Below are 57,671 nucleotides of genomic sequence, written 5' to 3' on the forward strand. Positions count from 1 at the left end.
TCGCCCCCCCACCGTTAGCTTTGTTGGGCCCCACCCCCCCCCCGCCCACAAACCCGCGGGGTTCCCGGGGGGCGGGTTTTTCCCCCCGCCCCGCGTCCCGCAATCGGCTCGACGGCCCGCGGATTACCGGAACCGAGTGCGGGCATTCGCCGGGCAGGAAGAATCCCGAGAAAGGATCTGGCGATGACCGTCCCATTGCGCGCCCTTGCTCTGGTCTGCACGCTCAAGCCGTCACCCGCCGCGTCGAGCAGTGCGCTCATCGCCGATCAGGTCCTGGCCGAGCTGGCCACCCACGACATCGAGGGCGAGTCGGTGCGGATCGCCGATTTCGACATTCGCCCCGGCGTCAGCGCCGACGAGGGCGACGGCGACCAATGGCCGCAGATCCGGCGCCGCGTCCTCGACGCCGACATCGTCCTGCTCGCTACCCCCACTTGGATGGGACATCTGTCCTCGATCGCGCAGCGGGTCCTCGAGCGGCTCGACGCCGAACTGTCCAGCACCGACGATGTGGGCAGACCTGCGATGTTCGGCAAGGTGGGCATCGCCGCGATCGTCGGCAACGAGGACGGCGCGCACAAGATCGCCGCCGACACCTTCCAGGCGCTCGACGACATCGGATTCACCATCCCGGCGCAGGGTTGCACCTATTGGAACGGTGAAGCGATGGGCAGTGTCGACTACAACGACCTGCCCGCCACCCCGGACGCGGTGCGCGCGACCACCACAACCATGGCCCGCAATGCCGCCCATCTCGCCGGCTTGCTGCGCACGCGGAATTATCCGCCGGGCTGAGAACCCGCTCGAGATGGATCGGGGGCTGTGGTTCTCAGTTGATCGCGTTCTGTCGCCATTGCGAGGATAATTGTCACCGGGGATGACAGGTTCGCCCGAATCACCCACCTGGAGCCAGCGATGATCCACAGCCACCGGATGTTCTCCCACCTGGTCCGCACGACCGGTGAGGAGTCGTTCTACGACGATCAGTTACGGCACGCGGCCTGGGGTGCGCGGTGCGTGGGCCGGGGTCCCACCGCTCCCCTGCACGCCGGAGGACTCACCGCGCTCGCCGATCGGCTCGAGCTCAAATCCTTGCCCGCCGGGTCGCCGGTGTTCTCGGCGGGCGCGCCACCAGACGGTGTGTGGATCGTGCGGCACGGGCAGATCGAACTGTCCGTCGGTTCGGGCAGCCAGCACGCGGTCGTCGACGTGCTGGGCCCCGGCGATGTCGATGGCGACATCGCACTGCTGCTGGAAATGCCGCTGCCCTATACCGCGCGCACGCTCACCGAGTCGGAATGCCTGTTCCTGCCCGCCGCCGACTTCGACGCCGTGCTCGCCGGCCATCCAGCGATCGCGCGTCGCTGGCTTTCCAGTGTGGCGCAACGTCTTTCGGCAGTTCAGGCACAGCTGATCAACATTCTCGGCCGCCCGCTGCCCATCCAGGTGTCCCAGTTGCTGCTCGACGAAGCCGTCGACGGGTCGGTCCCACTCGACCAACGCACCCTCGCCGCCATGCTCGGTGTGCCGTGCCCGTCGCTGAACAAGACCGTCAAGGAATTCGAACGACACGGCCTGATCAACATCGGCGACGAGACGATCGACATCATCGATGCCGAAGGGCTGCGCCACCTCCACCTTCCTGCTGAAACGCGCTGACCACGCTGCTCAGTAGCCCGGCGAGTAGAATTGCCACCAGATGGCCGCCGTCGGTCAGGTGATCCGGCGTGGTCACAGGAGCGGCAGATGAGCGCACGAGACGACTCCGCTTCGGGACGGGTTCCCCGAAGACTCCGACTCATGCTGACGGCCGCCACGGTGCTCTTCGTGTTGCTACTGACCGTGCCGCGTCTGATCGGCGCGTACGTCAATTGGCTGTGGTTCGGCGAGGTCGGCTACCGCGGTGTCTGGTTGACCGTGCTCCTCACCAAGCTGTCGCTGTTCGCCGTGATCGCGGTGTGTCTCGGTGGCGCCGTGTTCATCGCCATGTGGCTGGCATACCGGTCTCGTCCCGTCTTCTTTCCCACCGCACGCACCGACGACCCGCTCGGCGAGTACCGCCGCGTGGTCGGCCGGTGGCCGCTGCGCTTCGGGTTGGGGATCGCCGTCGGCTTCGGGCTGATCTGTGGTCTCATCGGGCAGTCGAGGTGGGAGACGGTGCAGTTGTTCTTGCACGGCGGGTCGTTCGGCGAGCGCGACCCCGAATTCGGGGTCGATATCGGTTTCTTCGTCTTCGATCTGCCGTTCTATCGACTCATCCTGAGCTGGCTGTTCGTCGCCGTCCTCTTCGCGTTTCTGGCTTGTCTGGCAACGCATTACCTGTTCGGCGGGCTCCGTCCGGTCCGCAAATCGATCGGTCTCAGTCATGGGGCGCGCATACAGCTCGCGGTGCTCGTCGGCCTGTTCTTCGTGTTCAAGGCCGCTGCGTATTGGCTCGACCGGTATGCGCTGTTGTCGAGCCATCGGCGGGAACCGACGTTCGCCGGCGCCGGCTACACCGATATCAATGCCGTGCTGCCCGCCCGGTTCATTCTCCTCGCGATTGCCCTGATCTGCGCTGCCGCGGTCTTCTCGGCGGTGGTGATCCGCGATCTCCGGGTCCCGGCGATGGCCGCTGTCCTGCTGTTGCTGTCGTCGATCGTGGCGGGGGGCATCTGGCCGCTGGCGGTGGAGCAGTTCTCGGTGCGGCCCAACGCCGCCGACCGGGAGAGCACCTATATCGAACGCAATATCGCGGCAACGAGGCAGGCCTATGGGATCGGCGGCGACATGGTCGACTACCGGCCGTATCCAGGTGTCGGTTCCAGGCCGCCACCCGAGGTCGCCGCCGATGCGACCACGATCGCCAATCTCCGGCTGCTCGACCCGCATGTTCTCTCCCGCACATTCACCCAGCAGCAGCAGCTCAAGAACTTCTACAGCTTCCCGGAGAACCTCGACCTCGACCGCTACCGGATCGACGGCCAATTGCGCGACTATGTCGTCGCGGCGAGGGAGTTGACCCCGAGCGCGCTCAGCGGCAATCAGTCGCATTGGGTCAATCGGCACACCGTCTACACCCACGGTGACGGGTTCGTCGCAGCGCCGGCGAACCGGGTCAACGCGGCAGTCCGGGAAGCGTCGGGCGATAGTTCGGCCAGTAACAGTGGGTATCCGATCTACGCGGTCAGCGACATCGCCTCCCAACGCGCCGGCGACCAGGTGATCCCGGTCGAACAGCCACGCATCTACTTCGGTGAGGTGATCGCGCGGGCCGATCCCGACTACGCCATCGTCGGCGGCGGCATCGAGGCGCGCGAGTACGACACCGACACGACCAAGTACACCTACACGGGTGCGGGCGGTGTCCCGATCGGGAACTGGTTCAACCGGCTCGCCTTCACCGCGACCTACGCTGAACGAAACATTCTCTTCGCCAAGGCGATCGGGCCTGATTCGAAGATCATCTTCCATCGTGACCCGAGCGAGCGTGTCGAGCTGGTCGCACCGTGGCTCACTGTCGACAACAACCCGTATCCGGCGGTCGTCGACGGCCGGATCGTCTGGATCGTGGACGCGTACACCGCGATCGACGGCTACCCCTATGCCGCGCGGAGTTCGCTGGCCGCGCTCGCCCGCGATGACAGCAGATCGTTGCGCGATCCGGCCGAGATCTCCTACGTGCGGAACTCGGTCAAGGCCACCGTCGACGCCTACGACGGCACCGTGACGCTGTACCAGGTCGACACCGACGACCCGGTGCTGTCCGCGTGGATGCGAGTGTTCCCGGGCACCGTCGAACCCGCGGAGAAGATCAGTGACGACCTGCGCGCGCATCTCCGATACCCGGAGGATCTGTTCGTCATCCAGCGCGACATGCTCGCCCGCTACCACGTGGACGAACCACGGGAGTTCTTCACCAACAACGCCTTCTGGTCGGTTCCCAGCGATCCGACCGTCGACGCCAATCCCCAGCAGCCGCCCTTCTACGTGTTGCTCGGTGACCCGGACAGCGCCGCGCCCTCGTTCCGGTTGACCAGTGCGATGGTCGGGTTCAAACGGGAGTTCTTGTCCGCGTACATCTCCGTGCACTCCGACCCGGAGAACTACGGCAAGTTCAGCATTCTGCAGTTGCCCACCGATACGCTCACCCAAGGACCACAACAGATCCAGAACTCGATGATCTCCGACACGCGAGTGGCTTCCGAACGGACATTGCTGGAGCGCTCCAACCGCATCCAGTACGGCAACCTGCTCACCCTGCCGATCGCCGACGGCGGCGTGCTCTATGTCGAACCACTGTTCACCGAACGGATATCGACGGCACCGAACGGGTCGACTTTCCCGCAGCTGGCACGCGTACTGGCCAGCTACCGGGAACCGGGCACCGGCGGCGTCAGAGTCGGCTACGCACCGACCCTCGCCGAGGCGCTCGATCAGGTATTCGGCCCCGCCACCGGCAATCTCGCGACCCCGCCCGGTGGCAGCGCGGCAGCGCCGCCACCTCCGGGCCGGACGGCGGTGCCACCGAGTGAGCCGCAGCCCTCAACTACCCCACCGCTGATGGACGAGGCCACGATCGCCCGGCTGGAGGCTGAGCTCGAGGCGGCCCGTGCGGCGCTCGATCGCCTCGAGCAGCAACTCGATGACATTCTTCGCCCGAACAAGTGAGGAGCGGCAACTCTGCCCGACTACACGCTCCCTCTGCCGATGCCGGGAACGAACCGGCCCGTCGCCGCCAGATACGCCTGATATCCCGGGCCGTGCACCCGGGCCAGATACGGCTCCTCGACGACCCGGACTTGCAGTTCGATAGTCACCAGAAGCACCACGAACCCGGCGATCGCGACGACGTTCGGGATCAGCAACGTGACACCGGTGGCGAAGACCAGCATCGCCGTGAAGATCGGGTTCCGCACGATCCCGAACACCCCGGTGTGCACCAAAGTTGTTGTCTCGGTGGCATCGACGCCGATTCGCCAGGACTCCCCCATCTGGTTCTGCGCGTACAGCGTCGCGGCGATCCCGGCGAGCGCGAGCACCGTCCCGGCGGCTTGGATCGGGGCCGAGGACAGCCACGCGATCGGCGCGACGACATCGACCAGCTGGAGAACCGGGGCTGCGAGCCCGACTGCGATCGCGGCGATGAATCCGACACCGGCGAACCATTCCAAGGAGCCGGGTCGTCCGCTGATGCCCCGGAATCCGGTGGAACCGGTGGCACGGTGCTGTCGCCAGCTGCGCCATCCGAATCCCAAGGCCCCGAAGAGCAGGTACAGCGCCGATGCCAGCCAAGCGGCCATTGTTCTTCCTCGATTTCAGTCGTCGCAGCAGGCGCAGGCATCGGCCTGGGCGGTGGGTTTCGCGGCGGCACCGATCGGTGGTGTCGCACAGCAGGTATCGCCTTTCCAGGCGTTGAGACCTTCCTTCACGGCGATCACGGCGATCACCAGCGCCGCGATCGGATCGGCCCACGACCAGCCCAGCAGGCTGTTGAGCAACAACCCCACCAGCAGTACCGCCGAGAGATAGGTGCACAGCAGCGTCTGTTTGGAATCGGCCACGGCAGAGGCAGATCCGAGTTCACGTCCGGCCCGGCGTTGCGCGGCCGAGAGGACCGGCATGATCACCAGGCTGGCCGCGGCCAGCGCGATCCCGACCGTGGAGTGCCTGGCCTCGCCGATGCCGAACAGGGCGCGTAGCGAGTCGATGGTGACGTAGGCGGCGAGGGCGAAGAAGGAGAACGCGATGATGCGCAGTGCGACCTTCTCCCGCTTCTCGGGGTCGCGTCCGGCGAACTGCCACGCGACCGCGGCGGCGGAGGACACCTCGATCACCGAATCCAGACCGAACCCGATCAGCGCGGTGGAGGACACCCGAACACCCTCGGTGAGGGCGATGATCGCCTCGATCACGTTGTAGGTGATCGTCGCGGTGACGAACCAGCGAATCCGCTTCGACAACAACGCTTTACGCGCCGGATCGGGTCCGACCGTCACAGCGAACAAGGGCATACCGAGCGAGGCCATCAGCAGCACCCCTCGGAATCCGCATCCGGGCAGCACGCCGGATCTACGGCCAAGACCAGTCCGAGCAGATCATCGAGCGCGGCGCCGATGCGAGCGTCGGCGAGCTCGTAACGACTGCGCCGCCCTTCGGGAACCGCGACAACCAGACCGCATCCACGGAGGCAGGCCAGATGATTGGACAAGATCTGGCGTGATACCCCGATCCGCTCGGCGAGCTGCGACGGGTATCCGGGCGACTGGCGCAGATTCAGCAGGATCTGGGTACGAGTCGGGTCCGACAGCGCGTGCCCGAATCGGGCCAGCGCGTCGGTGTGTAGCACCGGCAATATCTCCATAACCAAACAGTACATCTAGATCTGTATTCAGAAAAGAGTGGATTGTCTCCGATCCTGGTTGAGGGTGGAAACCACGGTGACCAGCCGGTCGCAGCCGACTTCTAGGCTCTGCTCATGACTGTGGTGCGCTCGATCCTGCTGTTCGTCCTGGCCGCCATCGCCGAGATCGGTGGGGCCTGGCTGGTCTGGCAGGGTGTGCGCGAGCACCGCGGCTGGGCCTGGATCGGGGCAGGCGTCATCGCACTCGGCATATACGGGTTCGTCGCGACATTGCAGCCCGACGCCAACTTCGGACGCATCCTCGCCGCCTACGGCGGGGTATTCGTCGCCGGTTCGCTGTTGTGGGGGATGGCGCTCGACGGGTTCCGCCCCGACCGCTGGGACGTCACCGGCGCGGCGATCTGCCTGGTCGGCGTCGCGGTCATCATGTACGCACCACGCGGCTGATCGCTACCGGCAGCTCCATTGCGACGGCATCGCAGGTCGAGGATGGGCCTCAGCCGACCAGGCCGCCGCTGCACGCGAGCACTTCGCCGGTGATGTAATCCGACTCCGGCAAGCACAGCAAATAGACCGCGCCTGCCGCCTCCTCCGGGGTGCCGAGGCGGCCCAAGGGAGCGATGTGCTGGGCTGCTTGCAAGAGCATCGGATTGACGCCGACCTTGATCTCCTGTCCGGCGATGTCGATCGTGGTGTCCTCGGTGGCCGATTCGGTGAGCCTGGTCTGGATCAGGCCGAAAGCGACAGCGTTGACCGTCACCCGGTAGCGGCCCCATTCTTTGGCGACGGCCTTGGTGAGACCGAGGATTCCGGCCTTGCCCGCAGAATAGTTGGCCTGTCCCGCGTTGCCGTAGAGCCCGGCCAGCGACGAGATGTTGACCACCTTGCGTGTGATCGGATTACCCTCCGCCCGTTCACGTTTCGCCGCCGCGCTGATCACGGGCTGGGCGGCACGCAGAATCTGGAACGGCGCTTTCAGGTGAACGTCGAGGATGGCGTCCCACTGGTCGTCGGTCATCTTCTGCACAACGGAGTCCCAGGTGTAGCCGGCGTTGTTGATGATGATGTCCAACCCGCCGAAGGAATCGACGGCGGTGGCGACGAAGCGCGCGCCGAACTCGGGATCGGTAACACTACCGGCGCAAACCGCCGCCCGCCCGCCTGCGCCGACGATCTCGTCGGCCACCTGTTGGGCTGCCTCGGGGTCGAGATCGTTGACGACGACAGCCGCCCCGTTGGCCGCGAGTTTGCGGGCGATAGCCGCCCCGATGCCGCGCCCGCTGCCGCTGACGATCGCGGTCTTACCTGCCAGTGATGACGTCATGAGTGCGCCGATCCTTCCGTGGTGAGTTTCGTGAAGTCGCCGTGCCTGCCCGCTCCCGCCGCGAAGCGGGCCGCACCGGCGAGTGTGTCGGCCTGGAACGAGGTCATTCCATGGGTGAATTCATTGGCGAGTGCCGTGGTTTCGTCCGATCCCGCTTGTTCGAGCGCGGACAGGCGGTCTTGGCGCATGCAGGTCTGCGGGAACCGGGTGAGCTCGTGGGCGAGTTCCCGAGCGAGCGCCAGTGCCTTGCCCTTGGGGGCGATCCGGTTGACCAGGCCGATCCGGCGCGCTTCGGTGGCGTCGACCGGCCTGCCGGTCAGGATCAGATCCATCGCGTGGCTCTCGCCGATCAGCCGGGGAAGACGGACCGTGCCTCCGTCGATCAACGGCACGCCCCAGCGACGGCAGAACACGCCGAGAACCGCGTCCTCGTCAGCGACCCGCAGGTCGGCCCAGATCGCCAGCTCCAGTCCGCCCGCGACCGCGAATCCGGATATCGCGGCGATAACCGGCTTGGACAAGCGCATCCGGGTCGGCCCCATCGGACCGTCACCCTCGACTCCGGCGACATTGCCACGTTCGGTACCGAGGGCTTTGAGATCGGCTCCCGCGCAAAATGTTCCGCCGATGCCGTGCAGAATCGCCACGGCGCTGTCGGGGTCGGCGTCGAATTCCCGGAATGCGGTCGCCAGCGCCGCCGCGGTCGGGCCGTCGACCGCGTTGCGGACGTCGGGGCGGTTGATGCCGATCAGGACGACGGGGCCGTCACGCTCGACGAGAACTGTGGAACCAGACATCAGAACCTCGAATCGTTGCGCTCGGTCTACAGCGACCGCGCGATGAGCTCTTTCATGATTTCGTTGGTGCCGCCGTAGATCCGCTGGGCGCGCGAATCGGCATAGAGGCGGGCGATCGGGTATTCGGTCATGTAGCCGTAGCCGCCGAACAACTGCAGGCAGCGGTCCACGACCCGACACTGCGTGTCGGTGACCCAGTACTTCGCCATCGACGCGGTCGCCGGATCGAGCCCGCCCGCGAGGTGCTTGGCGATGCAGTCATCGACGAAGGTGCGCACTACCCGCGCGAGCGTTGCGCATTCGGCCAGTTCGAAGCGCACGTGCTGAAAATTGAACAGGGGCTTACCGAACGCGGCGCGTTCTTTCGAGTACGCGAGCGCCCAATCGACCGCCAGCTCGGTGGCCACGGCGCCGACCACCGCGATCTCGAGCCGCTCCAGCGGAAGCTGCGTCATCAACTGGACGAAGCCCTGCCCTTCGACCCCACCCAGCACGTTCGACGCCGGGACCCGTGCCTCGTCGAAGAACAGTTCCGCGGTGTCACCACTGTGCTGGCCGAGTTTGTCGAGTACTCGCCCGCGCCGGAACCCGGCGCAATCCCGCGTGTTGACCAGGATCAGCGAGACCCCGTGCGCGCCTGCGTCCGGGTCGGTCTTGGCCGCCAGCAACACCAGGTCCGCCGAGCCGCCGTTGGTGATGAAGGTCTTGGCGCCGGTGATCACATACTGGTCGCCGTCGCGCCGGGCACGGGTGGTCATTCCTGCCAGATCCGAGCCGCCCCCGGGTTCGGTCATCGCGATCGCCGCGATGACCTCTCCGGTGGCCATGCCGGGTAGCCAGGCCTGCTTCTGTTCCTCGGTGCCGTAGGCCGCCAGATACGGCGCGACGATCCCACTGTGGACGATGTTGCCGAAACCCGCATCGGAGATGCGCGCTTGCTCTTCGAGCATGATCAGATCGTGTGCCGCCGAACCACCGCCACCGCCGTACTCCTCGGGCACCGCCATGCACAGCAGACCCAATTCGCCTGCAGTGGTCCAGAACTCACGATCGACATGTCGTTGTTCGGCCCACTTGGTCAGATTGGGGACCGCTTCGCGGGCGAAGAAGGACCGTGCGGTAGCACGTACCGCGATCATGTCCTCGCTCGCCGCCCAGGGCGATTTCACTTCTGCACTCGGCATGAGTTTCCGTTCGTGATTGCTGGTCCCGGATCGGTAGGACACCGACAGCGACGTCGAGAAACCTCCGCGGTCGAACCGCCGCTGATTCCGTGCCGCTTCGACCGCGGCTACCGACCCCAATGAAACAGTCCAATCGTACTGTTGTCAATGCCTGGGAGGATGCATCCATGGCATCACCCACGGAAGGTCGGCGGCGTAGCGACGCCGCCCGTAGCGGCCGCACACGTGAACGCATCCTCCAGGCCGCGGTCGACTCCTTGATCGAGGACGGCTACGCGGCCACGAGTATCGGCGCGATCCAGAGCCGGTCCGGTGTCTCCCGTGGGGCGCTGCTGCACCAGTACCCGAACAAGGCGCACCTGCTCGTCGACGCTGTGCGCCACCTGTCGGATCAGCAGGTAGACGAGGTCCTCGCCTACTCGGAACCGGCCACCGCCGAGGACTGGATGACGGTTCTTTGGCACAGCTTCGCGACCCCGCTGTTCGGCGCGGTGCTGGAACTGTGGGTAGCGGCCCGGACCGATGCCGATCTCCGCGGCGCGCTGCTACGCCATCAGCGTGATCTGCACGGCGGCATCCGCGAGTCGATCACGCGCAATCTCGAAGGCCCCCTGCCGGAGAACTTCGATTCGGTCTTCGAGATGACTCTCACCTATTTTCGCGGCCTGGCGTTGACGACGATTCTGAGCACCAACCACCGGGACCGTCTGCTCGATGACTGGCGCGCGACGATGCGATCGGTCTTCTCCTCGCCCTGAGCGGCAGCCGACTGTGCGTTCAGCCCTCGGCGAGCGCGCCGATCGCCGCGCGCAGTCGGGTGGTGGCGTCGGCGACAACCGGGTCGAGTGCGGGTTCGCCGGTGACCGTGGCCATCAGAGCCGGGTTCATGGCCTCGATGATGATGGAATCCGTTGCCGTGCGGTCGCGGCGCACCACCACGTTGCAGGGCAGCAGTACTCCGATCTGCCGGTCGATGTCGACGGCGCGGTGGGCAAGGGACGGGTTGCACGCGCCGAGAATGCGATAGTCCTCCATCTCCTCCCCCAGTTTGGCTTTCATGGTGGCGCGCAGGTCGATTTCGGTGAGGATGCCGAATCCCTGGGCGGCAAGCGCCGTTGTGGTGCGTTCGATCGCGTCGTCGAAGGTGGTGTGCAGGGTCGTCGACAAGGCCAGGTCCATCAGATTCCTTTCGGTCATCGGAATGCGGCAGCCGGATCAGATACTGCGGCCGGTGGGGCGTCTACTGATCCTGCACGAGCGACAACAGTTTCCGCGCATATCTTCGATCGGCGGTGTCGCCGAATTCTCGACCGTCGTCTTGCATGGGTCGGTGTCACCGGGTCATCGCCCGGATCTCATCCCATACGGGTGAAGCCGCGAAGCCAACCCTCGTCGCATGCTGGACGAGCATGCTCCGACCCGGATCCTGATCGTCGGAGCGACGTGTGCCGACCATGAGCCGTGACCGCAATCAGGAGACGACGATGCCGCACTCGAAGCCGAATATCCTTGTCATCTGGGGCGATGACATCGGGATCACCAATCTCAGCTGCTACAGCGATGGATTGATGGGGTATCGAACGCCCAATATCGATCGCTTGGCCGCGGAAGGTATGCGATTCACCGACTCCTACGGTGAGCAGAGTTGCACCGCGGGCCGCGCGGCCTTCATCTCCGGACAGAGCGTGTACCGGACGGGTATGAGCAAGGTCGGCGTTCCCGGCGTGGATATCGGCTTGGCGCCCGAGGATCCGACGATCGCGGAATTGATCAAACCACTCGGTTACGCGACCGGGCAGTTCGGTAAGAACCACCTGGGTGATCTCAACAAGTACCTGCCGACAGTTCGGGGGTTCGATGAGTTCTTCGGCAACCTGTATCACCTGAATGCCGAAGAGGAACCGGAGTTGCCCGATTATCCGCACGAGGATCAGTTCCCGCGTCTCTACAATCTTCAGCTGCCGCGCGGCGTGCTGCACGCGTGGGCGACCGATACCGACGATCCCACCGAGGATCCGAAGTTCGGTCGCGTCGGAAAGCAACGGGTCGAGGACACCGGTCCGCTGACGAAGAAGCGGATGGAGACGATCGATGACGAGATCGCCGACGCCTGCGTCGATTTCATCAAACGCCAGCACGAGGCCGACACACCGTTCTTCGTGTGGTTGAACTTCACCCACATGCATGTGCGCACCCATACCAAGCCCGAAAGTGTGGGCCAGGCCGGAATCTGGCAGTCGCCCTACCACGACACCATGATCGATCACGACCGCAATGTCGGCACGGTCCTGGACCTGCTGGACGAACTCGGCCTCGCCGAGGACACGATCGTCATCTACAGCACCGACAACGGCCCACACGCCAACACCTGGCCGGACGGGGCGACAACACCGTTTCGCAGTGAGAAGGACACCAACTGGGAAGGCGCTTTCCGCGTTCCCGAGCTGATCCGGTGGCCGAACAAGATCGCCGCGGGCCAGGTCACCAACGAGATCGTGCAGCATCACGACTGGCTCCCGACCCTCATCGCGGCGGCCGGCGAGGCGGAGATCGTCGACAAGCTAAAGAAAGGACACAGCGTCGGCGACACCACCTACAAGGTCCACATCGACGGATACAACCTGCTGCCCTATTTGACCGGCGAGGCGGACACGAGCCCCCGTCGAGGGATGGTGTATTTCTCCGATGATTGCGATGTCCTCGGAATCCGGTTCGAGAACTGGAAGATCGTGTTCATGGAACAGCGCGCCACCGGCACGCTGGGGATCTGGGCCGAACCGTTCACCCAATTGCGGGTGCCGAAGCTGTTCAATCTGCGCACCGATCCGTTCGAGCGCGCGGACGGCACATCGAACACCTACTGGGACTGGTTTCTCGACCACGACTACATCGCCGCCTACGGCACCGCGATCGCGACGGCGTTCCTGGAAACGTTCAGGGAGTTCCCGCCTCGGCACGAGCCGGCGTCGTTCACCATCGATCACGCGGTGAACAAGCTGCACGAGTTCCTGGCCAGGGACTGACGTCATGACCGACAGCCTCGAATCGTGGACGGACGGCACAACCAAAGCCGCCATCGTCGAGTTCGTCGAGCGGGTCACCGACCCGCAGCGGCCAGAATTCGTCGAGCCCGCGGCACGGGTGGCGGTCTTCGACAACGACGGCACCCTGTGGTGCGAGAAGCCGATGCCCATCCAGCTCGACTTCACGATCCGCCGCCTCGCCGAAATGGCCGAGCACGACCCCTCGTTGAGAACGCAGCAGCCGTGGCAGGCCGCCTATACCCACGATATGAAATGGCTCGGAGCTGCCGTGGTGAAGCACTACCACGGTGACGACGACGACCTGAAGTTGTTGATGGGCGCCGTGGTTCGTGCCTTCGACGAGGTGACCGTCGAAGACTACGACGCTCGGGTAACGGCCTTCTTCGACAGCTCGAGTCACCCGACACTGGGCCGTTCGTATCGCGGTTGTGGGTACACACCGATGACCGAATTATTGGCCTACCTGAACACGCATGGGTTCACCACCTACATCGCCTCCGGCGGCGATCGGGATTTCATGCGCCCGGTCGCCGAAGGGCTCTATGGCGTGCCACCCGAACGCGTGATCGGCAGCGCGCTCGGCCTGACCTATCGAGCCGATGATCGTGGTAACCAGTTGCTGTACAAGGCGGCGATGGACTTCTTCGACGACGGGCCGGAGAAGCCCGTCCGGATCTGGAGCAGGATCGGCCGTCGCCCGATCGTGTCGGTCGGCAACTCGAACGGCGATCTGCCGATGCTCGCCTTCTCCGAACTGCCCGATAAACCCGCCCTCAGAGTGATTGTCCTGCACGACGACGCCGACCGGGAATTCGACTACGTGGCCGGTGCCGAAGACCTCCTCGCCCGCGCGCACAAGGACGGATGGACCATAGCCAGCATGAAGAATGATTGGCGCGACGTTTTCGCACCCGATCCGCAGTGAGTCGAGGAGAACCGAGACACGTGGACACCATCATCGGCACGGAGCTTCGCCGGATCCCCGCGCAAGTGTTCACCATGGGATCCGACCGTCACTATCCGGAAGAAGGACCGGCGCATCGGGTCGAAGTGGACGCGTTCGCCATCGAAACCGGCCAGGTCACCAATGCTCGATACGCTCGATTCGTGGACGAGACCGGCTATGTGACCGTGGCCGAACGCCCGCTGGATCCGGCAGAGTTCCCGGGTGCTCCGGCGGAGAACCTCCAGCCCGGTTCGATGGTTTTCGCCGCAACGGCCGGTCCGGTCGACTTACGCCATCTCAATCTGTGGTGGCGGTGGACACCCGGCGCCTCGTGGCGACAGCCGACAGGGCCACGCTCGTCGACGCAAGGGCGTGAGGAGCACCCGGTCGTCCATATCGCGCACGAAGACGCCCGCGCCTATGCCGATTGGGCAGGCCGTGCACTACCGACGGAGGCCCAGTGGGAAGCGGCCGCGCGTGGCGGCTTGGACAACACCGAATTCGCCTGGGGCAACGAGCCGGAACCCGACGGTCTGGCTCTCGCGAACTACTGGCGCGGGCACTTTCCGTGGCAGCCGGATGCCGGGTACGGCACGACCACACCGGTCGGAACGTACCCACCGAACGCGTACGGCCTCTACGACATGACCGGCAATGTCTGGGAATGGACCGACGATTGGTACGCCGAGAACCACACCGGCGCCGACCTGTGCTGCGCCCCACGCAATCCCCGCGGTCCGGCGGTGGAGGGTAGCTTCGACCACCGGCAACCTCAGTTCCGTGTACCGCGCAAGGTGATCAAAGGCGGGTCGTTCCTCTGCGCCGACAGCTACTGCCGACGCTACCGACCCGCCGCCCGCAGACCTCAGATGATCGACACCGGCATGAGCCACATCGGTTTCCGCTGCATCGCCGAGGCCTGATCGACGACGCCTCGCCGCCGCTTCCAGTACGGCACCGCGTATTTCGCGCGTCGCGTCGTCCGCGTCGGGTGACGTTCGTCCTCGCGTATGGCCTCGGTCTGCCGTCGCCGCGCCTATCGACCTTCGCTCGATGCCGCCGCGGCCGCATCGTCGATTCCGATCCACGGGACGAACGCCGGAATGTCGGCGGGGACGCGCCCGGGGAAGTCGGGGCGGCGCCGTTGCAGGAACGATGTGATGCCCTCGACCGCGTCGGCACTGTCGGCCAGTCCCCCGATCAATTTCGAGTCCAGCGCGTGGGCGGGGTACGGGGTGTCGAAGGCGCTGAGCCGCAGCAGCATCTGGCGGGTGACCGCCACCGACACCGGTGCGGTGTGCTCGATGAGGTCACGGGCGTACGCCTCGGCGGCGGGGAGTACCTCGTCGGGCTCGACGACCTGGTGGACGAGCCCACCGGCCAGCGCTTCGGCCGCGGGGAAGACCCGCCCGGACAGCATCCAGTCCATTGCCCGACCCATGCCGACGATGCGCGGCAGGTGCCATGCCGAGGCACCCTCGGGGAAGAATCCGCGCCGGGTGAAGACGTAGCCGAAGCGGCTGTCGGTGGCGGCGATGCGGTAGTCCGCGGGCAGGATGATCGTCGACCCGGCACCGACCGCGGCACCGCGGATCGCGGCGATGACGGGTTTGGTGCACTCGAAGATCCGGCGCGAGCACTGTCCGGCGGGTTCGAGCCAATCGTCGTCGACGTCGCCGCCCGGTGCGCCGCCGGACAGGTCCATGCCGACGCAGAAGTCGGACCCTTCGCCGGTCAGGATGATCGCGCGCACATCCGGGTCGCGGTCTGCCACGATGATCGCGTCGCCGAGTTCGGCGGCCATGATCAGTGTGTACCCGTTTCGCGCCTGGGGGCGGTTCATGCTGATGGTGGCGATGTGGTCGCGCACCGTGTACAGGATCTCTTCGTAGGCCATGTCGTCCTCGGGGTCGGTCGGTCGAATCAACTGTGCGATAACCAGTTTCGGCTTGGAGATGAGAAACATCGGCGCCGCGGCGACGGGGAGGGTGAGTGCGCGCGTGAGTTCGGCGGTTCCATCAGGGTGTTCCTTTCCGGCACGACTGTGCCGAGACAGTGGGAGTCGAGGGTGTGACACATGCCGGACTCCCTTCATGCTTCCATGCATGCCGCACAGCTCGCGGGTCGAGCTACCGAAGAGCTCGATCACTGCCTCTATCTGGTTATTTACCGCAAAGTCACCAACACGACTTCGAGCAACACGCAAAACCATGCACCAACGAATGCAGAAATGCAAGGCAGGCTCCGGCCACGGGACAGAAAGGGACACCGCCGATCCGTTGTTTCTGCGCACGCTCCGAAGCAGCCGCCATAGGCTGGGGTCGATCTCGTCGACGACGCACCTTCGACGCCAGCAGCACGCCCACGCCACCGGCTCGGACCCCCGAGGAACTCGATGACTATCTTCCGCACCGCGTCTCGCGCACTGACCGCGATGGCGGTCACCGCGACCGCTGCCGTCCTTCCCGTGAATATCGCTGTCGCCGAACCGGTTTCGTGTGCACCGTGGGCTCATCACACCGTCGCGGCCGGCTACGGAATTCTCGAGAACCTCGGGTTCGACGGTCGCGGAAACCTGTTGCTGGCACAGCAGTCCGTCACCGGATCAGCAGGCTCCTTGCAGCGACTCGGTGCCGACGGCTCGACCTCGGTCGCGGTCGACGATATCGACGGCCCGGGGTCGATCCTGGTCATCGGCGATATCGCCTACTTCACGGCGGGCAACAGTGCCGCCTCCGCCCTCACCGACCGCGCCGACGGCTCGATTCGCGCACTGCACCTCGATACGGGCGCCGTGACGACGGTGGCAACGGGGTTGACGATGCCGAACGGGTTGGCGCAGTTGCCGAACGGCGACTTCGTCGTCAGCAGGGACATCGGCGCGGGCACCCTGACCCGTGTCGGTGCGGATAACATCGCGACACCGTATGCGCCGTCACTGAGCTCCACCAACGGCCTCGCGTTCGACAGACCACGCAATCGGCTCGTCGTCTCGACGACGTTCACCCCGGAATCGGTCGTCGCCGCCGTCGACTACGCCGATTCCGACAGCCCGCCGCGGCAGGTGGTGATACCGGGTGCCGGACTACTGAACGCGGCGGACGACCTGACCGTCGGCCCGGACGGCAAGGTCTACGTGGCGCTCAATGTCGCGGGCAGGATTGAGCAGGTCGACATGGAGACCGGACAGACCTGCCCGATCGCCGACGGCCTGCCGCTGTCCTCGTCGGCACGATTCGGGTCCGGACCCGGCTGGGACCCGAACGCGTTGTACGTCACGAGTTTCCTCGGGACGGTCACCAGGCTGACACCACCCGCGCCCTGATCCATACCGATCAGCAGGCCTGCGCGGCGGGCGCAGCGTTGTCAGGGTCGCCGCGGTCTGCCGACTCCGGCTCGCCGACACCGATCATGCGGGCCACGAGCGCAGAACGCAGGCGCCAGACCCCGTCCGAGTGCATCGGGTCCAACCCGGTGATCTCGGCGATCTTGTTCAGCCGATAGTCGACGGTGTTGGGGTGGATGTGCAGCAGATGCGCCGTGCGTAGGCGGGTGGAGCGGGTCGCGAGGTGGGCTTTCAAGGTCTCCAATAGCACCGGATGCTGCTCGAGCGAGTCCAACGTCGCGGCCAGATGCCTGCCCGCCGCGCCCGGCCTAGACAGCTGATACTCCAGCGACAGATCCTCGAAACGCTCCAGCCCGTCCAGGCGCAGACACCGCATGATCTCGAGCACCGCCTGCCCGCGCGCTACCGCTTCGGAAATTCCGTCGGCTCTTGCCGACACGAATGTGGCGCGGACCCGCGTGTGCGCCGCGGCGGCGATGTGCTCGACGAACCGTTCCGCCTCAGCGGGATCGAAGTGGTCTTGCGGAATCAGCAGGGTCGCTGTCCGAGTTCCTATCTGCGTCAACGCATGGCCGTCCCACTGGTGCGACACCTCGGCTCTGACGCGGCGAACTGTTCGGCGGGAGAGGATCTGCCGGTTCACGAACGCCACAGTGAAGACGAAGTAGCTTTCGGCCAGCCGCACCTGGCATGCGCGGGCCATGGCCGGTGTCGCGTTCCCGGCTATCAGTGCCGCGGCCACAGCGTCGGCGGCCTCACCCCTGGCCGCGTGCATCTCATCCGAGTACGCCTGTGAGACCACGGTGGCAAGTCGGCTGGCGAGCTCGACGAACACCCGCGCCACTTCGGCCAGGGCCAGGTGATCCTCGGCGGGTTTGGCCTGTGCGCTGAGATGGTCGAACGCCATCTGTGTGCCGGTGTGCACCGCCGCGTGCATCGCGTCGACGGTGACGCCCTCCCGCGCCCATTCCGTCACGCCGAAGCGCACGTCGGCCAGTGGTTTCGAAGCGTCCTCACCGGTGAACAGCCTGGCGGTCAGCTCGAGGCATGCCTTCACCATCGCGATGACATCGCGACGCAGCGTCGCCAGGGGCACTCTGCCGGACAGTGCGCTGTCGACGATGAATCGGCTCATGATCGTGCCCGAAATCGTTGACACCGCAGGCAGACAGTCGGCCAACGGCCGACCTGCCATCGTCACGATCGGGGCCGACCCGACGCTGTCCGGCATGCGCACATTTCCTACTTTCGGATGTTTGCGCTCCATCGTGCGTTCTCAGCCCCTCGCGTTCCAATGGCGTTTCGCACCCGAATGAGATTTTCGTTGTGCAGTATGCACCAGCGGACGCCTACCTGGCATGGTACCCGTACACCGAAAGCGGCGCGAGCAGAGCTGCGGCTCCGGCGTACGCGTGCTCCTCGCAGTCTCCGCTCAGCTCCCGCTGCGTCACGTAGAGGATCGAAGGTAGGGCCATTTAGGCTGTATATGGCCCTCATGAGATGGAAGAAAAGGACGAAGCCGACCAACGGCTACGAGGTAATCGCCCCACGATCGGCCGTCGCGTCCACCGAGCACTCCGTTCGAAATTCGAGTGAACGCCTGTGTACTATTTTGGCGTGAACAGCTCGGGCGCGCAGCCGCTACAGGGTTCGACCAGCTACGCTACTCGGCCAGGGTTTATCCGATGAACACCGTCGTGATCGTCGTGCTCGCGATCGTCGCCGCCGGTGAAGCCGTCGGCTTGATCACCCTGTCGATCCTGCTGGCCCGGAGTCGGCGTAAACGGCTCGCACCGCGTCGGGCCACGACTACGCAGCGGTTGATGGTCACCGGTCGCGAGGCGGTGCGAACGGCATGGCAGGCCGCGGACCTGGTGCGTGCCAAAGGTTTTCGTGCCGCCGTGCTGACCTCTATCGAAGATCTCGCGGGCTGGGCGCGGGTCGAGCGTCCCGACCTGGCCAGGCTGGCACCGGACGGCAATGTCGTGATCATGTTCTCCGACATCGAGCAATCGACCGCTCTCAACGAACAGCTGGGTGACCGCGCCTGGGTCAAACTGCTGGACCGCCATCACCGGCTCGTCGCACGCTGTGTGCAGGACCGCGGTGGCCATGTGGTCAAGAACCAGGGCGACGGCTACATGATCGCCTTCGCCGCTCCCGAACAAGCGGTCGGATGCGGCCTCGCCATCCAGGCGGCGCTGCACAAGGACGCCGAATCATCGCGGGCCGAAACCGATTTCAGGGTGCGGATCGGTATCCACATGGGGACGTCCGTCCGCCGGGGCGATGATCTGTTCGGACGCAATGTCGCCATGGCCGCGCGGGTCACCGCGCAGGCCGAGGGTGGGGAAGTCCTCATCAGCGAGCCGGTGCTGGAGGCGATCGGAAGCAGGACGAATCTCAGCATCGGGACCGGTCGTGACGCGACCCTCAAAGGCCTGCGAGGCACGCACCGCCTCACTCCGGTCTGCGCTGCGAGTTAGCCGCTCATGTGGGCTGGGGCGTGCTCTGCCGCCAGTCCAGCGCATCCAGCGCGACGGCGATGTGCACGCTGTTCTCCGCCAGCGGGCGAGGCAGCAACTCGTCGGCACGGGCCAGCCTGCGCAAGATCGTATTCCGGTGGGTGAACAGGCGCGCGGCGGCACGCGTGGCGTTGCACTGCTCGTTGATGTAGGCGAGAACCGATTCACGCAGTTCGCTGTCGGCGTGTTCCAGATCGCCGAGAGTGTACTTGATGAAACGGTCAGCCTGAGCACCGTTTTCGGTGATCAGCGAGGTCAGTTGCACCTCACTGAACGTGACCATGCGTCGGGTGCTGTGCGGGCGGGCGAGGATTCGGTGCGCGGCCTGAGCGTCGAGGTGACTCGTCCGGAAGCCCGCGAGGTTGCGACCGGTCGAGCCGATGGCGATGCGCACGCCGGGGATATGGTCCAGCGCTTCGGACAGGGCCGCTGTGTCGGGCGGGGTGGGACCGGGCACCCACACCCACAGGGTGGCCGCGCTGGCGAGCAGACTCAGCGCGGTCGCCGCACCGGCGGCTCGGGCGAGGGCTCTGGTCACCCGATGCGGTTCGTCGAGTTCGGCACCGGGAATGTCACTCCAGGCGATGGCAGCGGTGTGGGTCGTGTCGAGCCGGTATCCGAGTCGGGTCGCCGCACGCTCGATATTGATCGGTTCGCCCTCGAGAATGAGCGAAATCGTTTCCCGCCGTTCGGCATACGAGCCACGGGCGAGCTCGTCGCGCTCGTGACCGATGACCTCGGTGATCGCCTCGACGGTGCCGTCCACGAAGCCGGCGATCGATGCGGCGGTAACCTCGAAGACCTCTTGCAGCTCGAACGGGTCGGGCGTCAGGATGAAGACGATGGTCATCCACCGCCGCCATGCGACGTCTTGACCGACGCGATAGGCCTGCAGGGCGGCCTCGTTCATGCCGCGGCGGACCAGGTCGCGCACGATGGCGATCTGGTCGGCACCGAGGTTGATCGGCACCGGCATCCCCGGATCGGCCACGTTGGCCGAGGCCCAGTGCAGCAGGTTCGCACGATTGACGCGCCGGACCGCCTCCGCCAGCAACGGATCCCCGGCGATGGCACGCAGGCTGGTTTTCAGGAGGGTGGCGTCGTAGAGCTCGTCGAGCCACTCCTCCGGCGCGTTCATCGCGATCTCGGCACCTTGGCGGATCACTTCACGCGCGCGGTCGGACAGGCTTCGATCGAACAGACCATCACCAGAGTGCACCGCCTGATTATGCAACCTTCGATCTGAGACCACTTATGGCGAGTTGTGGGGCGGACGGTCGCGGGGCTGCTCGCAGCGAGATGCGTGCCGGGCGCGCCCGGTACGCATCGGGCACGATGGTGACCATGGACCTCCGCATCTTCACCGAGCCCCAGCAGGGCGCCGATTACGACACGTTGCTGGCGGTGGCGCGCGCCACCGAGGAGCTCGACTTCGACGCGTTCTTCCGTTCCGACCACTACCTGGCCATGGGCGATGCCTCGGGCCTGCCCGGCCCGACCGATGCCTGGATCACCCTGGCCGGGCTGGCCAGGGACACCTCCCGGATCCGGCTCGGCACCCTGGTCACTGCCGCGACCTTCCGGCTGCCGGGACCGCTGGCCATCCAGATCGCCCAGGTGGATCAGATGTCGGGCGGGCGGATCGAACTCGGTCTGGGCAGCGGCTGGTTCGCCGCCGAACACGCGGCCTACGGAATCCCGTTCCCCGACAACCGGTTCGGCCTGCTCGAGGAGCAACTGGCCGTCATCACCGGCCTGTGGGAGACCAAGCCGGGGGCGACGTTCAGCTTCGACGGCGCCCACTATCAGCTCACCGACTCCCCCGCCCTGCCCAAGCCGGTGCAGGATCCGGTGCCGGTGATCATCGGCGGCAACGGCAAGGTCCGCACCCCACGCATCGCGGCCCGCTATGCCACCGAGTTCAACATGCCGTTCGCGTCGATCGCCGACAGCGCCGCCCAGTTCGACCGGGTGCGCGCCGCGGTGCGCAAGGCCGGGCGCACCGACGAACTGGTGTACTCCAACGCCCTGGTCGCCTGCGTCGGGCGCACCGACGCCGAAGTGGCGGCCAGGGCTGCCGCGATCGGCCGGGAGGTCGACGAGCTGAAGACCAACGGCCTGGCCGGTTCACCCGCCGAGGTCGTCGACAAGATCGCCCACTACCGCGAGATCGGCGCCGGCCGGATCTACCTACAGATCCTCGATCTCGCCGATCTCGATCACCTCGAACTCATCTCCGCCGAGGTGCAATCGCAGCTCTGAGGCCGCCGGGGACAGGCTGCGGTGCGATCGGCGCGTTCGAGCCGGATCGCTACCGCGCCAACGGTTTCACTAACCGCCTGCAGGCGGCACCGTAAGGCAGAAGGGGTGCCCGGAGGGGTCCGCGGATCCCGGCTGTCGAGCGATACCGCCCCGAATTTGGCAATCGCAGTCATAGCTCCCCCGAACTCATGGCCTCGGCCCTGCGCCGAGCGCCCCACCACCCGCCACATTTACCACGACCGGTTCCAGTGCGCCGCACGTCGACGGAAGCCCGCGGCCCTCAGTCGGCGTGCAGGACGAAGAACAGGAAGCAGAGGAACCTCATGCCGGTGCTCTCGTCGAATACCTCGGGGGCCAGATCTTGGGCGGCGGGGGCGGCCGGCGGTTCGCTGATGACGCTGATGCGGAAACCGGCCGCGGTGAAGGCCTCGGTCATCGCGTGCAGCGGTCGGTCCCAGAAACTCAGCTGGGCGGTCTGCCCGCCCATGGTCCATTCTTCGGCCCGGTTGCGGGTCTGGAAATAGTTGGTCTCCTCCCCGGCCAGGCGCTGCCCGAGGAAGTTGGCGAAAGGATGCTCGACCGAGGCGATGAGTCGTCCGCCGGGAGCCAGTACGCGTCGCATCTCGGCCAGCGTCGGTCCCCAGTCTTGCAGGTAGTGCAGCACCAGGGACGCGACGACGTCGTCGAATGTGCTGTCGGGAAAGGCAAGTGGGTCGGCCAGGTCAGCGACCCGCAGGTCCGCGTCGGCGCCGAGGCGTCGCCTGGCCTGGTCCAGCATCCGGGCACTCGCGTCGATGCCGGTCACCACAGCGCCCCGATCGCGCAGCGCGGCGAACAGCGGACCCGAGCCACAGCCGGCGTCCAGGATCCGCCGACCGGTCACGTCCCCGGCGAGCTCCAGTAGCGCGGGCCGGTTGTAGTACGCGTTCAGCAGACCGGTCTCGTTCTCTGCCGTGTAGCCCTCAGCGAAGCTGTCGTAGGCGCTTGCCGACGGCGGATCAGCGGAAAGCGCACGTTCTTCTGGAACCGAAGTCATGTGACCAATCCTGGCACATCGCCCGGAATACCGACAGTTCGACGGAAAACGATCACTCGGGATGGGTCTTTAGACTGTCGAGCAGATTATCGCCTGACAATTGGCGAAGCATTAGTTCGATCAGATTCCTACACCAATTGACAACTTGTCATGTATTAACCAGTCGCTCCAACGATCCCTGTGTGCGGGCAGGGATACTACCCGATCTGCCGCGTCACCGCATATGGCAAAATTTGACCTTGAACTGGCTATATGCCGAACGTGAACCCTGCTCGACGTCTCCGCATCGCCCGGAAATTTCCATATGCGATGAGCCACGGAGTCCGCTAGATTCGTTTCCATCCCGAGGGCCCCGGGCATCGAAATCTCACGCGAACTCTTGGTGGAGGAACAGTGTCCGACAATTCTGATGTAGTCGTTATCGGCGGCGGAATATTTGGGTGCACGATGGCTTTGCACTTGATCGAAGCCGGCGCGGGAAGTGTTCGGCTATTGGAACGCGACGGCCTCTTTCAGGGCACCAGTGCAGCGGGTGCCGGATTCCTGGCGAGCTGGACTCCCTTCGAGTCCGAGCACGCCGTGACCCGCTACGGCATGGACTACTACGCCGAGATCCAAGCCGAAGGCAATGACATCGGCCTGCGTAGCAACGGCATTCTGTGGCTGGACACCCGCGCGTCCTCGTTGCAGGAAATCAGTGACAACCGCGGGCAATACGGCGAGTCGGCCACTGTCCTTGACCCAGCCGCGATCGAGGTACTGACGCAGGGCTTGGTAACGGGCAGTGGAATACACGGAGGACTGTTCGAACCCGGCGGTGCGCAGGTCTTCTCGCCGAAGGTCGGTGCTGCCCTCGCCGAGCGGCTACACCGGCACCCTGGTGTGGTCGAATCGCGGCGACCGGTCACCGCGCTACGCACCCGCGGCAACCGAATCGTCGGCGTCGAGACCACCACCGGGACCATCGATTGTGATGCCGTCGTGGTAGCCGCGGGCGCCTGGAGCAACGGACTACTGAGTTCCCTCGGCATCTTTCTGCCCACCGCACCCCAGATCACTTCGCGGATCATCACCGAGAACCTCGACCTGCCGAGCACCCTGCCCGCCCTGTTCCTATCGGGCCTGATTCCCGAGGATCCCGACGGTGGAACACTGCTGTGGGTGCGCTGGCACGACGGTGCCCTGCTCTGGGGCGGCACGTACGACACCTACCCGCGTAACGCCCTCGTAGACACCCCGATGCCGGAACGACTCGACGAAATCCCTTACGACGGTGTGCGGGAACTCCTGCGAGTAGCCGCACGCGCCGACATCGCCATGCCGGTGCTGGCCCGGCAATCGAGTATCACCGTCAAACACGGCGTGCCCTGCTACACCCCCGATTGGCGGGCGCTGGTCGGGCCGGTCGCCACCATCGACGGCCTCTACGTCCTGGCCGGGGACAACGAAGCCGGACTCACCCACGGCCCCGGCTACGCCAAAGTCCTCACCGACATACTCCTGCACGGAACCAGCGACCTGACCTCCGCCGACGACTGGAACCCCAACCGCTTCGGCGATCGATACACCACCGAAACCGCCGTCATCGAGGCCTACCTCGAGTACCAGAAGTCCTATACCGCCACCTCGAGCTGACTACCCGTCGAGCGGTGACCGACCATCAGCCAGGAGTTGGCCGGTCACCAGCGGAGGGCAGCCGGCAAATGCCAGGAAGACTGGTTCCTACTCAATCGGTGCCTCTCCGCGGCGATTCCGACAGAATCGAGGGCATGAGTACCGCATCGGCAGTCGCCATTGCCGTCGTGTTCGTGTGGCTGGGTATGGTCCTGGCTATTTCGTTTCTCGAAGCGCCGCTGAAGTTCCGGGCTCCGAATGTCACTCTCGCCATCGGGCTCGGCATCGGGCGACTGGTCTTCCGTGCCCTCAACGGTGCCGAGATCCTGTGGGCCGCCATCGTTTTGGCGATAATTCTGCTCGACGCCCCCGGCAGTGCCGCAGTCGTCTCGCTGGCGATCGCGATCGGCGCGCTGATTGTCCAGCTGGTCGCGGTCCGACCCCGGCTGACCCGCCGCAGCGACGCGGTCCTGGCCGGCCTCGACGCACCCCGGTCCCACGGCCACTACGTCTACATCGGTCTGGAAGTAGTGAAGGTGGCCGCGTTGATCACCGGGGGTGTCTGCCTGTTGGCCAACGCCTGATCGCCGGCCACCTTCTCAGCGGTGTAGGTCGGTGTGGGCGGTGGCGATGTCGAGTAGGTGGCGGGCGGGGGCGCTGAAGCGGTGGTGGCGTCGCCAGCAGGCGTGCAGGTTGCGTTCCAGGGTGAGGCTGGGGATGGGGACTTCGACGAGTGTGTGGTTGGCGAGCTCGTCGCGTACCGTCAGCTCGCTCAGCACGGCGGGGCCGAGGCCGCCGGCGGCCGCGTTCTTGATGGCTGTGGCCGACGTCAGTTCCATTGCCGGAACCGCGGTCAAGGGGTCGGGCAATGCCGAGAGCCGATCGTGGAGGACGGATCGGGTGGCTGAGCCGGGTTCGCGCAGGATCAGGGGCGCGGTGGCCAAATCGGTGGCGGTGATGGCCTCGCGCGCGGCCCAGGGGTGATCCGGGGCGACTACGACAACGAGCCGATCACGGACTACGGGGCAGTGTTCGAGCTCGGCGGAGATGTGGCCGACTTCGGCGAATCCCAGCTCCGCGCCGCCGCGACGGATCAGGGCGACGGTGTCGGCGCTGTTGTGGCACAGCAGGCTGACGTTGGTCCCCGGCAACCGAATTCGCAAGGCGGCGAACCACGTCGGCAGGAAGAATTCGGCGATGGTGGTGCTGGCCGCGAGCATCAGATGTGCGGGCGAGGCTCCGATCACGGCGTTCAGCGCTTGGTCGAGACCGGCGGTGGCGTCCAGGGCGGGGCGCGCCCATTGCAGCACCATCTGTCCGGTCTCGGTCAGGGTGGTCCCGCGGGGGTGACGGTCGAGCAGTCGCAGCCCCAGGCGCTGCTCGAGGCTCCGGATGCGGGCGCTGACCGCGGGCTGGGACAGCCCGTGGTGGCGGGCACAGGCACCGATGCTGCCGGTGGCGGCGATCGTAGCGAGTAGCTCGAACGGCCCCAGATCCGAAACTCTCGACGACAAACCCATAGGCCAACCCTATGGGCACCGGATGAAACATGCTCTACCGCTGCCACGGTCGCTGCCGAGACACTGATCTCGCCAGCCGGACACACGCAGTTCAGGATCGGAAGGACCTTCAAGTGACACGAATTCAGACGGTGGTCGGATACGAGATCCTCGACAGCCGAGGCAATCCGACCGTGGAGGTCACCGTCGAACTCGAGGACGGTTCGACCGGCCGGGCGAGCGTGCCGTCAGGCGCTTCGACAGGCACTCGGGAGGCAGTCGAGTTGCGCGACGGGGATCGGTCCCGTTTCCACGGCCGAGGTGTTCTCACCGCGGTGTCGCATGTCAACGCCGACATCGCGCCGATCGTGGTCGGCAGGGATGCCGAGGACCAAGCGGCGATCGATCACGCGATGATCGCCTTGGATGGCACGGCGAACAAGGCCGGTTTGGGTAGCAACGCCACTCTGGGAGTTTCGCTCGCCGTCGCCAAAGCCGCGGCCGCGGCGCACCGTCTCCCGTTGTACCGCTACCTCGGTGGCGCGTCGGCGCGGCTGCTGCCGCTGCCCATGTTCAACATCATCAACGGGGGCGCCCACGCGGACAACCTTCTCGACTTCCAAGAATTCATGATCGCCCCGGTGGGTGCGGACACCTTCCGGGACGCGGTGCGGATCGGCTCGGAGGTGTTCCACACGCTGAAGGCAGACCTCGCCGCGGCCGGTGCGAACACCAACGTCGGCGACGAGGGTGGGTTCGCTCCTGACCTGCGATCGGCGGAGCAGGCCCTGGACTACATCGTGGCGGCTGTCGAGAAGTCCGGCTACCGGCCCGGCGAGGACATCGTCATCATGCTGGACCCCGCGGCCTCGGAGTTCTACACCGACGGCGCCTATCACTATCGCGCCGACGGCACCGTCAAGACGGTCGACGAACACATCGACTACCTGGTGGGGTTGATCGACGCGTATCCGATCGTGTCCATGGAAGACCCACTCGCCCAAGACGATCACCACGGTTGGCGAGCGCTCACCACCGCCGTCGGCGAGCGTTGTCAACTCGTCGGCGACGACGTGTTCTGCACCAACCCCGCGCTCCTCAGTGCAGGCATCCGGGCAGGGATCGGGAACTCCATCTTGGTGAAGATCAACCAGATCGGGACACTCACCGAGACCATGGAGACCGCGGATATCGCCCGGCGGGCGGGGTACTCATCGATCATTTCGCACCGTTCAGGGGAAACCGAGGACACCACCATCGCCGACCTCGCCGTCGCCCTCGGGTGCGGGCAGATCAAGACCGGCTCGCTGTCACGGTCGGACCGCACCGCGAAGTACAACCAGCTCCTGCGCATCGAAGCCGAACTCGGCACGCAGGCTCGCTACGCGGGCGCTTCCACCCTCGCCAGTGGCAGCCGTTCGAATCATCTTCGCCCACTGCCGCAACCGCCGATCGGGCTATAGTCGGCCCGTCGGCCACGGGCGTCTCGGTCGGCTCGCGCTGGAAGGGTCCCAGTGCTGATCGGTTCGGGAAGCATGACGATTGACTGTTTCTGAGGGCATGGATTTCGCCGGGTACCGCCTCGAGCGGCGCCTGGGCATGGGCGGTATGGGCACCGTGTACCTCGCCCAGCATCCGCGACTACCCCGCAAGGACGCGCTGAAGGTCCTGTCCGAGGGGCACACCGGCGATCCGGTGTTCCGCGAGCGCTTCCTGCGCGAGGCCACGATCGCGGCCCGGCTGAACCACCCCAACCTGGTCGCGGTGCGCGATCGCGGCCAGCACGCGGGCCGGTTGTGGATCGCGATGCAGTACGTCGACGGTATCGACCTCGCCCAGCTGATCCGCCGCAGACCGGGGGCGCTGCCGCTGGACCGGGCGGTCAGAATTGTCACCGAGGCCGCCAAGGGGCTCGACACGCTGCACCGCAAAGGGGTGCTGCACCGCGATGTGAAACCGGCCAATATCCTTGTCGCAGAGCAGGACGGCCGTCCCGACCGGGTGCTGATCACCGACTTCGGTATCGCCAGGCCCGCCAACGCGCCGACGAATTCGACCGGCGCCGGGCTCAGCGCGACCCTGGCCTATGCCGCGCCCGAGCAGATCAACGGCGGCGCGATCGATCGCCGAACCGACGTGTACGCGCTGGGCTGTGTGCTCTACGAGATGCTGACGGGGTCGGTGCCGTTCCCCCGCGACACCCCGGCCGCGGTGATGTACGCCCATCTCCACGAAACACCGCCGTCGCTCGACAAGTCCGGACTCCCACCGGGATTCGACGAGGTGATCGCGACCGCGCTCGCCAAGAACCCGGGCGAACGGTATCCGTCCTGCGGTGCGTTGGCCACGGCCGCGGCCGCCGCCGCGCAGGGGACGGTCCGGCTGGCCGCTGTCCGGGCACCTTCCCGGCGACGCCCGATCGTGTACGCCGCCATTGCCGCCGCCGTTCTGATCGCGGTGACGGCCGCGGTCGTCGGTTTCAGCCGAGCCGGTTCCACCGAGCACGCGCCGACCGCGACTGCCCTCGGCCCGCAAACCGCGGTCGACCCGGTCTCCTGGGGTGCGTACACCTATGTCGCGCAGACGTTTCCGGAGTTGCTGCCCGCGTCACAGTTCGGGTCCGGATATCAGGAGATGTGGGGGTGCAAGCCCACCGACGAACTGCTCAGGGACCTGCCCGTCGACGTCTTCGTCCCGACCGGCCGGATCTCGTGTTTCGGCAATCGTGAACCGGTGCAGACGGTCGAATTCGTGTGCAACGCCGACCGCTCCCCGATCGCACCGCCGCCCACCTACGATCGCGCCGAGGGCGACGAACAGTGGACCAGGACCTCGAGCAACGGAAACCTACACTGGGGAACCTATCTCGACCGCTACAAGGCCCCGCAGCTGACGGGCTACCTGCGGCTGTATTTCGACGATCCCGACCGCAGCTTCTGCTACATCGTCGTCACCGGCGCGCAGAACGGCACCGAGCTGCGGGCCGCCTGGTGGACGGAGGCACCGCTGTGAGACTCGCACGCCTCACGGTCGCCCTCGGCGTGGTACTCGCCGTGGTCTCGGGCTGCACAGTGGCCGGTGATCCGACGCCCGTGCCCGACCCCGCCACCCTCGATGTCGGCCCCTACAGCCGCTTTCCGCTGCGCGCGCCCGAACGCGGCAGCGAGTATCACGGGCGCGTGGTCGAATCGGTTCGCCTCGGCGAGGTCATCGCCAATCCTGCCAGGGTGGACCCGGTGCTGACCTTCGCCCGCACGAGAGCGGGCTCGGACCCACTGCCAACTCCAGCGAAAGCGGCTGCGCTGCTGGCGAATCCCGTTCGCGCGGTCCTGGAGCGGCACGGCATGCTGGCCGGCTACACCGTGAGCGCCACTGATTCTCCCGCCGAGTTCTCGATCGGCAGCAGCCGAATTCTGCAGGTCACCCTGCTGCGATTTCCCGATGGCGCGGCAGCGCGGCTGGCCGCGGCGGAGATCGACTCCGCTGACGCCGAGGTGAGCGCGGACAATGTGGCTGTCACGATCCCCGAGCACCCGGCGGCCCGTGCGCACTGGCGTCCGTCGGTGCCGACGCTGGCGGCGACGACAGCCGTCGACTCGTTCGTCGTCACGGTGCTGGCCGGGCACACCTCGCCCGACCTCACCGCCCTGACAGCGCTGGCGGGCAGGGCTTTCGAAGAGCAGCGGCAGCTGCTGCGCGATGTCGTGCTCACCCCGCCAGAGGCATTCGCCGACCTGCCGCTCGACCGCGACGGCATGCTCGGACGCATGGTGCCCGAAGCGCCGGGGCGGTGGCCGTTTCCGGTGGTGATTCTCGGCGACCTCAGCGAGGTCGCGGGGTGGGACAGCCTGGTGCAGGCGCGCGGCATCGTCCTCGGTCCGCGTGCAGGCCACTTCTACGCACCGAGCCGACAGGTCGCCGAATTGGTCGGCCTCAACCGGTTCGACCGCCTCATGCGCTTCGCCGACGCCGCGACGGCGGCCGAGTTCTTCGCCGGCCTGCCGAACAACGACGGCCAGCTCCCGGTTCCCCCACCGAAGGGCATGGTCGACATCAACTGCGCGGAGTCGACGACCACCTCGCCGATCACCAAGTTCAGCTGCCGCCTCCGGTACGGCCGCTATGTGGCGGTGGTTTTCAGCCGGGACTACCAGGATGTGCAGCAACGAGCGGCGGCGCAGTACGCGCTGCTGGTGAACAGCGAGTAGAGGCGATGACCGAAACCCTTCCCCCGGGAACAGTTTTCGCCGGATACCGGATCGAGCGGGTGCTCGGCACCGGCGGCATGGGCACGGTGTATGTGGCCGCGCATCCGCGGCTGCCCCGCCGCGACGCGATCAAGGTGCTGCCCGAGAATGCCGGTGCGGGCGAGGAATTCCGGGCACGTTTCCTGCGCGAGGCCGAACTGACCGCCCGGCTCGATCATCCGAATATCGTCGCGGTGTACGACCGCGGGGTGCGAGACGGCCAGCTGTGGATCGCGATGGAGTTCGTGGACGGGACCGACGTGGCCGCGCTGCTGCGCCGCGAGTCGCCGATCCCGCCGCCGCGGGCCGTACACATCGTCACCGAGACCGCGCGGGGACTGGACGAGGCACACCGCCACAGCCTCCTGCACCGCGACGTGAAACCGGCCAATATCCTGCTCGAACCGGTCGAGGACGGACCGGATCGGGTCCTGGTCGCCGATTTCGGCATCGCCAGGGCCGCCGGTGACGGCACCGCGCTGACCGCGGTCGGAACGGTCGTGGCGACGCTCGCCTACGCGGCACCCGAACTGCTGACCGAGCAGCGCGTGGATCATCGCGCCGATGTCTACGCACTGGGCTGCACCCTGTTCGAACTGCTCACCGGCACGAAACCGTTCCCCCGCGACTCGGTGGTCGCGGTGATGCAGGCGCATCTGATGGTGCCACCGCCGCGGGCCACCGCTGTCCGGCCGGAGCTGCCACCCGAGATCGACGCGGTACTGGCTTGTGCGCTGGCGAAGAACCCGGACGAGCGCTATTCGTCGTGCGGTGCGCTGGCCGCGGCGACCGCGAGCGCCTTCGGTGTCGCCGCGGATCACACGGTGGTCGCGGCCGCACCGCCTGCGCCGCCGCCCACCACGGCTGGACCAGCGCGGCCCGTACCGAGCAAGGCACCGCGGCAACCGAATTCACGGGTTCGGTACGCCGCCGTGGCCGCGGCCATCGTCACACTGGTCGTAACACTCGCCGCCGCTGTGGTGATCATCGGCAGCCCCGACGATTCGACTGCGAGCCCCGCCACACCGACCAGCAGTGCCGGGGTGACCTGGGGCCGTTACGCCTTCATCATCGATGCGTTGCCCGGGCTGCTGCCCGCCACCCCGACCCGAACCGGGCATCAGGGCCTTCGATGCGCCGCCATCGCCGAGGGCTCCGGAGCGCCGGCCGACCTGGAACTGATGCCCGACAAAGTCGCCCGCATCGGGTGCACCGGCAACGCCGACCCTGTCCGCGATGTCGACGTGCGTTGTTCGACGAACCGGCACCCCATCATCCTCGTGGACGAACCCGGTGTCGTGGTTCTCGGTGACCAGAAGTGGGAACGCGCGACCGGGCGGGGCCGGGTGACGTGGTCGACGATGGCCGTGTCCACCGGCGACATCGGCGTGGTCGGTATCGGATTCGACGAACCGACCCGAAACTTTTGCATGGTCGTCGTGATCGGCGCGAAAACGGGCCAGGAACTCTACGACCGGTGGTGGGCAGATGCTCCGTTCTGAGGACGAGTTCGCCGGGTACGTGATCGAACGGCGGCTGGGCGCCGGTGGCATGGGCGAGGTGTATCTCGCCCGCCATCCCCGGCTCCCCCGCCACGACGCGCTGAAGATCCTGTCCGACCGGCATGCAGACGACGCGGAGTTCCGCATGCGGTTCCTGCGTGAAGCCGAAGTCGCTGTGCGGCTGCAACATCCGAATGTGGTCGCGGTCCGCGATCGCGGTGAGCAGGACGGCCGCCTGTGGATCGCGATGCAGTACGTCGACGGCGGCGATGTCGCCGAGCTGATCGGGCACGACACAGCGATACCGATCGAGCGGGCGCTGCGCATCGTGACCGAGTCAGCGAACGGTCTCGACGAGATCCACCGGGTCGGCCTGCAGCATCGCGATGTGAAGCCCGCGAACCTGCTGCTCACCACGGAACCGGGGCAACCGGATCGGGTGCTGGTCACCGACTTCGGGATCGCTCGCACCGCCGAGGGTGACGGAACCCTGTCCGAAGGTGCGGGATTCACCGCGACGCTGGCCTACGCCGCGCCCGAGCTGATCAACGGCGACCCGGTGGATCATCGCGCCGATGTGTACTCACTGGGGTGCACGCTCTATCAGCTGCTCACCGGGACGGTCCCGTACCCGCGGAGTAGCCCCGCGGCGGTGATGTACGCGCACCTGTCCGACGATCCACCGCGACCTTCCGTCGAAAACACCCGGGTACCAGTCGAATTGGACGCGGTCATCGCCACCGCGCTGGCCAAGGACCCGGCGCAGCGCTACCAGAGCTGCGGTGAGCTGGCCGCCGCCGCGCGCGCAGCCTGGGCACCGAAGGCCACGCCGAAGCCGCGCCGACTGCTGCTGACCGGCGTGGCGATCGCGGCGATTGTGGCTGTGGCGGTGGCGATTTCGCTCACCGTGGGGTTCTCCGGTGAAGAGCCCGGATCCGCTGCTCCCTCCAGGGTCGCCACGAATTCCGACGCGTGGGGCGCGGCCGCCCTGGCCGCGGAGGCCGTGCCGAACCTGCTGCCGGTCGCACCGGGTGCCGTCGGCTACCAGGACGTCAACAGCTGCTTGCACATCGACCAGGACGGCAATGCCCTCGCGCTCGATCAGCAGGTCGCCGTCGGCGGTCTCGTCTGCCTCGGTGACCGGAACCCGGTCGAATCGCTCTCGGTCGTCTGCCGGGAGGATCGCACCCAGATTCCCCCGTGGACCGCGAATCTGACGGTGGAGGGCGAGGAACTGTGGATGCGCGACGGTGCTAGCGGGAAGGTGCGATGGGGAACCATCACCGCCGACGACGGCTCACCGATCGGCAGGCTCGACGTGATGTTCGACGGGCCCGACCGTCAGTTCTGCAAGCTGCGCGTCTCCGGAAGCACCTCAGGTTCGGTGCTGTGGGAACGCTGGTGGCCGGATGCGCCACTGGGACGGGGGTAGTCGATGTTCTCACGCGGAGAACGAATCCGAACGATGGTCGTTGTGGCCGCGGCGCTGACGGTGCTGTGCGGGTGCGTGCGCCCCGGCGAACCGGTACCGCAACCACTCGACCTGGCCAGCCTGGATGTGGGTTCGAACAGTGTCGACCCGCTGACGCCGCCGACCACCAGCACCGACAAGTACGGCAGGGTGCTGGAATCGGTGCGCATGGGCGAAGCGGCACTCGATCCGGTGGAGGTCGATCCGACGCTGACCAACGGTGTCGCCAACCGGACCGCGCCGTTGCCGACGCCCTTGAAAGCGGCGGGGATTCTGGCCGAGCAGGTCCGCAAGGTGCTCGAATCCCAGGATATGCTCGCCGGATTCGCGGTCAGTGGCAGCGATGTCAACTTTCGTGGCAGAGCACCGGAGGTCGGCGTCGCCCGTTTGCTGACCGTGTTGCTGCTGCGCTTTCCGGACGATATGAAGGCGCGGCTGGCGGCCAGGCAGATGAACGCCACCGATGCCGCGGTAACTCCCGACAATGTCTCGGTGCGGATCGCGGAGTACCCGGGGGCGTTCGCGCACTGGCGTCCGACCGTGCCGACCATGGCGGCCACCCTCGCGCACGGATCGTTCGTCGTGAGCGTGCTGGCCGCGCACACCAGCCCGGACCAGGTCGCGCTGACCGGCATGGTGCGCAAGGCCTTCGATGTCCAGCTGCCCCGGCTGCGCGATTTCCAGCCGACTCCGCCGGACCGGTTCGCCAACCTGCCGCTGGACCGGGACGGCATGGTCGCGCGGCTGCTTCCCTTCGGCGCCGGGCACTGGTCCGCGCCGACGGTGATCGCCGCCGACACCGACGCCAACGCCGGATGGTCGTCGTCGATCGCGATCAGCGGCGTCGTGTTCGGTCCACGGGCCACGCGGCTGATGAAGCACTTCGGTTTTCGGGACCCGATCGAAGTCGTCGCCGTGAACGGCAACAATCTGGTCGAACGGTTTCCCGACGCGGTCAGCGCGCGCCGGGTCTTCACCGAAGAGCGGCGGGCAGCCGATCCCACCACCCTGATCGACACACCGGCCGGGGTGCCGGATGTCTACTGCAACAAGCTCGATCAGCACCCGGCATCGCCCTCCCAGGTCTACTGCCATGTGCTCTACGGCAGGTACACCGCCTCGATCGTCGGCAGGAATCCGGCGAATGCCGAGCGTCAGGCCGCTGCCCAGTACGCGCTGCTGGTGCGCAGTGAATAGCCGTCCGCTGCCGCCGGGCACGATCTTCGCGGGGTACCGGATCGAGCGGGTACTCGGCGTCGGCGGCATGGGCACCGTCTACGTCGCCGCCCATCCCCGACTGCCGCGGCGCGACGCGGTGAAGGTGCTGTCGGCGGAATTCGGTGCCGACCCCGAGTTCCGGGCGCGCTTCGGTCGCGAGGCCGAACTCGCCGCGCGACTTGACCATCCGAACATCATCGGCGTCTACGACCGCGGCATCGAGCACGGTCGGCTGTGGATCGCGATGCGCTTCATCGACGGCCCCGATGCTGCCACCCTGTTGCGCGAGCGCGCACTCACACCGCACCGCGTCGCGCATCTGGTCACCGGTGTGGCTCGCGGACTCGATCACGCGCATCGGGCCGGGATGCTGCACCGCGATGTCAAACCGGCCAATATCCTGGTCGAATCCATTCCGGGACAACCGGACAGGGTCGCGGTCACCGATTTCGGCATCGCCAAGGCCGCGGCCGCGACGACGCTGACCCAGGCCGGAACCATTCTGGCCACCGTCGCCTACGCGGCGCCCGAGCAGCTCACCGGCGGGGCGATCGATCACCGTGCCGATGTCTACGCGCTGGGCTGTACCCTCTACGAATTGCTGACCGGCGCCAAACCGTTCCCGCGGACGAGCGTCGACGCCGTGATCGCGGCACATCTGCACGACCCGCCGCCCCGCCCGAGCGCGATGGTCGGGGAGCTGCCGCGCCGGATCGATGACGTGATCGCCCGTGCACTGGCCAAAGATCCGCAGCGGCGCTATGCGAGCTGCGGTGAGTTGGCCGCCGATGCGGCCCGCGCGCTCGGCGTCGCCGCGGACCAGGTGCCGGTGGTCGGGCCTCCACGTCGCCGAAACACCGGCATCGCGGTGGGTGTGGTGGCGGCGGCGATCGCCGTGATCGTCACGAGTGTGGTTGTGCTGAAACATGATTCGACCGAGCAGAGCACGGCCGGATCGACGTCGACGCCGTCGGCCGACCCGAATTCCTGGGCGGCACACCAGTGGGTGGTCGACGCGTTCGCCGGTCTCCTGCCGAAAACACAGGCGGACAGCGGCTATCAGGGCCTGCGCTGCAGTGCGGTCGACGGCAGCCAACGTCCGATCGATGCGCGCCAGACCCGCGAATCGTTGAACTCACTGGCCTGCAACGGTGACCAGAACCCGGTGTTCCGCCTGGTGATCGTCTGCGGAACCGACGAACCGGCGGATGAATTCGTCTCCACCGCCGGCTCGGTCCTCGTCGGCGAGGAGAACTGGCAGCGGCCGAGCGGCAGCGGGCATGCCCGCTGGAACGACAAGGAAGGGGTGGCCGGGCCGACGGGCGAGATCTTGCTCGAGTTCGAGGGCAGCACCCGGGACAAGTGCGTTATCGGAGTCTCGGGCGGTACCTCGGGCCAGGACCTCTACGACCGCTGGTGGCGAGACGCGCCCGTCTGAGCTCCGCCGTCTACCCCAGCTGGTGCTCGTAGGCGAAGGCGGCCGCCGCGGTCCGTGAGGTCACGTCGATCTTGACGAAGATGTTGGACAGGTGCCGGGCAATCGTCTTCTCGCTGAGGAACAGAGCGGTCGCGATCTCGTGGTTGGTCTTGCCGACGGCGACCAGGCGCAGTACCTCGACTTCCCTGGCGCTCAGTCCGCGGGGTAGCGGAGCCGGCGCCGGCGCGGCGATCTCCCGGCAGGCGGGGCGGGCACCGAGAGTCGTCATGGTGCGACGCGCTGCGTCCAGTTCGCCTGCGGCCGAGTCGTCGTCGCCGAGGGCTCGCAACGCACGACCGAGCAGCGCCGCGCAACGCGCGCCCTCGTACGGCGCGTCGAGGGTGTGCCACAGCCGGGCCGCCCGGCGCAGGTCAGGAATGGCCTCGGCGGGGCGATCACCCACGAGGGCGACGTGGCCTGCGGCGTAGCCGGCCATGGCGAGCAGGGCTTCGCAACCGAATGCGGCGGCGAGGGTGGACAATTCGGCGCTGATCTCGGCCGCGCGATCGAAGTTCCCGGCGGCCACCGTGATTTCCACGGCCGCGGGCAGCAGCCGGCTGCGGTGCACCGGATCACGGGGCTCGGCCAGCAACCGGTCCATGGCGGCCACGGCCGCCGAGGTGCGTCCCCTGGCCAGCCACAGCAGCGCCAGCTCCGGTTGCGGTTCGTACCCGTAGCCGATCGCCTCGTCGTAGGCGGATTGCGCGCCGTCGAAGTCACCGCGAATGTGGAGCACCTTTCCCCGCTCGGCCGACGCGAATCCCGCCGCCGATGTGGTTCCCGCGGCGACGTATCGGCGGATGGCCCGGGAGAACTCCTCGATGGCCTCGTCGAAGGCGCCGTTGAGTCGCATGATCTGGCCGCGGTGTACCGCGCATTGGCCGGTGAACGGAACCAGACCAGGTTGGGCAGCACACCAGTTCGTCAGCGCGACCGTCCATTCCGCGGCCCGGCCGAAGTCCGAGACCTCCTGACAGCCCTCGATCATCGTGCAGTAGATCTGACCGGCGAAGATCGGTGACACGGTGCCGACCGCGATGCCGACCATCGCTTCGTCGAACAGGGCGAGCCCCTGCCGCACATCACCGGCGTACAGCGAGATCCGGCCCTGGGCCGACAGTCCCATCGCGATCAGGTCGGGATCGTCGAAACGATGTCCGTAGTCGACGATCTCGACGGCCCGCTGGTACGCGGCCGAGAACTCGGCGGCGAAAACGTGCCTCATCATCTCGTGGATCAGCAGGTAACCACGTTCCACCACGTCCTCGGGAATGTCGGCGAGCAGGCGCTGTCCCCGGGGCCACCCATCCACCGCCCACCGCGGTTTCCCCGTTGCCGATGAGCACCAGAGCCAGCCAGAACGAGCACCGCACAGCGGCCGGGGTATCACCCGCGGTCACATTCAGCTGATAGGCCCGCTGCAACGCTTGGATGCAATCGTTGTCGCGGCCGGTCAGGTACGCGGCGGTGGCGAGGCGGGCGAAGTCGTCGGCCTCCAGGGCTGCGTCGTCGAGCTCCGCCGGTCCAAGGCCCGACAGACTCTCGTACGCAGCCACCCATTCACGACGTTCGTAGGCTTTGCGGGCCCGAAGCAAGATGTCGACCACACCCATGCACATCACCTATCAGTGAGCGTACGCGTCGCTCTCGTGTTCGTTCGCGCCGCGATCCTGCGTGCGATGTACTGGGCATCTCGACCGACACCGGGCCACAGCATGGAGCTGAACGCGTATTGGAAGCTGAGCCCGCAGAAGAACAGGCCGGGAGCCTCGTCCACCACGCCGCGGTACTCGCGCGGCCAGCCGTCCTCGCCGATCACCGGAACCTGGATCCAGTCGAAGACCTGCTCGAAGCCGGTGCACCAGACGATGTTGCGCACGTCGAGCACGGTGCCGTCGGCCAGCACCGGCAGACCGTCGACCACCCCGGTGACCCGGGAGGTCTCGCGCCGCACCTGCCGCGCGGCCAGGTCCGCGCGCTTGACCCGAAGCATCGGACCGCCGTGGAACCGGATCTCGCGCATTGCCTTTCGCCCGATCGGTGTTCGTCTGGTGATCACATGCCTGGCCAGGAAGACCAGGACCGGGATGGCCAAGCGCGTCGAGCGGGACTCGAGCCGGATCGGCATCTGGCCGCAGTCACGACCGCTGAGGATCGTCGGCTGGACCGCAGCAACCTCGTAGGCGATGTCGGTGCCCGAGTGCGAGGCACCCACCACCAGCACCGTTCCCGGTTGCAGCTGACTCGGGCGCCGGTATCGGCTCGAGTGCAGTTGCCGGATGCCCGGGTCGAGGTCGGCCGCGAAATCCGGCACGAACGGGGTGCGCCCGAAGGTTCCGGTGGCGACGACGACGTTGTCACAGGTGATGGTGTCGTCGCCGACGCGGGCCGCGTATCCCCCGCCCGTGCGCGCGGTCAATCGATCGACCCGCGTACTCGTCCGCACCGGCAGGTCCCAATGCAAGGCGTAGGTTTCGAGATACTCGGCTACCGCGTCCTTGCCCGGATAGCTCCACCGGTCCTCGTCGGGAAAAGGCAATCCGGGTAGCGAATCGTATTTCGCCGGTGTGTAGAGACGCAGCGTGTCCCATTGCCGGCGCCAGTTGTCACCGACTCGCTCGTTCCCGTCGACGATCAGGACGGGTCGTCCGCTCCGCCGCAGATGAAATCCGCAGGAAAGACCGGCCTGACCGGCTCCGATGATCAGCGTTTCGATGTGTTGAGTAGTCATGGACCAACGCTAGGAGCCCCTCGGCCACGCCCGCGTCGGACAAATCACCCATTAGCTCAACGGTGCGTGGGTAGCCTGGCGTACTCGGCGATCACCTCGGCGGTGTGGCATCGGGCTCGCCGTCCGGCTTCGTGTCGGCAGACCCGATTCTGCGCGGCATCACCCTCGGCCGCGCACGCCTGGGCGAACCATCCGCATTGGCACGTTTCCGGCGTGACGCACCGAGGTCGATGACATTGCGTTCATGTTCGGCGTCTCCGTCGGCCTGCGGCGCCGTGTGCATCAGCCACGCACCCGTTTCACCCTGCAATTCCGCGCGAGTCACCGGGCGGGTCGGCGCCGGATCGTCGACCTCCTCCGACATCCACGGCTGATGCCGAGCTTCGCCGACCTCCTCGCGACCTCGCCGCGGCGGCCTCGGCAGCCGAACAACGTTCGACGCCCCGCTCCCTGCCGCACCGGAACCACCCTCGGCGGCCTTGATCGCTTCCCACTTCCGACGCAGCCGTTCCACCGCGTCGTAGTGACCTCCACCAGGCCCCGTCCCGGCTTCCCGATCCGACATCGAACTAACCGCGGACAGGGGTCGCGACGTGCATCAATCCCACAGCAGCCAACACCCCAAACTTCGTCTCAGGTCTATCGTTCACCTTCACATTCTGCATCAAGCCCCCGTCGGCCGTCGTCGACCCATCCCAAAGGTCTCGGCAGTGCCCCGCCCAGATCTCGAGAAACGACGATTTCTCCGGCGATTTACAAGGATGGCGGATCTGTCAGGAGCGCGCGGGTCCATGCGTCGACGATCCAGTCCCGGAAGCGCTCTGCCGTCCAACCGCGTTCGCCGACGAGCAGTACCCAGTATTCGGTCGCGTTCATACTCCACAGGATGTCGGCGACCTCGTCGTCGGACAGATCATCGCGCAGCTGTCCCGTACTACGCAGGTCGGCCGCGAACTCACGCATGTTGTTCGCGCGCCGATCGCCGATCTCGGCCCAGATGCGAGCGCATGACGCGTCGGTCAGCGCGGCATCGCGCAGGGCAAGGAAGATCGGCGCGAGCCGCTGCTGGATCGCGGCCAGCGCGTCGCCGTAGATCGCGATCTTGTCCTCGGCCCGCCTCGCCGCGCCGATCGCGCGAACGTACTCGCGCTGCTGGGCGGGGATCGCTTGGTCGGTGCCGGAGAGCGCGGTCTCGACCAGTTCCCGGAGCAGCACCGGCTTGCGACCGATCGACGCGTAGACGGTGTCGACGGAAACGCCCGCGCCCGTGGCGATCTCGCTCACGGTGGTGGCGACGTATCCGTTCTGAACGAACAATCGCCGCGCCGCGTCGAGGATCGCGTGACGCGTATCCGCCGCCTGCGCGGCGCGCCGTGGGGCGTTGTATCGACGCTTGCCGACCTTGACGTTCTCGTTCATCACGCCTACCCTACCGAATATTGATCCGAATATGCCTCGGATCAATTCAGAAGGGATCCGGCCATGGTCTACGCCTACGTTCAAGATGTCCCTATCGGCGAGGAGCTCTACCAGCGGATCATCGAGGAACTCGGACCGGAGCCGCTCGATGGTTCGCTCCTGCATCTGTGCGTACGCCGCGCCGACGGCGGGCTGCGCTACATCGATGTCTGGGAATCGGAGGCACACTGCGCTCGCGCCTTCGAAGAACGCATCCACCCCGCCGTCGACACCGCGTTCGCCGGCCAACGCCCCGGCGAACCGGTGGTAGAACACCTGGATGTCGTGCACGCGACCGGCACACTCATCGCCGGGCAGGGCACCTGATGCGCCGTTCGGGCAATGCGCTGCGATGGTTCGTCGCCTGTTCGGCACTGGGCATGTCGGCCGCGTGCGGAAGCTCGTCGGGATCCTCTGCCGAAGTACCGGCATCGGCGACGGCCCAGCCGACCGGCGCCGCGTGCGGCGAAGTCGACCAGATCAAGAATGCCCTGTCCGGATTCGACGTCACCCGAGTCTCGATAACCGGCCAATGCACTACCGTGAACATCGAGACGAACCTGGCCGACGATTCATCCGGCGCTGAGACGGCACACCGAATCTGTACTGCGGCAGCAACTGTCGCCTACAGCAATGATGTCAACAGTGTCGTCGTCGTTTCTACCGACGGGGCCGAACTCGCGGTCGGCATCGAAGGAGCGCGCTGCATCGGAGATTGATCACCGTGAAGGCTCCCACCTCGGACTGAACCGCATCACTATCCATACCTTTTGGTAGGTTCAACTGTACGGCCGAGTACGGTATGCCGCCCGTGACGCCGAGAGGAGACGACCATGACCGAAGAGCCCGGGAACGCCCGGCCGACGGCGCCGGTGTCCAAACGCAAAGCGGCGGCCGCGCGCGGTGGGGCGCGCAGGCTCGGCGTCGAGGACTGGACCGACGCGGCACTGGCGGTGCTGCTGCGCGACGGCGTCGCCGCCATCACCATCGCCAAGGTCTGCGATGAGCTCGGCGTCACCAAAGGTAGCTTCTACTGGCATTTCGACGGTATCGATCAGCTGCTCGAGACCACCGCGCAGTTCTGGTGCGCCGATCACAACGACGCGGCGCGCGGGTTCAAGGACCTCGACGAACTGCCGGTGCAGGAGCGCTTGGCCCGGATGGGTGCCTTGCTCACCGGGGAGCGGGTCTGGCAGGTCGAGCTCGCGGTCCGCGACTGGGCGCGCACGAACGCCAAGGTGGCCGAGGCGGTGAAGGCGCTGGATCAGCGGATCTTCCACACCCTGTCCAAGACTCTGATCGAGCTGGGATTCTCCGCGGAGCAGGCGGAGATGCGCGCCGGGCTGATGTGCTTCGCCGGGATCGGCTTCGTGCACGGGAACCAGAACCTGCCCGTGCCGACCGAGGATCAGCGCCGCGAGTTCTTCCGGTTCATCACCAGCACCGAGCCGCCGGCGTGATCAGCCGACGTGCGGGTCAGGTCAGCGCCACCAGTTCGTGCAGTGTTGTCCCGCTGCGCCGCTCGGCAGCACCGTCGGTGTGTACGGTCAGCTCGAAGGACGACTCGAACCGGAAGTAGCCCGGGTGCCCGACCAGCCGGTGCACCAGGGGCTTGACCAGGCGGGAACGCACCACCGGTAGATCATCGAGCAGATCGTGGGCGTGGATCACCCGCTCGACGTCCAGGCGCAGTTCGAGCTTGCCCGGCACCTGCAGTTCGACCCATTCGGGGTAGGTCCGGCCCGCGGTGCTGTCGAAGCGCGCGGGCCCTTCGGTGAGAACGGTCTCGCCGGTGGACAGCACGATGTCGGCGTGGTGGGCGAGCATCAGCGGGCTGATCTCGTGTCCGCCCCGGCGCTGCTGGGTCAGTACCGAGGCGAACAGCAGCGAGTAGTCCTCGACGTACAGCCTGCCCCAGTGCCAGCGCTCGATGATCTTCTTCATGTCGCCGACGCCCCAGTTGTGGTCGTGATACCCACGTCCGGTGACCTCGTGTCGCACGCCGTCGAGCTCGATCGCACCGGTCACCCCGGCACGCGGCGCGGCGACCATCCAGCCGAAGGAATCCGTACTGCCGAAACGAGTTTCGCCTTTGCCAGGCATCCAGCTGGGGACCTCGTTGTGGAACCGCAGGTCGAAGACGAGACCGTCCTCGGCCATCCGCAGGTGATGGATCGGCAGGCCGCCGTCGCGGAACTCGGTGCGCGCGGTGTTCTCACCGACGCGCACATCGCAGGCCTCGGACGAGAACGAGGTCGCCGAGTGGTGGTAGCGCCGCGATACCTGGCGGCGGGTGCCGTCGGGGGCGTAGACCATCATCTCCACCCACGGCCGGGCGAAGGGCAGGTCCTCGGGTCGACGTTTGGTCAGGAAGCCGATCACCACGTGGCCGGTGTCGAGGTGCGCGTCGAAATACCAGTGTTCGAAGGCGAGTTTGCTCGGTGAGGGATGCAATCCGTTGTGGTGCGGCAGAACCGGTGTCAGTTCGCCGTCGCGGCGTCCCGGACCGTTCCACACTTCGACGATGTCTGCGGTAGTCATGGCTGCTTTCGGTGGGTTCATCGGCGCAGGGCACCGCTGGCGTCGAAGGCCGCTTCGCGACCTCGCATCTGGGCGCGATACCAGTTCTCTCGATGCGCGAGCATCAGCTTCTCGTGCGCCCGCGCGAACGGCGGGCAGATCCGGCGCACGATCTCCATCGCGGTGATCAGCGGAAAGCGCAGGACCGGGATGAGGATCCAGGGGAACGCGGGCGGCATGGTGTAGCGACGGCGGGTGCCGGGGGCCATGTACATCGCGGAGTACACGGAATTGATCCGGTAGTTGTACTTCTCGCGCAATCGGGCAAGGCCACGGTGGCCGTCACGCGGGGCGAAGGCCGCCGGATACGACTCGATCAGTTCCGTCCCGTGCTGTCCGGCGTCGTAGGACCGCGAGGCGATGGTCATCGCCAGGACCCGCAGTCCGTCGAGGACCGTCTCCGGATACCAGCGCAGCCGCACGCCGAGTAGGTGGCCCATGTACTTCTGGAAGTGCAGCAGCGCACGGATTTCCGACGGCGTCGTCTGATAGCCCAGCGCCCACAGGCCGAGGCCGGGCGTCACGCTGCCTGCCAGCAGGGTCAGCATCTGGTAGGTCTGGCTGATCGGCAGCCCCCAGCGTTCGTTGTCCCATTCGGGGTGGCCTGCGACCTTCGCGCGCACCGAGACATGCATGACCCGCACCTTCAGCGCGGTGGCCCGGCCCGCCGAACCGGGAGTGAGCAGCGCGTCAGGGGCGGAGACGTCGATCCAGAAGCGGGTGGTCTCCAGGAACCGGCGCAGGGCGCTGTCGCCCGCGTAGCCGCCGGCCAGCGACAGCGGCGTCGCGACCGCGGCCTCGGTGTACATCTCGAGCGTTTCGGCGCCGGCGAAACTGAACAGCATGGTGCCCCAGCGCCGCCAGATCGCGGCGCCCTGCTCGACCAGTTCGGGCACCACCCAGTCGGGCACCGTCTCGAACTCGGCGAACAACGCGCGCATGGATTCCGGGGCGTCCGGCACCGCGTCGATGCCCTCGGCGAGTGCTGTGTCCAGCATCCGGCGCCCGGCTTTCGCCCCGATCTCGCCGTGCATCACCTCGGCGACGAACCGTTCCGCGACCGGGTCACCGGTGAACAGGTCCTCGCACAGCGCGCTCGCCTGCTCGTCGCTGGGGAACAGCCGCTGCCTGGTCACGGTCGTGAAGACGCGCTCGAGCCTGCGCACCAGCGGGGTGTCGCGCGCTTCCCAATAGCGAAAGGCGGTGGGGCACTTCACCGGCGGCCCGGAGCGGATGTGCTCGCGCTGATCTTCGACGGCATCGACCACTGCCGGCCTCCTGATGTGACATCGACTCGCTGACTGCGATCGGTTTCGACCATACTCTGTCGAACATTCTTCCGTACCCAAAAGTACGGAACTGTCACGGCACGAGGCGGTACTTCAGCATCATGTCGTGGTCCTCGTGGTCGAGCAGGTGACAGTGCCACACGTATCCGCGCAGGTCGTCGTGCTGATGACCGGCGTGGTCGGGCACGCGGTGACCGGTATGGGTGTCCGCGCCCGCGCGTTCGGTCGCGTTTCGGCGCGGGAACGGTGCGTCCGGGTCGAAGCCCAGTTCCGCCGCGGTCGGGAACCGCACGATGATGCTGGTGACGGTGCCGCCGTCGACTCGCACGATGTCCTTGTGGCCGGCTTCCCACGCCCGCGGCGCCACCATCGGACCCGCCAGGAATCCCTCCGCCGACGGCGCCCATTTCTGCCCGATGGGCGGCTGGGGATGGGCCAGCTGATAGTCGGCGGTGCGCAGCGGAGTCCGGCCGAGAATGCGAAAGGTGACCAGGTGCAGGTGGATCGGGTGCGGATCGGGCGTGATGTTGATGATGTTCCACTGCTCGACGGCGCCCTGGCGCGGCATCTCGATATCGGGACTGCTGAAGGTGAGGTTGTTCAGCGACATGATCGCGGGCGGTACGCGTAGCTCGTAGGGCTGGCTGACGGTGACATCGCGGATCACTGTCGGTGTTTCGAGCGGCGGCAGTGGCGGCGGCAGCCCGGCCCCGCCGCGCAACCGGGCAGGCACGCCGCCGGCGAAGCCCGGCCGGTCCTGCACCCGGAACTGGCAGAACCGCGGCATCGCGACCTCGCCGAGGATCGCGGCCTGGAAGACCGGCGCCTCGTCGTTGCACAGTTCCACGGTCTCGCCCGGGGCCAGTTCGGCGAAGTCGACCAGCAGGTCCACCCGTTCACCCGGCGACAACCGCAGCTCGTGGGTGGCGACGGGCGCATCGAGCAGGCCGTGGTCGTTGCCGATCACCCAGAACCGCATCCGGTTGCCGAAGAACAGATTCCATACGCTGAACGACGCCGCGTTGAGCACGCGGAAGCGGTAGAGGCCACGCGCGACCGGTAGATACGGCCAGATCTTGCCGTTGACCAGGCCGATGTCGCCGACGGCGCCACCTTCCCAGCCGCCCTCGGGCACCACCGGTGTCGACCGGACCGACTGGTGCCCGCCCGCGGTGAACAGCTTCTCCTGCAGGACCAGCGGCACCTCGAACTCCCCGGCGGGCAGACCGAGTGGGTTGCCGGGTCCACCGGTGTCGAAATCGTCTCGGAGCAGCAGCATTCCGGCCAGCCCGGCGTAGACGTTCACACGGGTGATGCCCATGGCGTGGTCGTGATACCAGAGGTGGCCGGTGTCCTGCGCCAGCGGGAAGTCGTGGCCGATGTCGCCGCCGGGATAGACGAGCTGCTCCGGGTGCCCGTCGCTGTCGGGTGGCGTCACCCCGCCGTGCAGGTGCAGCGATGACGGCGGTGCGGTGCGGAAGCTCTCGTCGACGCCGTGCAGGCTGGTGTCCATGTCGGCGGCGAGGGGGTGGGTGGTCATCCTGTTCGCGAAGCGCAGGCGCAGCGGCGTGCCCGCCGGATGCTCGATGGTCGGGCCCAGGTAGCTCATCCCGTTGTAGCCAAGCGACGGCGATTCCGGCAGATCACGGTGGAACCGGTGGGTCGTGGTCTCGGCGACGAGTTCGAGCCGGTCACCGCGCACCACGGGCAAGCGCGGCATCTCGTCGACGAACGGCTCGACCGCCGGGGAATGGAACAGCAGCGGACTGCGCACTCCCGGTGGGGCCGCGCCGGCCTGCGTCTCCCACAGCACCGCGCCGAGCAGACCCGCTCCGGCCGCACGCAGGAACCGACGACGTTCGATCGGATGTTCCATGTCGAGCCCTTCCCGGGCTGCAACGTCGCAGGCACCGCGGCAGCGACCATACCACCGAGTACAGTAGCCAGTACTTCGATGGATGGCACCTGGTGCAAGCTTGCAGGACATGCCGATATCGACTGCGCGCGAGGAGGACCCCCGCGACCCGTTCGTCCGAGGGGTTCCGCGGGTCTGCGCCGGGCGTACGATCAGCGGACAACATGAGGCGGGGGCTTCCAGCGCGAGGTGATGTCGCATGTTCGAAACCGATGTTCTGATCGTCGGCGCAGGTCCGGTGGGTTCGGCCGCCGCCGTGGAGCTGGTCCGGCGCGGCGTGCGATGCCGGATCATCGACGCGCTGCCCGATCCGCCGCAGTACGCGAAGGCGGTCGGCATCCAGCCACGCACGCTGGAACTGTTCGAGGCGATGGGCATCCTGCGGGAGGTCGTCGACGCCGCGATCCTGCTGCGCGGTCAGATCGTGTACATCAACGGCGCCGAGGCGGGCCGAATGGATCTGACGCTGCCACCCGAGATTCCGTTCGGGTTCCTCGGACTCCCCCAGTACGAGACCGAGCGGATCCTGCGCAGGCACCTGGAGTCGCTGGGCACGCGCATCGAGCGCGGTGTCCGGCTCGTCGGGTTCACTCAGGACGCGGACGGCGTCGATGCCGTGCTCGACGGACCCGAGGGCGAACACACGGTGCGGGCACGGTATCTGGTGGGCTGCGACGGCGCGCACAGCACCGTCCGCAAGACGCTGGGCCTGACATTCGAGGGCGCGGCCTTCACCGAGCAGTACATGCTCGGCGATGTCGAACTGGACTGGTCACAGCCGCACGGCTACAACGTGCGGTCGATGCATCAGACGGACGGTGTCACCGACGACGTGCTGGTGTGCATCCCGCTGCCCGGCCGCCACCGCTACCGGGTGTCGATGCGGGTTCCCGCGGAACTCGAGATCGACACCTCCGTCGGCGGCGACAAGGTCGAGCACGGGCTCGGCACCGGGCCCGGCCCGCGATTGGCCGATATCCAGGCGGTGCTCGACCGGCTCGCGCCCGAACCGGTGACCGCCTCGCAGGTGCGCTGGTCCTCGGTCTTCCGGATCAGCCATCGCATCGTCGACTCCTACGGGCGTGGACGGGTTTTCGTCGCGGGCGATGCCGCCCATATCCACCCACCCACGGGCGCCCAGGGCATGAACACCGGCATCCAGGACGCCGCAAACCTCGCGTGGAAGCTCGCGTTGGCCGTCGCGGAGGTGGCCGCGCCGGGGTTGCTGGCGAGCTATGACGCCGAACGCAGGCCGGTCGGTACGGAGGTGGTCGGGCGCACCGTCCGCGACGCCCGCGAAGGGATCGGCGCCGGAGAATCGGACCCCGAACGTGTCCTGCTCCGCGAGGCGCAACTCCTGATCGACTACCGCGACAGCCCGATCGTCACCGAATCCCCCACCGGCGCACCGTCTCCCACCGCGGGTAGCCGCGCTCCCGACGCGATCGGGCTGACCAGGGACGGCGTGACCTCCCCTTTCCGTCTCTTCCCCCTCCTCACGGGCCCCGGCCATACTCTGCTCCGGTATGTCGACAACACCTGCGACACAGCCACTCTCACCGATCTGGAACGCCACGTCGGCCTGCTCCGGCAGCTGACCGGCGACCACCTCGACACCTACCTCGTCGCAGGCCCGGGGGCCACCGTCGACCCCACGGTCCTCCCGGTCATCCGTGACAGCGACGGCGACTTCGCACGGCGATACCACTGCGCCGACGGCGCGGCCTATGTCGTCCGCCCCGACGGCTACCTCGGCTACGCCGCCTCCCCCGCCTCCCCCGACGACCTCCTCCGCCATTTCGAGTCGACCTTCGCCCCACGGAAATGAGCGGAAGAACCGCCATCGGCGCAGGCCACCGATCGGCCCATCGCGGGACCTCGGCGCAGGTCGGTAAGTCAGTCAGGCCGCGGCGTCGAGCTGTTCTCGGACCCAACGGCCCGCGACCGCGTCGCGTGGCAGGTCCTTGTGTGACACCGCGACCGGAGCCAGTTCCTGCACATAGTGATTCGTCACGCCGGGTTCTTCGATGAACGACGCGGGCCCGGCCGGGGTGGCGACGGCGTCGTCACGAGTGGCCAGTACCGCGTAGCGCACACCCGGTTGGGCGATCGGCCCTGCGTCGAGCGCGGCGATGAATGCCGAGCCCGTCTCCAGGTCGGCACACGCCGCGCAGAACACCGGCAGCACGGCGGTGTCCACCAGACCGCGCAGGCCGGGGACGGTGTCGGCGGCACCGACCGCGCCGCTCAGCGTGGTGCCATGTGAGACCGGCGCGAGCATGATCGCCGAGCGTATCCGTGCCGCCTGCCTCATGTTCTTGGCCAGGTACTCGGCGATCGTGCCGCCCTGGGAATGGCCGACGATGTCCACCCGGTCGCTACCGGTGGCCGCCAGTACCCGGTCGAGGAAGTCGGAGATCTCCACCGCGGACCGGGAGACCGGCGCGACGCCGCCCAGTCCCGGCACAGCGCCTGCCACACCGTAGGTGGGCGCGAACACGCAATAGCCTGCCGCGGTCAGCTGGGGAGCCAGGGTGCTCCAGGCCGTAGCGTCATCCATGGTTCCGTGCAGCAGCACCACGGGAACCGGATGCGCCCCGGTAGGCGTACAGACGGCGGTGTCTTCTGGGGTCGCCGCAGCCGGACCGGCGGCCAGTCCACACGCTGTCGCCAGCACCACAGCGGCGGTCAGACCCTGCCGGATTCGATCCACGGTCGACCCCTTGTTCTCGTTCGGATTGTCATACGCTGGGCGTTCCCAACATCCGTACTCGGTGCGCGAATTCGGGATAGGCGGCACCGCCGGTGCCTGCCCACAGTTGCTGCGCCATGACCGGCAGCCGCTCCCGTACGGGCGAAACCATCTGCTCTTCGGTCATCACAGTCGGGTCGTCGCACCACACATGCAGTTTCGAGCCGAGCAACCGCTCTCGCTGGTCCTGACGGAGCCGGGTGCCATTGACGAAAAGACCTGGGTCCCAGGCGTATAGCAGGTGTGGCGGGGTGTTCATCGGGGCGGCGTAACCACCGGAGGCCCAGTAGGTCGGGGTGAACGCGGAGTTGTTGAGCAGGCGACCCTGATCGGCGAGCTGCTCGGGGCCGTTGTCGTTGCCGACCCATGGCAGGAGTCCGTTACCCGCGGTCCAGTGCTCGACGACGATCGATTCGTCCACGGAAAGTCTTGCACCACGGGGTATTCCGTCATTCCACAGGCGCGCGGTCTTGCCGTAGGAGGCGACGATGTCGCCGGCCCAGTTGACGGTGTCGGCCACGAGATCCTGCGGGACGGCGTCAGGTCCGAGGCGGTCGTGCGCGGCGGCGGCGAGCTGTGGGTATCGGCTGTAGTCGGTGACGTATTCGTCGCCGCCGAGGTGGAAGTACCGGCCGGGGAACAGCGGGACGAACTCGCGCAGCAGGTCCTCGATCAGCGGACGCGCCGCCGGATTCGACAGATCGATGCGGCCCTCGGCGGTGCCCGCCAGGAGGCTGTCGGTAGCAACGTCGATCGGGCTCGTGGTTGCCGGATGCAGGACGAGTTCGGGGTGCGGCGCCAGGATGGCGTTCATGTGACCCGGGAACCCGATCTCGGGTACCACCTCGATGCCGTAGGTGTCGGCGTAGGAGATGATCTCGGCCAGCTCGGCGCGGGTGTAGTGCTGCCGTGAGGTGATCTCGGGGTGGCTGGTGCTCGCCAACCGGAATCCGTAGTGGTCGGACAGATGCAGGTGCAGCAGGTTCATCCGGTAGTAGGCCATCTCGCGGATGCGTTGCTTGATCCATCCGACGCTGAGGAACTTCCGTCCCACATCGAGCATCAGCCCGCGTTCGGCGAAGTCCGGCCGATCGATGACCGCACCGGCGGGCACGGTGGTCGTCTGCGAGAACCATTGCAGCAGAGTTTGTGTCGCATGCGTGGCGCCCTGGCGGGTCCGGGCGGTGACGGTCATGTTCGCGCCGATGTCGATCCGATAGGACTCGGCTTCGGCCGGACCGGAGTCCGCCACCCGCACCACGATGTCGCCGGAGGCGGCCGGACCTGCGCTGACCGCGGCGGAGCGTCCGCCGCGGGAGAGGTCAGCGGCCAGAGTGCGCGCTACGGTCGCGGCCTCGCCCGTGGTGGCCAGCACCCGGACGTGCGCGGCCAGGATGAACTCGCCTGCGCCGGGGTCGAAGTGACGAACACCCGGCACCGTCGGCGGCAGTCCGACGGCTGCGTTCGCTGCCGGCGCCGGAAGCGATCCCAGTGCCAGCACCAGCAATACCAGGGCAGGCAGCGATCGTTTCACGAACTACTCACCGGGAGTTCCACGGTGGACGGCGAGACGAAGGTGACGATGCTGCCCATCGGTGTCGAGCTCTGGAAAGGCACCGGATCCTGCGAGGTAACCGTCATCGTCAGTCGGTGGCCGGGTGCCAGGTTCCAATAGGTCGGCGCGAGATCCCAGCTCATCTGCGTCGGCGCGAACGGAGTCAGCCCGTGCCTGGTCAGCGGCCAGTAGGAGACGGCTTTGCCGGTGCCGTCGGGAGCCTCGTCGTAGAGAATGCCGATCAGGGTGAGGTCGGTGCTCGCGGGAATCACGGTCAGGTCCAGCCGGGGATGCCCGGAGACGACGGCGCCCTCGGCGAAGGGCTCTGTGCGCCAGACACCGGCAAGGTCGCGGTCCACCGCGCCCAGCGGGATGGCGGGCGCCAGCCCGAGCTGCGCCAAGCTACCGGTGAGGTACGGCACCGCGGCGACCGCGATGGTCGGACCGGAAACCACGGACTGCGACCAGCTTTCGGCCGGATCGGCGCCAATGACACCGATCGACGGCGCGGACAACGCAAGCGTGCGCACTGCCTGCTGCGCGTCGGCCACCGAGTCGAAGTGCCGGTAGGGGCCGGTGTTGGCGGGCTCGATGGTGACCACAGGTTCGGCGTCGATGCCGTTGTCCGCGCCGTTGACGTGGTGGTCGAGCCACCGCAGCGCCCGGTCCCAGATGGGATTGGGCAGGCCGACGATCTGGCCCGCGCCGCCACCGGTGGAATGGTCACCGGGCTGCAGCCACAGCTTCTTCGGGCCGGTGAGCTGGTCGAACAGCGAGTACACCGGCTCCACCGGCAGCAGGCTGTCCTGCCAGTCGTGTGCGAGGAACACCGCGGTGCCGTTGGCATTGAGTTCCGGCACCGCGCGAGCCAGCAGATCACGCGAGGGCAGTGTCTTGAAGGCATCGCCGTTGCCGCGCAGGATCACGTCCAGACCGCGGTCGACCAGGTCGGGGCTGAAGCGGTTGGTCGCCGCACCCGCCGCGGCCAAGGCGATCGGACCTCCGGTCTTGGGTGTGTCGTTCGGGGCAAGTGCCTGCGCCAGATCACCGGGCGGGGAATCGGCGACGAGCGCCTTGATCCGGGGATCGTGCGCCGCGGCGAGAATCGCCATCCCCGCGCCGTAGGAACCGCCGGCGATCGCGATCCGATCGGGATCGACATTCAGATGGGCGATGGCCCAGTCGATCACCGCGGAGGCATCGGCCGCGTCTTTCTCACCGAGGACATCGACCTCCCCACCGGACAAGTACATGCCGCGGGCCGTGTATTCGATCGAGATGAAGTTCTCGCCGGTGGACAGCCGGTAGGCCGAGCCGAGGCTGCCCATCGCGGGCATCCCCCAGCCCGACGGTTGCAGCACCAGCGGATTCTTGTGGGTGGCGATATCGGCGGGCGCGGTGATCACCGCGTTGAGCTGGACACCTTCGGAGCCCGGAATGAACAGCGTGGTCGCCTGCCCACCGGGGATGGGAACAGCACCCACCGGAGCGACACCGAGCACGGTGGTACCCGCGACGACGACAGACGCGGCAAGGGCGCAGAGAATTCGAACGGTCATCGCTGTGTCACAGTCCCAGGAGATTCGCGACCACGAGCCCGAGATTGTGCAGGAGCGAGACCGGGGACATCAGGAGGTAACCGAGGAGGGTCCCTAGGAGATCGGGTGCGGGTAATTCGTTCATCGGGGTCCTTACTCGGTGGAGCCGTCGACGGCATTGCCGTCATCAGAGCGATTGATGCCTCTGAGGACGACGGGCCGTCACGTTCGATCAGTACGAGGGTGAAAGCTCGGATAGCCGAGGTGGTCCGGGTGGTTACTGCGGCGCGTCCCGGTCGAACTGTGCGCGTTTGTGGTCGCCGAACGGCTCGTCGCGCTCACGGACTGCCTCTCGGAAACCCGCTGTAGCAGCCCGCATTTGGAAGGCGTAGCCCTCACGGGTATGGCGAGAGATGCCATCGAAGACGGTGCTGATCATTCCCGAATTGGCCACGCCTTGCGAGTACAACGCCGAATTCAGCGCGAGCTTGGCCATCATGAGCTGGTTCACCGGCATTCGCGCGATGCGCTCGACCAACGCCTCGGTACGGGCGTCGAGTTCCTCGGCGGGACACGATTCGATGGCCAGGCCCCACTCCTGCGCCTGTTGACCGCTGATGCAGTCGCCGGTGAAGAGCAGCCTTTTGGCCCGCTGGTCACCGAGTCGATGGGCCCACATTCCAGCGGCCGGAATGCCCCAGGCACGCGTGGGCGGATAGCCGATCTTGGTATCGTCCGCGCAGATGATCTGGTCGCAGTAGAGCGCGATATCGGTGCCGCCCGCGACAGCGAATCCGTGCAGCTTGGCGACCGTCGGCTTGTTCGCCTGCATCAGGCTGGCGAATCCGCGATTGAATCTGCTCATCATCGCGTAGTCGATCATCGGGTCCCAAGTACCCCACGGATTGTGGTTGGCCGCGTTGACGACCGGGTCGAGAACCGTTCCGGTGACTTCGTCCGGTCCCGAGCCGGTATCGAAGCCCTTCTCCGCGAACATGTCCAGGTCGTATCCGCCGCAGAAGCCCTTGCCGCGCCCCGAAACCAGAATCACGTGCACGCGCGGATCGAGGTCGGCGCGCTCCACCGCGTGGGCGAGTTCGACCGGGGTGTCCGGTGTGATCGTGTTGCCCTTCTCCGCTCGATCGAAGGTGATCCTCGCGATCCGCCCGTCACGCTCGTAGGTGAGGGTCGCGTACTCACGCTCGTAGTCCGGTGCCGGACGGTCCTGCCAGGGCGAATCGGGCACCTCCGTCCAGTTCTCGTACCAGGCAGCAGGACGCTGACCCGAATGCGATTGATCGTTCACGGCATTTCCCCTTCGGCGGGTATGCGGACAGTCGATTTGATCCCAGCGCCGAGCGACAGCCGCGAGTATGCGGTACTCAGGGTTCCGGCATTACTAACCTCGCACCCGCGCTAGATATTTGTCAACACCATGTTCGCGACAGAAGTTCGGCCGACGGAGATCACCGGGGCGTGGGGATGTCCCCATGCTCCGACATAAGCGGTTCGGCGAACGCCTGGAATTCGACACGGAACCGCTCGTAGATCGCTCGCAGCGGTGCACCGGGCCATGGCACCGGAAGAAGATCTTCCGGGAGCAGTGGATCATCGAGCAGATGCCGCACACTCGCCGCGGCGAGCTCGAACCGCGCCGCCATCGGCGCCTCGGGGTCGTACGTCGCGACGAGTTCGGTAGCCCTGCTCGCCCACGTCGATGGCGAGAAGAGCCGCTCGGCGAGCTCGATCGAACGCTCTTCCGGCAGTGCGGTGAACAGCGCCACCCGCTCGCGCAGCCGGGGCGAGAGGTCGACGTCGAGATTGTCGGGACGAGCCCAAACACCCTCGCGCAGTTCGCCGAATCGCGCGGCACGCAGCGATTCCCGCATCGCGGCACGGTCGGTGGAGTCGTCGGCGCCGACCGTGACGACAGCCAGCCGCCACTGCCCGATCCAGTGGCGCGTGCGCGGAGCGACAGCCGCGTCCTGGCGGCGCTGCCGCTCGACCAGCCGGTCGGACAGTCGATAGACACCGTCGGATCGCTCGAGATCACTGCTGGCGACCATTCGCGTGAGCGCGACACGAACGGCCGATTCCTGCAGGCCGAGCTCGGCGGCGACGGCGAGGATTCCACCGACCGTCGCCTGCGGCGGGTGGGCGCCGAGCAGCGCGCTGAGGATCGCCGAACGCGCGGTCAGTTTGCGCGGACGACTCGAGGTTCGGACCATCGGCAAATACTATTTCATTACATACTTCACGCGCATCAAGCAAACATGTAACGTCGTACCGAGTCGAGTACTGAGGAGACGCACATGGCGACACACGAGGTAACCAATCAAGCTGTTCAGCCCTTCGGGCTCGATACCGCCGACTACGCCCCGATTACAGACGCCCTGCGCCGGGCAGGTGCGGCGCAACGCCTGCCCGAGGTGCTCGCCGCGGGAGAACTGGCGAGTAGTAGGCACGGGGTCGAACTCGGCGATCTCGCCGAAGCGCACCCACCGACCCTGCGCACACACGACCGATACGGGCATCGAGTCGACGAGGTCGTCTACGACCCGGCCTATCACCAGCTCATGCGACACGCGACCGACCTGGGACTACACGGCACACCATGGGCCGACGATCAGGCGAATCCACATCTCGTGCGTGCCGCGAAATTGCTGGCGTGGGGTCCGGCCGACGCAGGCCATCTGTGCCCGATCAGCATGACCTACGCGGTGGTACCGGCGTTGCGGCACAACCCGGAACTGTCTCGGCGTTACGAGGCACAGCTCACCGTGCGCGCCTACGACCCCGAGTTGGCGCCGCTCGATACCAAACGGTCGCTGATCGCGGGCATGTCGATGACCGAGAAACAGGGCGGCTCCGACGTGCGCGCCAACACCACCACGGCGGTCCCGCAGGCAGACGGCTCGTACCGAATCGTGGGGCACAAGTGGTTCACCTCGGCACCGATGTCGGACTTCTTCCTCACGCTGGCCCAGACCCCGGCCGGCGTGACGTGTTTCTTTGTGCCACGCGTACTTCCGGACGGAAGCCGCAATGCGATCCTGCTCCAACGACTGAAGGACAAGCTGGGCAACCGTTCCAATGCCTCGAGTGAGATCGAATACGACAATGCCATCGGTTGGCTCGTCGGTGAGGAAGGCCGAGGAGTCCCGACGATCGTCGAAATGGTCAATATGACGCGCCTCGACTGCACGCTGGGCACCGCCACGCTCATGCGTGTCGGCGTGCAGCAGGCCGCGTTCCACGCCGCCCATCGCAAGGCGTTCGGCGCCGACCTCATCGACCAGCCGCTGATGCGCAACGTGCTCGCCGATCTCGCCGTCGAAGCCGAGGCAGCGACAACGGCGGCGTTGTGGCTCGCGGACCTGACCGATCGCGCCGCCGACGACGCGCAGACTGCGCTGCTGCGCCGGATCGGCCTGTCCGTCAGCAAGTACTACATCTGCAAGCGGGGTCCGGTCCATGCCGCCGAAGCGCTCGAATGCCTGGGCGGCAACGGCTACGTCGAGGAATCGCGAATGCCACGTCTCTACCGGGAGGCCCCGCTGCCCTCGGTCTGGGAGGGCTCGGGCAACGTCGCCGCGCTCGATACCTTGCGGGCGATAGCCAAACAACCCGAGACGCTGAACGCCTACTTCGACGAGGTGCGCAAGGCCGCGGGCGTCGACAAGAACCTGGATCGTGCACTCGCCTCGCTCGAACAGCAGTTCAGTGATTTCGATTCGATGCAGTACCGGGCACGCAACGTGGTCGGCACGATGGCCAAGGTGCTGCACGGATCGCTGTTGCTTCGATTCGGGCATCCCGCGGTCGCCGAGACCTACACCAGAACGCGGCTGGGTGCGGACTGGGGCGACGTCTTCGGAACGCTGCCGACCGGAGTCGACGTCGGCTCGATCATCGAGCGCGCGACCCCGAAGGCATCGATGCAGTGAACGGCGTCGGCTTCGATCCGCCCATACGACCACATGCGCGAGGTGCGGGCCGGTAGGTCATCGGGCGCCCCGGACCTTCTTGCCCGCGGCCAGGAAACGGCCTGGGCCCCAGTCGGTCCCGACGCCGTCGGCGAACTCCCCGTCGCGGTAGACCACCCGGCCGTTGACGATCGTCGCGGCGACCGCACGGTCGTTGCGGTTGACCATGCGCCGCAGACCCCCGTACTCGGGAACCTCCTGCTCGGCGAGCCCGTGCACCTCCTGGTCGAGCCCTTCCGGATCGACGATGACGATGTCGGCGCGATCTCCGACCCGCAGGTGGCCCGCGTCGAGGTTGTACCAGTCCGCGAGCTCTCCGGTGAGCCGGTGGACGGCGCGTTCGAGGGTCAGGAACGGTTTGCGCTTGCCCTGCGCGGACTTCACCCGTTCGAGGAGCCGCAGGTGATAGTTGTAGAAGGCCATGTTGCGCAGGTGCGCACCCGCATCACCGAAGCCCATGTGCACGCTCTTGTTCGCGGCGAGCTTGTCCAGGTACTTCGGTCGGTGATTGGCGATCGTGGTGCGCCAGCGGATCTCGCGCCCGTGCTCGACGACGAGGTCGAGGAAAGCGTCGACGGGGTGGATGCCGCGTTCGTCGGCGAGCTGACCGAAGCTCTTGCCCACATGGGTGTGGTCGGGGCTGGCGACAACAGTCGCGTCGTAGAGGTTGCGGTGCCAGATCTTCGGCGAGAATTTGTTCTCGTAGTCGCGCCGGAACCAGCGACGATAGTCCTCGCTCTGGAGCAACTCGTTGCGTTCGACCTGGTCTTTGATATCGAGAGCCGCTGCACCGGAACCGAATTCCTCGAACACCACCAGATCGATGCCGTCGGCATAGACGGTGAACGGCACCGGCAGATGCTGCCACTTGAACTCACCGTTGAGCAGCCGGTTGATGATCGGCGCGCCGTAGAGCATGAAGTAGATGATCGGCGGATACGCCTTGGAGTCGGCGGCCGCGAGCAGCGACACCTTCAGGCGCTTACGCCGGAGCCGGCCGCCCGCGGCGAGGAAGAACTTGGGCACGTTCGGGGTCAGCGAGATCTCCGGGGTGCTCTGCAGGATCCGATCACGTTCGCGCAGTACGGCATTCAGCGCACGGAATTCGCGTCGCTTGACGAACGTGGTCGGCAGGGAGCGGGAACGGTAGAGGTCACCGTCGAGCTTGTCGATCCAGTTCGTTGTCGCCGACATGCCGAGGAATCCGGTATCCAGTGCGTCCTCGAGGATCGCGATCATGCGGTCGAGTTCGGCATCGGTCGGCTTCGCCTTGTCGTCGACGGCGCGATCCATCCCCATCACATGGATACGCAGGTCCGATTGTCCGAGGAAGGCCGCCACGTTCGGGCCGAGGTGAAGGTTGTCGACGGCCTTCGCGTATTCGGCCGGGGTCGACCAGGTTCGGCGCGAATCCAGGGTGTCGATGACGATCTCGCGGGGCACGGCTTCGACCCGGCTGAAGATGTCGGCGCACTCGACGTTGGACGCGAGAATCGTGGTGAGCGAACAGTTCCCGATGATCGTGGTCGTCACGCCGTGTCGCAGAGATTCGGTCAGCGCGGGCGCGACCAGCATCTCCACGTCGTAGTGGGTGTGGACGTCGACGAAGCCCGGCATCACCCATTTGCCGGTGGCATCGATCACCTCGGTGTCGTCGGTGGCGTCCAGCGGCCGCGAGCTGACCTCGACCACCTCACCGTCCTTGATCCCGATGTCCGCGGTTCGCGCTGCGGCGCCCGTGCCGTCGAACCAGATTCCGTTCCGCACGATCAGGTCGTAATCACTCATCACTACACCCTTCCGGCATGCGACTCTGCATGGCGTCACGCTCGGTCCACGCTGGAGCGCAAACGCTAATTTGACCTGTATCGAACCTGTTACGCACTTGACGATACAGCTGGTAACACGTAAAACCATGCACTAACGAATGTCGAATCGCAAGCCTGGTCCACATTCCGGACCGAAGGGATGTCCTATGCCGACGACCACCCCCGCCACGCGGCGGTTCCGGTCGAACTCCGCCGAGCTCGAG

The 57,671-nt window shown here is 66.7% G+C and carries 51 protein-coding genes (1 of these 51 cut by a window edge); 26 read left to right on the top strand and 25 right to left on the bottom strand.

What is annotated here, in order from left to right; translation table 11 throughout:
• The first annotated feature begins 183 nt into the window (after positions 1-183).
• The 3 genes from ACFWPX_RS03910 to ACFWPX_RS03920 all read left to right on the top strand — a co-directional run bounded on the left by ACFWPX_RS03910 (position 184) and on the right by ACFWPX_RS03920 (position 4,650).
• Entirely contained in the window at positions 184-795 is a 612-nt protein-coding gene (locus ACFWPX_RS03910) for a flavodoxin family protein (RefSeq protein WP_378925796.1), read from the top strand.
• A 120-nt stretch (positions 796-915) separates the two neighbouring features.
• Entirely contained in the window at positions 916-1,659 is a 744-nt protein-coding gene (locus ACFWPX_RS03915; protein ID WP_378925799.1) for a Crp/Fnr family transcriptional regulator, read from the top strand.
• Positions 1,660-1,746: 87 nt separating this feature from the next.
• Complete coding sequence (locus ACFWPX_RS03920) at positions 1,747-4,650, top strand: UPF0182 family protein (protein ID WP_378925801.1); 2,904 nt, start codon at positions 1,747-1,749, stop codon at positions 4,648-4,650.
• A 20-nt stretch (positions 4,651-4,670) separates the two neighbouring features.
• Here ACFWPX_RS03920 and ACFWPX_RS03925 read toward each other — a convergent pair whose 3' ends face one another.
• From ACFWPX_RS03925 to ACFWPX_RS03935, 3 genes are read right to left on the bottom strand one after another with little or no spacing between them, the layout of a single operon-like run.
• The gene (locus tag ACFWPX_RS03925) at positions 4,671-5,282 is read right to left on the bottom strand and encodes a methyltransferase family protein (RefSeq protein ID WP_378914167.1); all 612 of its coding nucleotides are present in this window, start codon (positions 5,280-5,282) and stop codon (positions 4,671-4,673) included.
• 15 nt (positions 5,283-5,297) lie between these two features.
• Positions 5,298-6,011: a cation transporter gene (locus ACFWPX_RS03930; RefSeq protein WP_378926135.1), complete on the bottom strand. Its 714-nt coding sequence runs from the start codon at positions 6,009-6,011 to the stop codon at positions 5,298-5,300.
• Positions 6,008-6,343: an ArsR/SmtB family transcription factor gene (locus tag ACFWPX_RS03935; RefSeq protein WP_378914168.1), complete on the bottom strand. Its 336-nt coding sequence runs from the start codon at positions 6,341-6,343 to the stop codon at positions 6,008-6,010. The genes ACFWPX_RS03930 and ACFWPX_RS03935 overlap by 4 nt, the downstream gene beginning before the upstream one ends.
• A gap of 114 nt (positions 6,344-6,457) precedes the next feature.
• On the opposite strand from ACFWPX_RS03935, the gene ACFWPX_RS03940 reads away from it, so the two are divergent.
• A complete protein-coding gene (locus tag ACFWPX_RS03940; RefSeq protein WP_378914169.1) occupies positions 6,458-6,790 on the top strand; it encodes a YnfA family protein in 333 nt (110 codons plus the stop codon).
• A 49-nt stretch (positions 6,791-6,839) separates the two neighbouring features.
• Here the strand turns inward: ACFWPX_RS03940 and ACFWPX_RS03945 are convergent, their stop codons facing one another.
• From ACFWPX_RS03945 to ACFWPX_RS03955, 3 genes are read right to left on the bottom strand one after another with little or no spacing between them, the layout of a single operon-like run.
• A complete protein-coding gene (locus ACFWPX_RS03945; RefSeq protein ID WP_378925803.1) occupies positions 6,840-7,667 on the bottom strand; it encodes an SDR family NAD(P)-dependent oxidoreductase in 828 nt (275 codons plus the stop codon).
• Positions 7,664-8,464: a crotonase/enoyl-CoA hydratase family protein gene (locus tag ACFWPX_RS03950; RefSeq protein ID WP_378925805.1), complete on the bottom strand. Its 801-nt coding sequence runs from the start codon at positions 8,462-8,464 to the stop codon at positions 7,664-7,666. Before ACFWPX_RS03950 ends, ACFWPX_RS03945 begins: the two co-directional genes overlap by 4 nt.
• A gap of 26 nt (positions 8,465-8,490) precedes the next feature.
• Positions 8,491-9,648, bottom strand: a complete 1,158-nt coding sequence (locus tag ACFWPX_RS03955; protein ID WP_378925808.1) for an acyl-CoA dehydrogenase family protein — start codon at positions 9,646-9,648, stop codon at positions 8,491-8,493.
• 167 nt (positions 9,649-9,815) lie between these two features.
• Between ACFWPX_RS03955 and ACFWPX_RS03960 the strand changes: the two genes are divergently transcribed.
• On the top strand, positions 9,816-10,406 hold the full coding sequence (locus ACFWPX_RS03960; RefSeq protein WP_378925812.1) for a TetR/AcrR family transcriptional regulator: 591 nt from the start codon (positions 9,816-9,818) through the stop codon (positions 10,404-10,406).
• A 19-nt stretch (positions 10,407-10,425) separates the two neighbouring features.
• Here the strand turns inward: ACFWPX_RS03960 and ACFWPX_RS03965 are convergent, their stop codons facing one another.
• The gene (locus ACFWPX_RS03965) at positions 10,426-10,827 is read right to left on the bottom strand and encodes a DUF302 domain-containing protein (RefSeq protein ID WP_378926137.1); all 402 of its coding nucleotides are present in this window, start codon (positions 10,825-10,827) and stop codon (positions 10,426-10,428) included.
• A 305-nt stretch (positions 10,828-11,132) separates the two neighbouring features.
• Here ACFWPX_RS03965 and ACFWPX_RS03970 point away from each other — a divergent pair, with 305 nt between their 5' ends.
• The 3 genes from ACFWPX_RS03970 (at position 11,133) to ACFWPX_RS03980 (ending at position 14,561) form a co-directional block, all read left to right on the top strand.
• On the top strand, positions 11,133-12,671 hold the full coding sequence (locus ACFWPX_RS03970; protein WP_378926139.1) for an arylsulfatase: 1,539 nt from the start codon (positions 11,133-11,135) through the stop codon (positions 12,669-12,671).
• A 4-nt stretch (positions 12,672-12,675) separates the two neighbouring features.
• A complete protein-coding gene (locus ACFWPX_RS03975; protein ID WP_378925814.1) occupies positions 12,676-13,617 on the top strand; it encodes an HAD family hydrolase in 942 nt (313 codons plus the stop codon).
• A gap of 74 nt (positions 13,618-13,691) precedes the next feature.
• Positions 13,692-14,561 carry a formylglycine-generating enzyme family protein gene (locus tag ACFWPX_RS03980; protein WP_378926141.1) on the top strand — a complete coding sequence of 290 codons (870 nt, stop codon included), beginning with the start codon at positions 13,692-13,694 and terminating at the stop codon, positions 14,559-14,561.
• Positions 14,562-14,674: 113 nt separating this feature from the next.
• Here ACFWPX_RS03980 and ACFWPX_RS03985 read toward each other — a convergent pair whose 3' ends face one another.
• Positions 14,675-15,715: an enoyl-CoA hydratase-related protein gene (locus ACFWPX_RS03985; RefSeq protein WP_378925817.1), complete on the bottom strand. Its 1,041-nt coding sequence runs from the start codon at positions 15,713-15,715 to the stop codon at positions 14,675-14,677.
• A gap of 318 nt (positions 15,716-16,033) precedes the next feature.
• Between ACFWPX_RS03985 and ACFWPX_RS03990 the strand changes: the two genes are divergently transcribed.
• A complete protein-coding gene (locus ACFWPX_RS03990; protein ID WP_378925820.1) occupies positions 16,034-16,963 on the top strand; it encodes an SMP-30/gluconolactonase/LRE family protein in 930 nt (309 codons plus the stop codon).
• A gap of 10 nt (positions 16,964-16,973) precedes the next feature.
• Here ACFWPX_RS03990 and ACFWPX_RS03995 read toward each other — a convergent pair whose 3' ends face one another.
• Positions 16,974-18,215 carry a PucR family transcriptional regulator gene (locus tag ACFWPX_RS03995; RefSeq protein WP_378925823.1) on the bottom strand — a complete coding sequence of 414 codons (1,242 nt, stop codon included), beginning with the start codon at positions 18,213-18,215 and terminating at the stop codon, positions 16,974-16,976.
• 454 nt (positions 18,216-18,669) lie between these two features.
• On the opposite strand from ACFWPX_RS03995, the gene ACFWPX_RS04000 reads away from it, so the two are divergent.
• Positions 18,670-19,470, top strand: a complete 801-nt coding sequence (locus ACFWPX_RS04000) for an adenylate/guanylate cyclase domain-containing protein (RefSeq protein ID WP_378925825.1) — start codon at positions 18,670-18,672, stop codon at positions 19,468-19,470.
• A gap of 4 nt (positions 19,471-19,474) precedes the next feature.
• Here ACFWPX_RS04000 and ACFWPX_RS04005 read toward each other — a convergent pair whose 3' ends face one another.
• Positions 19,475-20,728: a PucR family transcriptional regulator gene (locus tag ACFWPX_RS04005; RefSeq protein ID WP_378925827.1), complete on the bottom strand. Its 1,254-nt coding sequence runs from the start codon at positions 20,726-20,728 to the stop codon at positions 19,475-19,477.
• Between the two features lie 125 nt (positions 20,729-20,853).
• Here ACFWPX_RS04005 and ACFWPX_RS04010 point away from each other — a divergent pair, with 125 nt between their 5' ends.
• Entirely contained in the window at positions 20,854-21,771 is a 918-nt protein-coding gene (locus tag ACFWPX_RS04010) for an LLM class F420-dependent oxidoreductase (protein ID WP_378925829.1), read from the top strand.
• A gap of 280 nt (positions 21,772-22,051) precedes the next feature.
• Here the strand turns inward: ACFWPX_RS04010 and ACFWPX_RS04015 are convergent, their stop codons facing one another.
• Positions 22,052-22,807 carry a class I SAM-dependent methyltransferase gene (locus ACFWPX_RS04015; RefSeq protein ID WP_378925833.1) on the bottom strand — a complete coding sequence of 252 codons (756 nt, stop codon included), beginning with the start codon at positions 22,805-22,807 and terminating at the stop codon, positions 22,052-22,054.
• Positions 22,808-23,200: 393 nt separating this feature from the next.
• Here ACFWPX_RS04015 and ACFWPX_RS04020 point away from each other — a divergent pair, with 393 nt between their 5' ends.
• Entirely contained in the window at positions 23,201-24,442 is a 1,242-nt protein-coding gene (locus tag ACFWPX_RS04020; protein ID WP_378925835.1) for an NAD(P)/FAD-dependent oxidoreductase, read from the top strand.
• 134 nt (positions 24,443-24,576) lie between these two features.
• Entirely contained in the window at positions 24,577-25,005 is a 429-nt protein-coding gene (locus tag ACFWPX_RS04025) for a hypothetical protein (protein ID WP_378925837.1), read from the top strand.
• A gap of 15 nt (positions 25,006-25,020) precedes the next feature.
• On the opposite strand, the gene ACFWPX_RS04030 is transcribed toward ACFWPX_RS04025, so the two are convergent.
• Positions 25,021-25,941, bottom strand: a complete 921-nt coding sequence (locus ACFWPX_RS04030; protein WP_378925839.1) for a LysR family transcriptional regulator — start codon at positions 25,939-25,941, stop codon at positions 25,021-25,023.
• Between the two features lie 113 nt (positions 25,942-26,054).
• Between ACFWPX_RS04030 and eno the strand changes: the two genes are divergently transcribed.
• From eno to ACFWPX_RS04065, 7 genes are all read left to right on the top strand, one after another.
• Positions 26,055-27,383: a phosphopyruvate hydratase gene (gene eno / locus ACFWPX_RS04035; RefSeq protein ID WP_378925841.1), complete on the top strand. Its 1,329-nt coding sequence runs from the start codon at positions 26,055-26,057 to the stop codon at positions 27,381-27,383.
• A 79-nt stretch (positions 27,384-27,462) separates the two neighbouring features.
• A complete protein-coding gene (locus ACFWPX_RS04040) occupies positions 27,463-28,932 on the top strand; it encodes a serine/threonine-protein kinase (protein WP_378925843.1) in 1,470 nt (489 codons plus the stop codon).
• Positions 28,929-30,128, top strand: a complete 1,200-nt coding sequence (locus ACFWPX_RS04045; RefSeq protein ID WP_378925845.1) for a hypothetical protein — start codon at positions 28,929-28,931, stop codon at positions 30,126-30,128. Before ACFWPX_RS04040 ends, ACFWPX_RS04045 begins: the two co-directional genes overlap by 4 nt.
• 5 nt (positions 30,129-30,133) lie before the next feature.
• Positions 30,134-31,669 carry a serine/threonine-protein kinase gene (locus ACFWPX_RS04050; protein ID WP_378925847.1) on the top strand — a complete coding sequence of 512 codons (1,536 nt, stop codon included), beginning with the start codon at positions 30,134-30,136 and terminating at the stop codon, positions 31,667-31,669.
• A complete protein-coding gene (locus ACFWPX_RS04055; protein ID WP_378925850.1) occupies positions 31,656-33,101 on the top strand; it encodes a serine/threonine-protein kinase in 1,446 nt (481 codons plus the stop codon). Before ACFWPX_RS04050 ends, ACFWPX_RS04055 begins: the two co-directional genes overlap by 14 nt.
• A gap of 33 nt (positions 33,102-33,134) precedes the next feature.
• A complete protein-coding gene (locus tag ACFWPX_RS04060) occupies positions 33,135-34,337 on the top strand; it encodes a hypothetical protein (protein WP_378925852.1) in 1,203 nt (400 codons plus the stop codon).
• Positions 34,330-35,796 (top strand): serine/threonine-protein kinase, encoded by a 1,467-nt coding sequence (locus tag ACFWPX_RS04065; RefSeq protein ID WP_378925854.1) that lies wholly within the window; start codon positions 34,330-34,332, stop codon positions 35,794-35,796. The genes ACFWPX_RS04060 and ACFWPX_RS04065 overlap by 8 nt, the downstream gene beginning before the upstream one ends.
• 10 nt (positions 35,797-35,806) lie before the next feature.
• Here the strand turns inward: ACFWPX_RS04065 and ACFWPX_RS04070 are convergent, their stop codons facing one another.
• The 4 genes from ACFWPX_RS04070 to ACFWPX_RS04085 form a co-directional block, all read right to left on the bottom strand.
• Complete coding sequence (locus ACFWPX_RS04070) at positions 35,807-37,147, bottom strand: LuxR C-terminal-related transcriptional regulator (RefSeq protein ID WP_378925856.1); 1,341 nt, start codon at positions 37,145-37,147, stop codon at positions 35,807-35,809.
• Positions 37,148-37,453: 306 nt separating this feature from the next.
• On the bottom strand, positions 37,454-38,566 hold the full coding sequence (locus ACFWPX_RS04075) for a flavin-containing monooxygenase (RefSeq protein WP_378925859.1): 1,113 nt from the start codon (positions 38,564-38,566) through the stop codon (positions 37,454-37,456).
• A 91-nt stretch (positions 38,567-38,657) separates the two neighbouring features.
• A complete protein-coding gene (locus ACFWPX_RS04080; protein ID WP_378925862.1) occupies positions 38,658-39,131 on the bottom strand; it encodes a hypothetical protein in 474 nt (157 codons plus the stop codon).
• A gap of 188 nt (positions 39,132-39,319) precedes the next feature.
• Positions 39,320-39,985, bottom strand: coding sequence for a TetR/AcrR family transcriptional regulator (locus ACFWPX_RS04085; RefSeq protein WP_378914197.1), 666 nt, complete (start codon positions 39,983-39,985; stop codon positions 39,320-39,322).
• Positions 39,986-40,048: 63 nt separating this feature from the next.
• Between ACFWPX_RS04085 and ACFWPX_RS04090 the strand changes: the two genes are divergently transcribed.
• The 3 genes from ACFWPX_RS04090 to ACFWPX_RS04100 all read left to right on the top strand — a co-directional run bounded on the left by ACFWPX_RS04090 (position 40,049) and on the right by ACFWPX_RS04100 (position 41,484).
• Entirely contained in the window at positions 40,049-40,351 is a 303-nt protein-coding gene (locus ACFWPX_RS04090; protein WP_378925865.1) for a hypothetical protein, read from the top strand.
• A gap of 215 nt (positions 40,352-40,566) precedes the next feature.
• Positions 40,567-40,743 (top strand): hypothetical protein, encoded by a 177-nt coding sequence (locus tag ACFWPX_RS04095; RefSeq protein ID WP_378925866.1) that lies wholly within the window; start codon positions 40,567-40,569, stop codon positions 40,741-40,743.
• A gap of 114 nt (positions 40,744-40,857) precedes the next feature.
• Positions 40,858-41,484 carry a TetR/AcrR family transcriptional regulator gene (locus tag ACFWPX_RS04100; protein ID WP_378925868.1) on the top strand — a complete coding sequence of 209 codons (627 nt, stop codon included), beginning with the start codon at positions 40,858-40,860 and terminating at the stop codon, positions 41,482-41,484.
• 16 nt (positions 41,485-41,500) lie between these two features.
• Here the strand turns inward: ACFWPX_RS04100 and ACFWPX_RS04105 are convergent, their stop codons facing one another.
• From ACFWPX_RS04105 to ACFWPX_RS04115, 3 genes are all read right to left on the bottom strand, one after another.
• Positions 41,501-42,565 (bottom strand): lipocalin-like domain-containing protein, encoded by a 1,065-nt coding sequence (locus ACFWPX_RS04105; RefSeq protein ID WP_378925870.1) that lies wholly within the window; start codon positions 42,563-42,565, stop codon positions 41,501-41,503.
• A gap of 17 nt (positions 42,566-42,582) precedes the next feature.
• Entirely contained in the window at positions 42,583-43,872 is a 1,290-nt protein-coding gene (locus tag ACFWPX_RS04110) for an oxygenase MpaB family protein (RefSeq protein ID WP_378925873.1), read from the bottom strand.
• Between the two features lie 94 nt (positions 43,873-43,966).
• Positions 43,967-45,769 carry a multicopper oxidase family protein gene (locus ACFWPX_RS04115; protein ID WP_378925875.1) on the bottom strand — a complete coding sequence of 601 codons (1,803 nt, stop codon included), beginning with the start codon at positions 45,767-45,769 and terminating at the stop codon, positions 43,967-43,969.
• Positions 45,770-46,007: 238 nt separating this feature from the next.
• Here ACFWPX_RS04115 and ACFWPX_RS04120 point away from each other — a divergent pair, with 238 nt between their 5' ends.
• On the top strand, positions 46,008-47,636 hold the full coding sequence (locus tag ACFWPX_RS04120) for an FAD-dependent monooxygenase (protein ID WP_378925878.1): 1,629 nt from the start codon (positions 46,008-46,010) through the stop codon (positions 47,634-47,636).
• Positions 47,637-47,708: 72 nt separating this feature from the next.
• On the opposite strand, the gene ACFWPX_RS04125 is transcribed toward ACFWPX_RS04120, so the two are convergent.
• The 5 genes from ACFWPX_RS04125 to ACFWPX_RS04145 form a co-directional block, all read right to left on the bottom strand.
• A complete protein-coding gene (locus ACFWPX_RS04125) occupies positions 47,709-48,521 on the bottom strand; it encodes an esterase/lipase family protein (RefSeq protein WP_378925880.1) in 813 nt (270 codons plus the stop codon).
• Positions 48,522-48,549: 28 nt separating this feature from the next.
• Positions 48,550-50,094 carry a family 20 glycosylhydrolase gene (locus ACFWPX_RS04130; RefSeq protein ID WP_378925882.1) on the bottom strand — a complete coding sequence of 515 codons (1,545 nt, stop codon included), beginning with the start codon at positions 50,092-50,094 and terminating at the stop codon, positions 48,550-48,552.
• A complete protein-coding gene (locus ACFWPX_RS04135; RefSeq protein ID WP_378925884.1) occupies positions 50,091-51,674 on the bottom strand; it encodes a CocE/NonD family hydrolase in 1,584 nt (527 codons plus the stop codon). The genes ACFWPX_RS04130 and ACFWPX_RS04135 overlap by 4 nt, the downstream gene beginning before the upstream one ends.
• A 256-nt stretch (positions 51,675-51,930) precedes the next feature.
• On the bottom strand, positions 51,931-52,959 hold the full coding sequence (locus ACFWPX_RS04140) for a crotonase/enoyl-CoA hydratase family protein (protein ID WP_378925886.1): 1,029 nt from the start codon (positions 52,957-52,959) through the stop codon (positions 51,931-51,933).
• Positions 52,960-53,119: 160 nt separating this feature from the next.
• On the bottom strand, positions 53,120-53,881 hold the full coding sequence (locus tag ACFWPX_RS04145; RefSeq protein WP_378925888.1) for a PaaX family transcriptional regulator C-terminal domain-containing protein: 762 nt from the start codon (positions 53,879-53,881) through the stop codon (positions 53,120-53,122).
• Between the two features lie 84 nt (positions 53,882-53,965).
• On the opposite strand from ACFWPX_RS04145, the gene ACFWPX_RS04150 reads away from it, so the two are divergent.
• Positions 53,966-55,600 carry an acyl-CoA dehydrogenase family protein gene (locus ACFWPX_RS04150; RefSeq protein WP_378925890.1) on the top strand — a complete coding sequence of 545 codons (1,635 nt, stop codon included), beginning with the start codon at positions 53,966-53,968 and terminating at the stop codon, positions 55,598-55,600.
• 57 nt (positions 55,601-55,657) lie between these two features.
• On the opposite strand, the gene ACFWPX_RS04155 is transcribed toward ACFWPX_RS04150, so the two are convergent.
• On the bottom strand, positions 55,658-57,427 hold the full coding sequence (locus ACFWPX_RS04155; RefSeq protein ID WP_378925892.1) for an amidohydrolase family protein: 1,770 nt from the start codon (positions 57,425-57,427) through the stop codon (positions 55,658-55,660).
• Between the two features lie 187 nt (positions 57,428-57,614).
• Between ACFWPX_RS04155 and ACFWPX_RS04160 the strand changes: the two genes are divergently transcribed.
• Positions 57,615-57,671: the 5' end (the start) of an alpha/beta fold hydrolase gene (locus ACFWPX_RS04160; RefSeq protein WP_378925894.1), read on the top strand. It continues 858 nt past the right edge of the window; 57 of the gene's 915 nt are visible here — the first part of the coding sequence; it begins with the start codon at positions 57,615-57,617; its stop codon lies off the right edge, out of view.

Source organism: Nocardia sp. NPDC058518 (assembly GCF_042719655.1).
Lineage (GTDB): Bacteria > Actinomycetota > Actinomycetes > Mycobacteriales > Mycobacteriaceae > Nocardia.

Excerpts from the sequence above, each read along its gene's own strand:
- ACFWPX_RS03980 (WP_378926141.1), top strand. The coding sequence starts at position 13,692 with ATGGGATCCGACCGTCACTATCCGGAAGAAGGACCGGCGCATCGGGTC.
- ACFWPX_RS04105 (WP_378925870.1), bottom strand. The coding sequence starts at position 42,565 with ATGACTACCGCAGACATCGTCGAAGTGTGGAACGGTCCGGGACGCCGC.
- ACFWPX_RS03940 (WP_378914169.1), top strand. The coding sequence starts at position 6,458 with ATGACTGTGGTGCGCTCGATCCTGCTGTTCGTCCTGGCCGCCATCGCC.
- ACFWPX_RS04135 (WP_378925884.1), bottom strand. The coding sequence starts at position 51,674 with ATGACCGTTCGAATTCTCTGCGCCCTTGCCGCGTCTGTCGTCGTCGCG.
- ACFWPX_RS04025 (WP_378925837.1), top strand. The coding sequence starts at position 24,577 with ATGAGTACCGCATCGGCAGTCGCCATTGCCGTCGTGTTCGTGTGGCTG.
- ACFWPX_RS03950 (WP_378925805.1), bottom strand. The coding sequence starts at position 8,464 with ATGTCTGGTTCCACAGTTCTCGTCGAGCGTGACGGCCCCGTCGTCCTG.
- ACFWPX_RS04085 (WP_378914197.1), bottom strand. The coding sequence starts at position 39,985 with ATGAACGAGAACGTCAAGGTCGGCAAGCGTCGATACAACGCCCCACGG.
- ACFWPX_RS04010 (WP_378925829.1), top strand. The coding sequence starts at position 20,854 with ATGGACCTCCGCATCTTCACCGAGCCCCAGCAGGGCGCCGATTACGAC.
- ACFWPX_RS03975 (WP_378925814.1), top strand. The coding sequence starts at position 12,676 with ATGACCGACAGCCTCGAATCGTGGACGGACGGCACAACCAAAGCCGCC.
- ACFWPX_RS03920 (WP_378925801.1), top strand. The coding sequence starts at position 1,747 with ATGAGCGCACGAGACGACTCCGCTTCGGGACGGGTTCCCCGAAGACTC.
- ACFWPX_RS04055 (WP_378925850.1), top strand. The coding sequence starts at position 31,656 with ATGCTCCGTTCTGAGGACGAGTTCGCCGGGTACGTGATCGAACGGCGG.
- ACFWPX_RS04000 (WP_378925825.1), top strand. The coding sequence starts at position 18,670 with ATGAACACCGTCGTGATCGTCGTGCTCGCGATCGTCGCCGCCGGTGAA.
- ACFWPX_RS03925 (WP_378914167.1), bottom strand. The coding sequence starts at position 5,282 with ATGGCCGCTTGGCTGGCATCGGCGCTGTACCTGCTCTTCGGGGCCTTG.
- ACFWPX_RS03970 (WP_378926139.1), top strand. The coding sequence starts at position 11,133 with ATGCCGCACTCGAAGCCGAATATCCTTGTCATCTGGGGCGATGACATC.
- ACFWPX_RS04100 (WP_378925868.1), top strand. The coding sequence starts at position 40,858 with ATGACCGAAGAGCCCGGGAACGCCCGGCCGACGGCGCCGGTGTCCAAA.
- ACFWPX_RS03965 (WP_378926137.1), bottom strand. The coding sequence starts at position 10,827 with ATGGACCTGGCCTTGTCGACGACCCTGCACACCACCTTCGACGACGCG.
- ACFWPX_RS04060 (WP_378925852.1), top strand. The coding sequence starts at position 33,135 with ATGGTCGTTGTGGCCGCGGCGCTGACGGTGCTGTGCGGGTGCGTGCGC.
- ACFWPX_RS04050 (WP_378925847.1), top strand. The coding sequence starts at position 30,134 with ATGACCGAAACCCTTCCCCCGGGAACAGTTTTCGCCGGATACCGGATC.
- ACFWPX_RS03955 (WP_378925808.1), bottom strand. The coding sequence starts at position 9,648 with ATGCCGAGTGCAGAAGTGAAATCGCCCTGGGCGGCGAGCGAGGACATG.
- ACFWPX_RS03995 (WP_378925823.1), bottom strand. The coding sequence starts at position 18,215 with ATGCCGGACAGCGTCGGGTCGGCCCCGATCGTGACGATGGCAGGTCGG.
- ACFWPX_RS04030 (WP_378925839.1), bottom strand. The coding sequence starts at position 25,941 with ATGGGTTTGTCGTCGAGAGTTTCGGATCTGGGGCCGTTCGAGCTACTC.
- ACFWPX_RS03990 (WP_378925820.1), top strand. The coding sequence starts at position 16,034 with ATGACTATCTTCCGCACCGCGTCTCGCGCACTGACCGCGATGGCGGTC.
- ACFWPX_RS04145 (WP_378925888.1), bottom strand. The coding sequence starts at position 53,881 with ATGGTCCGAACCTCGAGTCGTCCGCGCAAACTGACCGCGCGTTCGGCG.
- ACFWPX_RS04155 (WP_378925892.1), bottom strand. The coding sequence starts at position 57,427 with ATGAGTGATTACGACCTGATCGTGCGGAACGGAATCTGGTTCGACGGC.
- ACFWPX_RS04075 (WP_378925859.1), bottom strand. The coding sequence starts at position 38,566 with ATGACTACTCAACACATCGAAACGCTGATCATCGGAGCCGGTCAGGCC.
- ACFWPX_RS03960 (WP_378925812.1), top strand. The coding sequence starts at position 9,816 with ATGGCATCACCCACGGAAGGTCGGCGGCGTAGCGACGCCGCCCGTAGC.
- ACFWPX_RS04080 (WP_378925862.1), bottom strand. The coding sequence starts at position 39,131 with ATGTCGGATCGGGAAGCCGGGACGGGGCCTGGTGGAGGTCACTACGAC.
- ACFWPX_RS04150 (WP_378925890.1), top strand. The coding sequence starts at position 53,966 with ATGGCGACACACGAGGTAACCAATCAAGCTGTTCAGCCCTTCGGGCTC.
- ACFWPX_RS04015 (WP_378925833.1), bottom strand. The coding sequence starts at position 22,807 with ATGACTTCGGTTCCAGAAGAACGTGCGCTTTCCGCTGATCCGCCGTCG.
- ACFWPX_RS03935 (WP_378914168.1), bottom strand. The coding sequence starts at position 6,343 with ATGGAGATATTGCCGGTGCTACACACCGACGCGCTGGCCCGATTCGGG.
- ACFWPX_RS04090 (WP_378925865.1), top strand. The coding sequence starts at position 40,049 with ATGGTCTACGCCTACGTTCAAGATGTCCCTATCGGCGAGGAGCTCTAC.
- ACFWPX_RS04115 (WP_378925875.1), bottom strand. The coding sequence starts at position 45,769 with ATGGAACATCCGATCGAACGTCGTCGGTTCCTGCGTGCGGCCGGAGCG.
- ACFWPX_RS04120 (WP_378925878.1), top strand. The coding sequence starts at position 46,008 with ATGTTCGAAACCGATGTTCTGATCGTCGGCGCAGGTCCGGTGGGTTCG.
- ACFWPX_RS03915 (WP_378925799.1), top strand. The coding sequence starts at position 916 with ATGATCCACAGCCACCGGATGTTCTCCCACCTGGTCCGCACGACCGGT.
- ACFWPX_RS03910 (WP_378925796.1), top strand. The coding sequence starts at position 184 with ATGACCGTCCCATTGCGCGCCCTTGCTCTGGTCTGCACGCTCAAGCCG.
- ACFWPX_RS03945 (WP_378925803.1), bottom strand. The coding sequence starts at position 7,667 with ATGACGTCATCACTGGCAGGTAAGACCGCGATCGTCAGCGGCAGCGGG.